62 protein-coding genes and 2 tRNA genes (1 of these 64 running past the window's edge) are annotated in these 53,354 nt (G+C 62.6%); 37 read left to right on the forward strand and 27 right to left on the reverse strand.

All coding sequences use genetic code 11. The annotated features are described in order from the left end of the window. Positions 1-384 (forward strand): phosphotransferase (locus NKJ32_RS24615; RefSeq protein WP_352829116.1); only part of this gene is annotated, 384 nt, incomplete at its 5' end. Between the two features lie 27 nt (positions 385-411). Here NKJ32_RS24615 and NKJ32_RS24620 read toward each other — a convergent pair. After that, positions 412-879, reverse strand: coding sequence for a carboxymuconolactone decarboxylase family protein (locus NKJ32_RS24620; protein WP_352454415.1), 468 nt, complete (start codon positions 877-879; stop codon positions 412-414). 85 nt (positions 880-964) lie between these two features. Here NKJ32_RS24620 and NKJ32_RS24625 point away from each other — a divergent pair, with 85 nt between their 5' ends. The 5 genes from NKJ32_RS24625 to NKJ32_RS24645 all read left to right on the forward strand — a co-directional run bounded on the left by NKJ32_RS24625 (position 965) and on the right by NKJ32_RS24645 (position 4,552). Beyond that, positions 965-1,636: a TetR/AcrR family transcriptional regulator gene (locus tag NKJ32_RS24625; protein ID WP_352829118.1), complete on the forward strand. Its 672-nt coding sequence runs from the start codon at positions 965-967 to the stop codon at positions 1,634-1,636. 4 nt (positions 1,637-1,640) lie between these two features. Next, positions 1,641-2,252 carry a hypothetical protein gene (locus NKJ32_RS24630; RefSeq protein WP_352829120.1) on the forward strand — a complete coding sequence of 204 codons (612 nt, stop codon included), beginning with the start codon at positions 1,641-1,643 and terminating at the stop codon, positions 2,250-2,252. Further along, the gene (locus NKJ32_RS24635) at positions 2,249-3,097 is read left to right on the forward strand and encodes a 23S rRNA (adenine(2030)-N(6))-methyltransferase RlmJ (protein ID WP_352829122.1); all 849 of its coding nucleotides are present in this window, start codon (positions 2,249-2,251) and stop codon (positions 3,095-3,097) included. Before NKJ32_RS24630 ends, NKJ32_RS24635 begins: the two co-directional genes overlap by 4 nt. 124 nt (positions 3,098-3,221) lie before the next feature. Continuing rightward, entirely contained in the window at positions 3,222-3,674 is a 453-nt protein-coding gene (locus NKJ32_RS24640; RefSeq protein WP_023677684.1) for a hypothetical protein, read from the forward strand. Positions 3,675-3,799: 125 nt separating this feature from the next. Continuing rightward, positions 3,800-4,552 carry a sulfite exporter TauE/SafE family protein gene (locus NKJ32_RS24645; protein WP_352594391.1) on the forward strand — a complete coding sequence of 251 codons (753 nt, stop codon included), beginning with the start codon at positions 3,800-3,802 and terminating at the stop codon, positions 4,550-4,552. A gap of 38 nt (positions 4,553-4,590) precedes the next feature. Here the strand turns inward: NKJ32_RS24645 and NKJ32_RS24650 are convergent, their stop codons facing one another. Continuing rightward, the gene (locus tag NKJ32_RS24650; RefSeq protein WP_502896680.1) at positions 4,591-5,226 is read right to left on the reverse strand and encodes a TetR/AcrR family transcriptional regulator; all 636 of its coding nucleotides are present in this window, start codon (positions 5,224-5,226) and stop codon (positions 4,591-4,593) included. Between the two features lie 62 nt (positions 5,227-5,288). On the opposite strand from NKJ32_RS24650, the gene NKJ32_RS24655 reads away from it, so the two are divergent. Then, on the forward strand, positions 5,289-5,819 hold the full coding sequence (locus NKJ32_RS24655; protein WP_352594392.1) for a DinB family protein: 531 nt from the start codon (positions 5,289-5,291) through the stop codon (positions 5,817-5,819). A gap of 455 nt (positions 5,820-6,274) precedes the next feature. Here the strand turns inward: NKJ32_RS24655 and NKJ32_RS24660 are convergent, their stop codons facing one another. Beyond that, entirely contained in the window at positions 6,275-7,156 is an 882-nt protein-coding gene (locus NKJ32_RS24660) for a hypothetical protein (RefSeq protein WP_352755916.1), read from the reverse strand. Between the two features lie 81 nt (positions 7,157-7,237). Here NKJ32_RS24660 and NKJ32_RS24665 point away from each other — a divergent pair, with 81 nt between their 5' ends. Then, positions 7,238-7,834: a glutathione S-transferase family protein gene (locus NKJ32_RS24665; protein WP_352569696.1), complete on the forward strand. Its 597-nt coding sequence runs from the start codon at positions 7,238-7,240 to the stop codon at positions 7,832-7,834. A gap of 78 nt (positions 7,835-7,912) precedes the next feature. Here the strand turns inward: NKJ32_RS24665 and NKJ32_RS24670 are convergent, their stop codons facing one another. Further along, on the reverse strand, positions 7,913-8,563 hold the full coding sequence (locus NKJ32_RS24670; protein WP_292662341.1) for an outer membrane protein: 651 nt from the start codon (positions 8,561-8,563) through the stop codon (positions 7,913-7,915). Between the two features lie 420 nt (positions 8,564-8,983). Between NKJ32_RS24670 and NKJ32_RS24675 the strand changes: the two genes are divergently transcribed. The 7 genes from NKJ32_RS24675 (at position 8,984) to NKJ32_RS24705 (ending at position 14,570) form a co-directional block, all read left to right on the forward strand. Next, entirely contained in the window at positions 8,984-9,760 is a 777-nt protein-coding gene (locus NKJ32_RS24675; RefSeq protein WP_352594394.1) for an SDR family oxidoreductase, read from the forward strand. Further along, positions 9,757-11,835, forward strand: coding sequence for an excinuclease ABC subunit UvrC (gene uvrC / locus NKJ32_RS24680; RefSeq protein ID WP_352829124.1), 2,079 nt, complete (start codon positions 9,757-9,759; stop codon positions 11,833-11,835). The genes NKJ32_RS24675 and uvrC overlap by 4 nt, the downstream gene beginning before the upstream one ends. 100 nt (positions 11,836-11,935) lie before the next feature. Continuing rightward, positions 11,936-12,532, forward strand: coding sequence for a CDP-diacylglycerol--glycerol-3-phosphate 3-phosphatidyltransferase (pgsA, locus tag NKJ32_RS24685; RefSeq protein WP_023677675.1), 597 nt, complete (start codon positions 11,936-11,938; stop codon positions 12,530-12,532). A 1-nt stretch (position 12,533) separates the two neighbouring features. After that, a complete protein-coding gene (gene moaD, locus NKJ32_RS24690; RefSeq protein ID WP_023677674.1) occupies positions 12,534-12,791 on the forward strand; it encodes a molybdopterin converting factor subunit 1 in 258 nt (85 codons plus the stop codon). 3 nt (positions 12,792-12,794) lie between these two features. Continuing rightward, positions 12,795-13,274 (forward strand): molybdenum cofactor biosynthesis protein MoaE, encoded by a 480-nt coding sequence (locus NKJ32_RS24695; protein WP_352817565.1) that lies wholly within the window; start codon positions 12,795-12,797, stop codon positions 13,272-13,274. Between the two features lie 65 nt (positions 13,275-13,339). Then, positions 13,340-14,107, forward strand: coding sequence for a YbaY family lipoprotein (locus NKJ32_RS24700; protein WP_352829126.1), 768 nt, complete (start codon positions 13,340-13,342; stop codon positions 14,105-14,107). A gap of 193 nt (positions 14,108-14,300) precedes the next feature. Beyond that, the gene (locus NKJ32_RS24705) at positions 14,301-14,570 is read left to right on the forward strand and encodes a hypothetical protein (protein ID WP_254820285.1); all 270 of its coding nucleotides are present in this window, start codon (positions 14,301-14,303) and stop codon (positions 14,568-14,570) included. A gap of 75 nt (positions 14,571-14,645) precedes the next feature. Here NKJ32_RS24705 and NKJ32_RS24710 read toward each other — a convergent pair whose 3' ends face one another. The 5 genes from NKJ32_RS24710 to NKJ32_RS24730 all read right to left on the reverse strand — a co-directional run bounded on the left by NKJ32_RS24710 (position 14,646) and on the right by NKJ32_RS24730 (position 18,286). Continuing rightward, complete coding sequence (locus NKJ32_RS24710) at positions 14,646-15,254, reverse strand: class I SAM-dependent methyltransferase (RefSeq protein WP_352829128.1); 609 nt, start codon at positions 15,252-15,254, stop codon at positions 14,646-14,648. A gap of 258 nt (positions 15,255-15,512) precedes the next feature. Continuing rightward, positions 15,513-15,935 carry a nucleoside-diphosphate kinase gene (ndk, locus tag NKJ32_RS24715; RefSeq protein ID WP_023677669.1) on the reverse strand — a complete coding sequence of 141 codons (423 nt, stop codon included), beginning with the start codon at positions 15,933-15,935 and terminating at the stop codon, positions 15,513-15,515. A 245-nt stretch (positions 15,936-16,180) separates the two neighbouring features. Further along, the gene (locus tag NKJ32_RS24720; protein WP_352680750.1) at positions 16,181-16,477 is read right to left on the reverse strand and encodes a DUF1905 domain-containing protein; all 297 of its coding nucleotides are present in this window, start codon (positions 16,475-16,477) and stop codon (positions 16,181-16,183) included. A gap of 148 nt (positions 16,478-16,625) precedes the next feature. Next, positions 16,626-17,261, reverse strand: a complete 636-nt coding sequence (gene bluB / locus NKJ32_RS24725) for a 5,6-dimethylbenzimidazole synthase (RefSeq protein WP_352829129.1) — start codon at positions 17,259-17,261, stop codon at positions 16,626-16,628. Positions 17,262-17,575: 314 nt separating this feature from the next. Next, complete coding sequence (locus NKJ32_RS24730; protein ID WP_352829131.1) at positions 17,576-18,286, reverse strand: glutathione S-transferase family protein; 711 nt, start codon at positions 18,284-18,286, stop codon at positions 17,576-17,578. Between the two features lie 73 nt (positions 18,287-18,359). Between NKJ32_RS24730 and NKJ32_RS24735 the strand changes: the two genes are divergently transcribed. Next, complete coding sequence (locus NKJ32_RS24735) at positions 18,360-18,872, forward strand: DinB family protein (protein WP_254820279.1); 513 nt, start codon at positions 18,360-18,362, stop codon at positions 18,870-18,872. Between the two features lie 14 nt (positions 18,873-18,886). Further along, positions 18,887-19,186: a hypothetical protein gene (locus NKJ32_RS24740; RefSeq protein WP_352594406.1), complete on the forward strand. Its 300-nt coding sequence runs from the start codon at positions 18,887-18,889 to the stop codon at positions 19,184-19,186. A gap of 57 nt (positions 19,187-19,243) precedes the next feature. On the opposite strand, the gene NKJ32_RS24745 is transcribed toward NKJ32_RS24740, so the two are convergent. The 3 genes from NKJ32_RS24745 to NKJ32_RS24755 form a co-directional block, all read right to left on the reverse strand. After that, the gene (locus NKJ32_RS24745) at positions 19,244-19,546 is read right to left on the reverse strand and encodes a DUF982 domain-containing protein (RefSeq protein WP_023677662.1); all 303 of its coding nucleotides are present in this window, start codon (positions 19,544-19,546) and stop codon (positions 19,244-19,246) included. Between the two features lie 164 nt (positions 19,547-19,710). Then, on the reverse strand, positions 19,711-21,792 hold the full coding sequence (locus NKJ32_RS24750; protein WP_352829133.1) for an ATP-dependent helicase: 2,082 nt from the start codon (positions 21,790-21,792) through the stop codon (positions 19,711-19,713). Positions 21,793-21,885: 93 nt separating this feature from the next. Next, a complete protein-coding gene (locus NKJ32_RS24755; protein ID WP_023677660.1) occupies positions 21,886-22,059 on the reverse strand; it encodes a hypothetical protein in 174 nt (57 codons plus the stop codon). 132 nt (positions 22,060-22,191) lie between these two features. Between NKJ32_RS24755 and NKJ32_RS24760 the strand changes: the two genes are divergently transcribed. The 8 genes from NKJ32_RS24760 (at position 22,192) to NKJ32_RS24795 (ending at position 31,703) form a co-directional block, all read left to right on the forward strand. Beyond that, complete coding sequence (locus tag NKJ32_RS24760; RefSeq protein ID WP_023677659.1) at positions 22,192-22,371, forward strand: hypothetical protein; 180 nt, start codon at positions 22,192-22,194, stop codon at positions 22,369-22,371. Between the two features lie 448 nt (positions 22,372-22,819). After that, positions 22,820-24,697, forward strand: a complete 1,878-nt coding sequence (locus NKJ32_RS24765) for an ABC-F family ATP-binding cassette domain-containing protein (RefSeq protein WP_352594408.1) — start codon at positions 22,820-22,822, stop codon at positions 24,695-24,697. Between the two features lie 127 nt (positions 24,698-24,824). Continuing rightward, on the forward strand, positions 24,825-25,232 hold the full coding sequence (locus tag NKJ32_RS24770) for an SMI1/KNR4 family protein (RefSeq protein WP_352594409.1): 408 nt from the start codon (positions 24,825-24,827) through the stop codon (positions 25,230-25,232). A 69-nt stretch (positions 25,233-25,301) separates the two neighbouring features. Further along, positions 25,302-27,410 (forward strand): molybdopterin-containing oxidoreductase family protein, encoded by a 2,109-nt coding sequence (locus NKJ32_RS24775; protein WP_352594410.1) that lies wholly within the window; start codon positions 25,302-25,304, stop codon positions 27,408-27,410. A 56-nt stretch (positions 27,411-27,466) separates the two neighbouring features. Continuing rightward, positions 27,467-28,165, forward strand: a complete 699-nt coding sequence (locus tag NKJ32_RS24780; RefSeq protein WP_352594411.1) for a DUF2270 domain-containing protein — start codon at positions 27,467-27,469, stop codon at positions 28,163-28,165. A gap of 170 nt (positions 28,166-28,335) precedes the next feature. Beyond that, positions 28,336-30,537: a cation:proton antiporter domain-containing protein gene (locus NKJ32_RS24785; RefSeq protein ID WP_502898091.1), complete on the forward strand. Its 2,202-nt coding sequence runs from the start codon at positions 28,336-28,338 to the stop codon at positions 30,535-30,537. Between the two features lie 378 nt (positions 30,538-30,915). Next, positions 30,916-31,155: a DUF680 domain-containing protein gene (locus NKJ32_RS24790; RefSeq protein WP_352829136.1), complete on the forward strand. Its 240-nt coding sequence runs from the start codon at positions 30,916-30,918 to the stop codon at positions 31,153-31,155. Positions 31,156-31,430: 275 nt separating this feature from the next. Next, a complete protein-coding gene (locus NKJ32_RS24795) occupies positions 31,431-31,703 on the forward strand; it encodes a DUF680 domain-containing protein (RefSeq protein ID WP_023677653.1) in 273 nt (90 codons plus the stop codon). Positions 31,704-31,813: 110 nt separating this feature from the next. On the opposite strand, the gene NKJ32_RS24800 is transcribed toward NKJ32_RS24795, so the two are convergent. From NKJ32_RS24800 to NKJ32_RS24830, 7 genes are all read right to left on the reverse strand, one after another. Beyond that, complete coding sequence (locus NKJ32_RS24800; RefSeq protein WP_023677652.1) at positions 31,814-32,329, reverse strand: SixA phosphatase family protein; 516 nt, start codon at positions 32,327-32,329, stop codon at positions 31,814-31,816. Positions 32,330-32,338: 9 nt separating this feature from the next. Next, on the reverse strand, positions 32,339-32,671 hold the full coding sequence (locus NKJ32_RS24805; RefSeq protein ID WP_023677651.1) for a hypothetical protein: 333 nt from the start codon (positions 32,669-32,671) through the stop codon (positions 32,339-32,341). Positions 32,672-32,721: 50 nt separating this feature from the next. Then, entirely contained in the window at positions 32,722-33,429 is a 708-nt protein-coding gene (gene purN / locus NKJ32_RS24810) for a phosphoribosylglycinamide formyltransferase (protein ID WP_023677650.1), read from the reverse strand. Continuing rightward, positions 33,426-34,490 (reverse strand): phosphoribosylformylglycinamidine cyclo-ligase, encoded by a 1,065-nt coding sequence (gene purM, locus NKJ32_RS24815; protein WP_023677649.1) that lies wholly within the window; start codon positions 34,488-34,490, stop codon positions 33,426-33,428. The genes purN and purM overlap by 4 nt, the downstream gene beginning before the upstream one ends. Before the next feature lie 110 nt (positions 34,491-34,600). After that, complete coding sequence (locus NKJ32_RS24820; RefSeq protein WP_352594416.1) at positions 34,601-35,008, reverse strand: hypothetical protein; 408 nt, start codon at positions 35,006-35,008, stop codon at positions 34,601-34,603. A gap of 134 nt (positions 35,009-35,142) precedes the next feature. After that, positions 35,143-35,775 carry a hypothetical protein gene (locus NKJ32_RS24825; RefSeq protein ID WP_352594417.1) on the reverse strand — a complete coding sequence of 211 codons (633 nt, stop codon included), beginning with the start codon at positions 35,773-35,775 and terminating at the stop codon, positions 35,143-35,145. Positions 35,776-35,908: 133 nt separating this feature from the next. Beyond that, a complete protein-coding gene (locus NKJ32_RS24830) occupies positions 35,909-36,559 on the reverse strand; it encodes a glutathione S-transferase family protein (protein WP_352699167.1) in 651 nt (216 codons plus the stop codon). 200 nt (positions 36,560-36,759) lie between these two features. On the opposite strand from NKJ32_RS24830, the gene NKJ32_RS24835 reads away from it, so the two are divergent. From NKJ32_RS24835 to NKJ32_RS24850, 4 genes are read left to right on the forward strand one after another with little or no spacing between them, the layout of a single operon-like run. Then, positions 36,760-37,317 carry a CDP-alcohol phosphatidyltransferase family protein gene (locus NKJ32_RS24835; protein WP_023677645.1) on the forward strand — a complete coding sequence of 186 codons (558 nt, stop codon included), beginning with the start codon at positions 36,760-36,762 and terminating at the stop codon, positions 37,315-37,317. Then, positions 37,289-38,515, forward strand: a complete 1,227-nt coding sequence (locus NKJ32_RS24840) for an AI-2E family transporter (RefSeq protein WP_031212006.1) — start codon at positions 37,289-37,291, stop codon at positions 38,513-38,515. Before NKJ32_RS24835 ends, NKJ32_RS24840 begins: the two co-directional genes overlap by 29 nt. Positions 38,516-38,520: 5 nt before the next feature. After that, the gene (hdaA, locus tag NKJ32_RS24845; RefSeq protein ID WP_023677644.1) at positions 38,521-39,222 is read left to right on the forward strand and encodes a DnaA regulatory inactivator HdaA; all 702 of its coding nucleotides are present in this window, start codon (positions 38,521-38,523) and stop codon (positions 39,220-39,222) included. 10 nt (positions 39,223-39,232) lie between these two features. Continuing rightward, positions 39,233-39,568 carry a hypothetical protein gene (locus tag NKJ32_RS24850; RefSeq protein ID WP_352829139.1) on the forward strand — a complete coding sequence of 112 codons (336 nt, stop codon included), beginning with the start codon at positions 39,233-39,235 and terminating at the stop codon, positions 39,566-39,568. A gap of 440 nt (positions 39,569-40,008) precedes the next feature. Here the strand turns inward: NKJ32_RS24850 and NKJ32_RS24855 are convergent, their stop codons facing one another. Next, positions 40,009-41,037 carry a GlxA family transcriptional regulator gene (locus NKJ32_RS24855; protein WP_352594420.1) on the reverse strand — a complete coding sequence of 343 codons (1,029 nt, stop codon included), beginning with the start codon at positions 41,035-41,037 and terminating at the stop codon, positions 40,009-40,011. 130 nt (positions 41,038-41,167) lie between these two features. Here NKJ32_RS24855 and NKJ32_RS24860 point away from each other — a divergent pair, with 130 nt between their 5' ends. Next, on the forward strand, positions 41,168-41,995 hold the full coding sequence (locus tag NKJ32_RS24860) for an alpha/beta fold hydrolase (protein ID WP_352594421.1): 828 nt from the start codon (positions 41,168-41,170) through the stop codon (positions 41,993-41,995). Between the two features lie 124 nt (positions 41,996-42,119). Here NKJ32_RS24860 and NKJ32_RS24865 read toward each other — a convergent pair. Then, positions 42,120-42,196, reverse strand: a tRNA-Pro gene (locus tag NKJ32_RS24865). Positions 42,197-42,356: 160 nt separating this feature from the next. On the opposite strand from NKJ32_RS24865, the gene NKJ32_RS24870 reads away from it, so the two are divergent. From NKJ32_RS24870 to NKJ32_RS24880, 3 genes are all read left to right on the forward strand, one after another. Further along, a complete protein-coding gene (locus NKJ32_RS24870) occupies positions 42,357-42,662 on the forward strand; it encodes an ETC complex I subunit (RefSeq protein WP_023677641.1) in 306 nt (101 codons plus the stop codon). A 60-nt stretch (positions 42,663-42,722) separates the two neighbouring features. Continuing rightward, a tRNA-Arg gene (locus tag NKJ32_RS24875) sits at positions 42,723-42,799 on the forward strand. A 60-nt stretch (positions 42,800-42,859) separates the two neighbouring features. Further along, complete coding sequence (locus NKJ32_RS24880) at positions 42,860-44,080, forward strand: anion transporter (protein ID WP_352829141.1); 1,221 nt, start codon at positions 42,860-42,862, stop codon at positions 44,078-44,080. Between the two features lie 106 nt (positions 44,081-44,186). On the opposite strand, the gene NKJ32_RS24885 is transcribed toward NKJ32_RS24880, so the two are convergent. The 4 genes from NKJ32_RS24885 to NKJ32_RS24900 form a co-directional block, all read right to left on the reverse strand. Beyond that, the gene (locus NKJ32_RS24885; protein WP_352829176.1) at positions 44,187-44,498 is read right to left on the reverse strand and encodes a cupredoxin domain-containing protein; all 312 of its coding nucleotides are present in this window, start codon (positions 44,496-44,498) and stop codon (positions 44,187-44,189) included. Between the two features lie 14 nt (positions 44,499-44,512). Continuing rightward, a complete protein-coding gene (locus NKJ32_RS24890; RefSeq protein ID WP_023677638.1) occupies positions 44,513-45,037 on the reverse strand; it encodes a DUF4142 domain-containing protein in 525 nt (174 codons plus the stop codon). Between the two features lie 104 nt (positions 45,038-45,141). Further along, the gene (locus NKJ32_RS24895; protein ID WP_352829143.1) at positions 45,142-45,813 is read right to left on the reverse strand and encodes an RNA polymerase sigma factor; all 672 of its coding nucleotides are present in this window, start codon (positions 45,811-45,813) and stop codon (positions 45,142-45,144) included. A 253-nt stretch (positions 45,814-46,066) separates the two neighbouring features. Then, entirely contained in the window at positions 46,067-47,236 is a 1,170-nt protein-coding gene (locus NKJ32_RS24900) for a cystathionine beta-lyase (protein ID WP_352829144.1), read from the reverse strand. A gap of 427 nt (positions 47,237-47,663) precedes the next feature. Here NKJ32_RS24900 and NKJ32_RS24905 point away from each other — a divergent pair, with 427 nt between their 5' ends. From NKJ32_RS24905 to NKJ32_RS24920, 4 genes are all read left to right on the forward strand, one after another. Then, positions 47,664-48,692, forward strand: a complete 1,029-nt coding sequence (locus NKJ32_RS24905) for an amino acid ABC transporter substrate-binding protein (RefSeq protein ID WP_023677635.1) — start codon at positions 47,664-47,666, stop codon at positions 48,690-48,692. Positions 48,693-48,755: 63 nt separating this feature from the next. Next, positions 48,756-49,943, forward strand: coding sequence for an amino acid ABC transporter permease (locus NKJ32_RS24910; protein ID WP_023677634.1), 1,188 nt, complete (start codon positions 48,756-48,758; stop codon positions 49,941-49,943). A gap of 4 nt (positions 49,944-49,947) precedes the next feature. Continuing rightward, positions 49,948-51,105 carry an amino acid ABC transporter permease gene (locus NKJ32_RS24915; RefSeq protein ID WP_023677633.1) on the forward strand — a complete coding sequence of 386 codons (1,158 nt, stop codon included), beginning with the start codon at positions 49,948-49,950 and terminating at the stop codon, positions 51,103-51,105. A 70-nt stretch (positions 51,106-51,175) separates the two neighbouring features. Further along, positions 51,176-51,925 (forward strand): amino acid ABC transporter ATP-binding protein, encoded by a 750-nt coding sequence (locus NKJ32_RS24920; RefSeq protein ID WP_031212005.1) that lies wholly within the window; start codon positions 51,176-51,178, stop codon positions 51,923-51,925. 161 nt (positions 51,926-52,086) lie between these two features. On the opposite strand, the gene NKJ32_RS24925 is transcribed toward NKJ32_RS24920, so the two are convergent. After that, entirely contained in the window at positions 52,087-52,800 is a 714-nt protein-coding gene (locus NKJ32_RS24925) for a HoxN/HupN/NixA family nickel/cobalt transporter (protein ID WP_352829145.1), read from the reverse strand. Between the two features lie 30 nt (positions 52,801-52,830). Beyond that, positions 52,831-53,354, reverse strand: partial view of a cation diffusion facilitator family transporter gene (locus tag NKJ32_RS24930; protein WP_502901168.1) — the 3' portion only. 499 nt of this gene lie beyond the right edge of the window; 524 of the gene's 1,023 nt are visible here — the last part of the coding sequence; its start codon lies off the right edge, out of view; it ends in the stop codon at positions 52,831-52,833.

Raw genomic sequence — 53,354 nt, forward strand, 5'->3', positions numbered from 1 at the left:
GGGGGGGGGTCGCCTCGGGCCCGGGTGGGCTCCGCGCCGCCGGTCTGGGTCCATGGCGACGTTGCCTCGGGCAATCTGCTCGTCGAAGATGGCAAACTGTGCGCGGTCGTCGATTTCGGCAGCTCGGCTATCGGCGATCCTGCCTGTGACCTGGTGATCGCGTGGACGGAATTTTACGGCGAGAGCCGCCAGGCGTTCCGCGCCGCCATTGCCCTTGACGAGCACAGCTGGGCGCGCGCACGGGGCTGGGCGTTGTGGAAGGCGCTGATCGTCGCCTCGGGACATGACGGCAACCAGCGCGAGGCGGAAAAATCGTGGCGGGTCATCGATGAGGTGCTGGCGGATCACACAAACAGTCGAAGCGGGAAGGCTAATTCAGTCTGAACGCGTCCCGCTCTAGTAACGAAAGCATTACTGCCCGCCCATCTCCTTCCTGAACGTATCGAAATCGACCTGCATGCCGTTGAAGATGGTGCTCCAATGGCGGGTCAGCGCTGAAACGGCGACCGCCTCCTGGATCTCCTCGTCGGTGGCGCCGGCGCGCTTGGCGTCCTGCGTGTCCGACCAGATACAGTAGTTGCACGGGATTTGCGCCGCCACCGCCAGCGAGATCAGCGACTTGACCTTCGGCGGCAGCGCCGTCTTGTCGCTGAGCTGGATGGCCTTGACCTCGGCCCATGCACCGGGCAGACCGGCTTTCGGGAACTGCTTTACGAAACCGGGCACCCCGCCCATGGTCGACTGGATGTCCTTGACGGTCGCGTCATACTCATCGGCATAAGAAGGAGCTGCAGCCAGGGTCAGCACACAGGTGGCGGCGAGCAGGCAGGCGCGGCGGATGGAAGAATGCGTTGATGAAAGAGTACGATAGGCAGACATGACATTCTCCTCTGGCATTTGTTGGCCTTACGGTGTAAGGTAACGTCGAAAATGAACCTTACAGCGTAAGTTGTCAAGCGGCACCATGGACACATCGATCAAAAAAAAGCGACTGCGCGGCCGGCTGTCTCGCGAGATGATCGAGGATGCGGCTTTGAAGGTTATCGAGAGCGAGGGCCTCGCCGGGTTTTCGATGCGCAAGCTGGCGGCAGAACTCGGCTGCGAAGCCATGAGCATCTATCACCACTTTCCTTCGGTGGCGCATCTCTTCGAAGCCTTGGTGGATCGGCTGATCGGCTCCCTCGAAATGCCCGACGCGGACCTCCCTTGGCGACAAAGGTTACGCATTGCCGTGCAGGATTTCCGCCGCGTCGCGCGTGAGCACCCGGCCTTTGCCACGTTCCTTGTAACCTACCGGATGAATTCGCCGACGTGTCTCACTTGGCTGAACGGCATCCTTGGCCTGTTCGAGGCCGGCGGCTTCCGACCGGAACTGGGTGCGCGGCTGTTCCGCACCACCGGCTATTATCTGATGGGTGCCATCCTCGACGAGACTGCCGGCTATGCAAAGGGGCCTTCGGCCGTGAGCACCGTCAGCGATGAGCAACTGGCGCAGGATTTTCCAAAAGTAGCTGCGGCGGGGCGTTATTTCGGCACCGCCGAATTCGACCGGACGTTTGATCTCGGCCTTGACATGCTCCTGGACGAAATGGAGCGCGCCCGCGACGGCGCCAACGCGCCGAATACCGGGTCTTGACCTCATGCGCTCTCTGTTCGCCCTGATCCTGCTCATCGGTACCGGCATCGGCGTCGTCTACCCCTGGGCGATGACCAACTTCTCCGGCCGTGAGATCGGCACCTGGCGGGTGTATGACCAGGGCCGGTTCAAGCCGGTGACGGTACCCCTGAGCGCACGCGACGGGCCGCTACGCGTGCTGGTCGATCTTACGGCAAGAGCCGAGCGCATCGTCTCGCAGCAGCGCACTGTGTTGACCCTCACTGCCGCCGCCGGCGGCAGGACGGTGCTCGCCTCGACGCTGCAGTTCAATCACTCCGACAATCCGCGCCAGGTCAGCCCGCAACTGCCGGACAGGATCTTTCGCGACGAGGCCGGCCTGATCCCGACCGTTACCCCTGGTTCCTACATCTTCACCGTCGGTCCGGGCGACGCCGAAGGCATTCCGATGCGGGCCGTCGATCTCGTCCTGCGCTCGGGTGCCGGCGAGGTCGACCGCCGGGCGCGCCCGGTCGGTTTTTCCCTGATGGCGGCCGGCCTGGTCGGGCTGGTGCTGGCATTCCGTTTCGGCGGCCGCCGGCCGGAAAATCCAAACTCGCAGCCGCCACCGCCGCGCTGGGGCAGGGGCTCCAATTGAACTATCGCCACGCCTACCATGCCGGGAACTTCGCCGATGTCGTCAAGCATGTCGTGCTCAGTCGGCTGATCGAATATCTGAAGCAGAAGGACAAGGCGTTTCGGGTCATCGACACCCATGCCGGGATCGGCCGCTACGATCTGTCCTCGACCGAAGCGCAAAAGACCGGCGAATGGCAAGGCGGCATCGGCCGGCTCGTCGATGCGGCCCTCGATGCTCCGGCGGCGGCACTGCTGTCACCGTATCTTGAAGCCGTAAATTCGCTCAATCCGGACGGCGGCGTGAAAAAATACCCGGGTTCGCCGCTGATCGCCCGGCACCTGATGCGCAAGCAGGACCGGCTGTCGGCAGTCGAACTGCACCCTAAGGATGTCGTCAGGCTGAAGGCGCTGTTCGACGGTGACTTCCAGACCCGGGTGATCGAGCTCGACGGCTGGCTGGCGCTCGGCGCGCATCTGCCGCCAAAGGAAAAGCGCGGCCTCGTGCTCATCGATCCGCCTTTCGAGGAAGGGGGCGAGTTCGGTAGCTTGGTCGACGGGCTGCAAAGAGCCCATCGGCGCTGGCCAGGAGGGATTTACGCGCTGTGGTATCCGCTCAAGGACCGCAGGGCGGTCGCCGCCTTCCGCAAGGCGCTGAAGCAGACGGGCATTTCGAAGCTGCTCGACATCGGTTTTGAGATCAGGCCGGACGCCGTCGAGCCGAGCCTCGACGGCTGCGGCATGGTGGTGGTCAATCCGCCCTTCACGCTGGAAGGCGAGTTACGGACGCTGCTGCCGGCGCTGCACCGGCTGCTTGCACTTGAGCAGCCGTCGCATTGGACGCTGGACTGGCTGGCGGGAGAGTAGTTTGAGGCGCGGCCCTGCCGTTCCGTCAGCGCAACCATCGTCACCACAACCACGGTCGCTACAACCGCTTGACCGCGCGTCAGCGAATCCGCACAGTGCGCGCAGTCGACCTTGAGAGGCTGCCATGACTCGCTTCGCCCAATCCGCCCTTGCCGCACTGCTCGCCTTTTGCACGCCGCTGGCCGCACCTCTTGGCGTCACCCAGGCAGTCCAGGCGGCCGACCTTGCAATCTATACCGACGAGGATAGCGGCGTCTGCGGCGAGGCCTGGGTGCTGAACAAGATCACCGACCGCTTCTCCTATCAGGTGCATCACGTGCCGCATCTGCCGGATGTGCAGATCGTCGACTTCCAGCGCATCCACCAGCATCGCTATCTGCCGGCCGACGACACCTGGCCGATCGGCCGCCGTTATTGCGGCGCCACCGTCAGCCTCTCCGACGGCGGCGCCCGCACCATCTGGTACCTGATCGAGGAAGGCCAGGGTTTTGCCTCGATCGGCGACAATGTCGAATTCTGCGTCTCGGGCTTCGACCGCTGGATGGTCTACAACGGCCGCTGCCGCGTCCTGCGCTGATCGCGCACTCGCTGATTCCGACTTTTTAGCACCGGCCACCTGATCGACCGTCACCGTTTCCATGCGGCGCAGCATTCGCGGGAAGCGCGATCTGCTGTCACGAGTTTGCGGGGAAACAGCACCACATGGATTCGCTTGTTTATACTGTTGCTCTCGGCGCGGTCTTTGCAGGCTTCGTCCAGGGGCTGTCCGGGTTCGCTTTCAGTCTGGTTGCCATGTCGTTTTGGGTTTGGACCGTGGAGCCCCAGCTTGCTGCCGCCATGGCGGTCTTTGGGGCGCTCACCGGCCAGATCATCGCCGCCGTCACCGTCCGCCGGGGCTTCGACCTCAAGCTTCTGCTGCCATTCCTGATCGGGGGGATCATCGGGATTCCGGTCGGTGTCGCCATCCTGCCCTTGCTGGATGTGCAGTTGTTCAAGTTGGTCTTCGGAGCGCTGCTGGTCGTTTGGTGTCCCTTGATGCTCTTTGCGCGTCGCCTCCCTCCCATCACGGTCGGGGGTCCTGTTGCAGACGGTGCAATAGGTCTGGTCGGCGGCGTCATGGGTGGACTTGGCGGCTTCACCGGCCCGGTTCCAACGCTGTGGTGCGTGCTGCGCCAATGGGAAAAGGACAGGCAGCGTATTGTCATCCAGAATTTCAACCTTGTGACCCTCTCCATGACGATGGCTGCCTATCTTGCGGCCGGAAAGATCAAGCTCGAAATGCTGCCGATGTTTGCCGTCGTCGCGCCGGCGATGTTGATACCAACACTCCTTGGCGCGAGACTCTACATCGGCGTTAGCGAGGCGACTTTTCGAAAGATCGTCCTCGCACTCTTGGCCGCATCAGGTGCGGCATTGTTGGCATCGTCCTTGCCGCACCTCATAAGCCGGGTTTGAACGACACACAGAAATCCCGACTTCCGCCGTGCCATGCGCTATCGACCGATGCGGCCTGCTCCCGATAGGTAGGCGCAGACCAGTTCGACGAGTTGCTTTTGCAGCTCCGGCGCGGCGAGCATGTTCCGGCGTGCCGCGTTGTGGATCACACCTTCGATCGCTGACGACAGCACGCGCGCCACGGTCTGCATGTCGGCGCCTTTCCTTGGCTTGCGATAAGTGGCGACAGCAGTCGCATAGTGGTTGAGGTATTGTGCCTGGAACGAAGCATGGGCGGCCCTGGAGCCGCGATCGCCCGGCGCCTCGTCGAGCAGCACCTGATGTAGTGTCGGGTGAATGCTGTGCGCGGCGATCATGCCGCGCACCAGCTCCTGCGCGAATTTCCTGAGCGGCTTTTGGTCTTCCGCCGAATCGCGAATGACCGACAGCACATGATCGAAGTGACGGCGCCGGACGGCAGCGAGCAGGGAAAGCTTGTCGGGAAAATACTGGTAGAGCGTGCCGATGCTTACACCTGTTGTCTCGGCAACCTTGTTGGTGGTGAAGCCGGCCCAGCCCAGCCCGCTCAGAACATGAGCCGCCGCCTCGATGATCGCCTCGACGGTTGCCCTGGAACGCGCCTGGCGCGGCTGTTTGCGCATGCGCGGATGCGGTTTTGCAATGCGAGTAGACACGTTCGCCCATTCTCCTGAAAATATAAACAACATACTCGCATTTCCGGAAAAGGACACCGACCATGAATGCGCTCGCTCTGCTTCGCAGCCTGTTTGCCTATCAGGCCTGGGCCAATGACGAACTGCTGGAAAAGCTCGCGAGTCTCGACCCGCATGTTCACGGCAAGGAACGGCAGGCCGTGATACGGCTCGTCGATCACAGCCATGTGGTGTCGCGGATATTCTCGGCGCACCTGGTTGACGCAAGCCATGGCTACTCCGCCGACACCACCGAGGACACGCCGGCGTTCGACGAACTTCGCGCCGCGGTCGCAGCGACCGATCGCTGGTATCTCGATTATCTCGAAACCGTTTCGTCGCGGCAGCTGTCCGAGCCCGTCGCATTCGTGTTCACCGACGGGGATAAGGCATTGATGTCGCGACAGGAAATGCTGACCCACGTCGTACTGCACGGCGGCTATCATCGCGGTGAAGCGGGGCGCATCCTGGCGCAGATTTCGGTCATGCCGCCATGGGATACCTTCGCCGTCCATCTCCACAGGGCCGAGCCTTCGCGCCGGCTGCAGATAAGCCGTGAACCGCTCGGCGCCTGAACGGCCGAGCGCTTTCGATCACGGTCGGCTCGACCGGATCTATCGAACGATATCCTGTCCTTTAGAAATGCGAGCTATCTGCTTACTTTCATCGCGTCGTGCAAGATAGTGCAGCGGCGTGCTCGTCGCGTTGCTTCCTACTTACCTGTAGTTTATCGTTTCGGACAAGACGAGGCGGGCGACCGCCTTCGCTCTTGACAATGTTCGCGCCGAGCGTCGGACGTTGAAGCGCAAAGCAGGTCGAAAAGGTCCTGAGCTTGACGAGAAGACCGGTCGAGATAGAGCGACCAGAATTTCTGTCGCAGAACTTCGCTGCGGGACACAAAGATTCGCAGCCGATTTTTGCGCGGGTAAAATGGTCGCGCGCTCGCCGTAACCAAAACTTAAGCTGCAAAAATCATTCTAATGCTTCGCTGGCTAGCAAGCCGCGAGTCAGATATGCAATGCGCGCCGGGTCAATAACGGCCGTCGGCACAACGGAAGGGGCATGATATGGCTAAGCAGTCATCCAAAGCGCCGGCATCCAAGGCACCGGCAAAGTCACCGGCAAAGAAAGCACCAGCAAAAGCAGCCGCGGCAAAGGCCGCAACTGCTGTGAAGAAAGCAGCACCCGCTGCCAAAGCGAAAGCCGCCGCGCCTAAGGCAAAAGCAGCGCCGGCCAAAAAGCCAGCCGCCAAGGCCGCGGCAAAACCGGCCGTGAAGAAAGCAGCACCTGCCAAGGCAAAAGCAGCACCGGCCAAGGCCAAGGCTGCACCGGCCAAGAAGGCGGCACCGGCCAAGAAGCCGGCTGCAAAGGCCGTGGCGAAGCCCGCTGCGAAGAAGGCAGCACCGGCAAAGGCCGCCGCTGCGAAATCTTCTGCAGCAGTGAAGAAAGCAGCGCCCGCGGCCAAGCCGAAGGCAGCGCCCGCAAAGGCGAAGGCCAAGAAGTAGTCGCGGTCCTGCTGTCGCAGGGGACAGTACTCAAGACAGCCAGGGCGGGATGCCGGACAGGCGCCTCGCTTCTTGGTTGACAGTCGGGCAGGACCAGAAAGAGGCGGGAGGAAGACGTCTTTTCGCAGCTCCCAGGACTTCGCCATGCGGCGAAGTCCGGTGGGATTTTCGTGGCTGCCAAAACCAACCTTCGGTGCAAGGCCGAGTTGGTAGCTAATCGGATTTGGATTGTCCGACCCGCTCGCGTCTGCCGCACTGCGGCTTATCACATCGCGATTGACGTCGAGACAATGGTTATACGCTGGCGGCGCGGTTTTCCGCCTCTGGCCGTTGATGAACCCTGCATGATCGGTCAACAGTGCCCACGCACGAGCTCCCTGTCGGAATCGATTTTCGGTGAGGGTCATACGCGAAGTCACAATGCTACAGCGTCCTTTTGCGCGTCCAACGGGGCATATGGAGCTGTAGCCGGCAAACAGGAATCGACAATGCCCAGACTGCTCTACGCGTCTACTTCCCCCTACAGTTCCAAGGTGCGCATGGCAGCACTTCATGCCCGCATTGCGGTCGATCTCGTGCCGATAAAGACCGAGGAAAGGCCGGCCGAACTGATCGGCGCCAATCCGCTCGGCAAGATCCCGGTGCTGGTGCTCGATGACGGCCGCTCGGTCCACGACAGCCGCGCCATCACCCAGCATCTCAACCGGATGTCGAAGAACGCATTGTTTCCGCGCAATCCCGACAAGCGCCTTGAGGCGGAGGTGCTGGAGGCATTGGCCGACGGCATCTGCGACTGCGCGCTGTCGATGGTCTATGAGCGGCGCACACGGCCGGAAGAGATGGTCTACCAGCCTTGGCTCGAGCGCCAGTGGACGAAGATTTCGGCCGCGCTCGATCTGCTCAACGCGAACCCGCCGAAGCTGCCGAAGAAAATCACCCTCGGCCAGATCGCACTGCGCGCCTGCCTCGGCTATCTCTCGCTGCGCTTCGCTGGAAAATGGGAAAAGGGCCGCGGCCGGCTGACGCGCTGGGCGGCACGCTTCGACGAGAAATTCCCGGAGCTGAAGCCCGCTATCCCGGCTTGAGGACAAGCGGTCTCAACCGATGCCAACAAAAAAAGCCGGGCGCGAGGCCCGGCTTTTTCGTGTCGTGGCTTGGACGACTTAGAACTTCATACCGACGCCGAAGGTGACGCGATTGTCGGTCGACTTGACCTTGCCGATACCGTCGAAGTCCTTCCTGCCGAAGTCCGTGTAACGATACTCGACACGGCCGAACACATTGTCGGTGATCTTGATGTCGGTACCCACGCCGGCTGTCCAGCCAAACTGCGTGTTGGTGTCGCTTACGCCGGCAGCTTCAATCTTCTGGTTCTTCAGCGCGCCACCGGCGGTGCCGTAGAGCAGGATGTCCGGGGTGACAGCGTAGCCGAGACGGGCACGCAGCGAGCCCTCGAAGCCACCCTTGGCCTCGATGCCGGCATCGTCGCCCTTGACGCCGTTGTAGCCGATATCGGCTTCGGCACCGTAGACGAAGTTCTCCTGCTGCCAGTTATAGCCGCCGAAGACACCGCCGACAAAACCCTTGGTGTCGACGTCGACGCCAATGTCTTTGGCTTTGGCGTGGCCAGCGAAGCCGTAGCCGACGCTCACACCGGCATAGGGACCAGCCCAGGATGCGACCGGAAGTTCTGCGATCGGGGCAGGTGCCGGCGGCTCTTCCTGAACCACGTCCGCGGCATAGGCGGTTCCGCCGAGGGCGAACAGCCCAAACGCCACCGCGAGCGGTCGCGCAAATTTAAGATTGGCTTGCATTGTTCTTTACTCCTTAAGCCACAGGACACAGGCTTGTTTTTTCATGAGCGCCCTCAACCCGTCCGGGGGGTGAAACGGATCCGGCGTTCAACGGTTCCAAATGTCGTGTCGAAATGCGGCTGAAGCGAACCTGAACTTGGGTCATTACCTGGCACGAATGAGGCAGAACCTTGACGTTGCATCTTCGCAACAGCGAATGTCAGCAGGTTCGCCGTGCTGCACTGCACACGGCTTGGTGTAAGGGCTCCAGCGCCCTATATTGCGGGCGGGCTGGCCCGAATTCCGGTCGAGCCAAAACGCCCACCGGCCACTTTGCCACAATCCTGCCCCAGGTGGAAATGGGATTTAACGCTTGGCGGGCCATAATTTGCCGGCGCGATCCCGGCAGGTCGGAATCGGCATCGGATTAAGGATTGACAGATGAGCAAGGTCGCCGCGACGGCACTGGTGACGGGCGGGGCGAAGCGGATCGGCAGGGCGATCGTCGAAGATCTTGCCGCGCATGGTTTTGCCGTCGCCATTCATTGCAATCGCTCGCTGGCCGAGGCGGAGGAACTGGCGGCCCAGATCACCAGTGGTCATTTTGGTCGACATGGCCGGGCCGCAGTGATTGCTGCCGACCTGACCGAGATGGACGCCGTCGGCGACCTGGTCGGTCGCGCGGCGGCGGCGCTCGGGCCGGTGTCGCTGCTGGTCAACAACGCCTCGCTGTTCGAGCACGACAGCGTTGAGGATTTCGACTGGCCGGCCTGGGATCGCCATTTCGCCATGCATGTCAAGGCGCCGGCGCTGTTGGCGCAGACTTTCGCCCGGGCCTTGCCGCAGAACAGTGAGGGGCTGATCGTCAACATGATCGATCAGCGCGTCTGGCGACCGACGCCGCGTTATTTTTCCTATGCGCTGTCGAAGTCGACCTTGTGGGCGGCGACCGAGATGATGGCGCAGGCGCTGGGTCCCCGCATCCGTGTCAACGCCATTGGTCCTGGCCCGACCTTGAAGAACACGCGCCAGCACGACAGCGATTTCGATGCCCAGATTGCCGGGCTGATCCTGAAACGCGGCCCGGAATTGCCGGAATTCGGTGCCACTATCCGTTATCTCTGGGCGGCACGCTCGGTCACCGGCCAGATGATCGCGCTTGACGGCGGCCAGCATCTTGCATGGCAGACGCCCGATGTGACAGGCATGACGGAATGAGCCCCATGGACCAGAAACAAAAAACGCGCGGTGGCGCCGACGACCTGCCGCCCGAAATCGACCTCGAGGACGAGGCGGCCGAGGAAGTCGTCGAGCCTGCAGCCAGCGGTCCGGACGTTACCTTCACCGCCATCGACTGGACCCCGCATGCCGGCGACGCCGACGGCATGGTCGGCGCCGAGGTGATCCAGACGCTGGTAAAGCGGCTGCCCAATGCGCCCGGCGTCTACCGCATGATGAATGCCGCCGGCGACGTGCTCTATGTCGGCAAGGCACGCAGCCTGAAGAAGCGGGTCACCAGCTACGCGCAAGGCCGGTTCCACACCAGCCGCATCGGCCGCATGGTGCGCGAGACGTCGACCATGGAGTTCGTCGTCACCCGTACCGAGATCGAAGCGCTGCTGCTTGAAGCCAACCTCATCAAGCGCTTGCGGCCACGCTTCAACGTGCTGATGCGCGACGACAAGTCGTTCCCCTATATCCTGTTGACCGGCGATCATGTCTCGCCCGGTATTTACAAGCACCGCGGCGCGCGCTCGCGCAAGGGCGATTATTTCGGCCCCTTCGCCTCGGCCGGCGCAGTTGGCCGTACCATCAACTCGCTGCAGCGCGCCTTCCTGCTCAGGAGCTGCACCGACTCCTTCTACGAGAACCGCACCCGGCCTTGCCTTTTGTTCCAGATCAAGCGCTGCGCCGGCCCGTGCACCGGCGAAATCTCGCACGGCGACTATGCAAGGCTTGTCGCCGAGGCGAAGGATTTTCTCTCCGGCCGCAGCCAGAAGGTGAAGACGGAGATCTCCGCCGCCATGCAGCAGGCTTCGGAGAACCTCGATTTCGAACGCGCCGCCATCTATCGCGATCGGCTGGCGGCGCTGTCGCATGTGCAGAGCCATCAAGGCATCAATCCGCAGACCGTCGACGAGGCCGATGTCTTCGCCATCCATCAGGAGGGCGGCCAGGTCTGCATCCAGGTGTTCTTCTTCCGCACCGGCCAGAACTGGGGCAACCGCGCCTATTTTCCCAAGGCCGATCCGGCGCTCGAAGCCGGCGAGGTGCTGGGATCGTTCCTGGCGCAGTTCTACGACGACAAGCCGACGCCGCGCACCATCCTGTTGTCGCATGGCGTCGAGGACCAGGACTTGCTGGCGGAGGCCCTCTCCACCCGCGCCGGCCGCAAGGTGTCGATCTCCGTGCCGCAGCGCGGCGAGAAGAAGGACCTGACCGACAACGCGCTGCAGAACGCGCGCGAGGCGCTCGGCCGGCGGCTCGCCGAAACCTCGACCCAGGCGCGGCTGCTCACTGGCTTTGCCGAGACCTTCGGCGTGGAAAAACCGCCGGTGCGCATCGAGGTCTATGACAACTCGCACATCATGGGCACCAACGCCGTCGGCGCCATGGTCGTCGCCGGGCCGGAAGGTTTTGTGAAGAACCAGTATCGAAAGTTCAACATCCGCTCGACCGAGATCACGCCGGGCGACGATTTCGGCATGATGCGCGAGGTGATGCAGCGGCGCTTTTCGCGGCTGTTGAAGGAACATGGCGACGCCCCGCAAACCGAGGACGCGGGCGAGGCGAGCCCTACCGAACCGGGCGACGATATCGAGGACGCGGGCGGCTTCCCCGCCTGGCCCGACGTCATCCTCATCGACGGCGGCCAGGGCCAGATGACGGCGGTGCGCAAGATCCTGGCCGATCTCGGCATCGAGGACCGGGTGGTGGCCATCGGCATCGCCAAGGGTCAGGACCGCGATGCCGGCCGCGAACGCTTCTTCGTCAAGGGCAAGGCCCCATTCTCGCTGCCCGTTCGCGATCCGGTGCTCTATTTCGTCCAGCGGCTGCGTGACGAGGTCCATCGCTTCGCCATCGGTTCGCACCGCGCCCGCCGCAAGAAGGAGATGGTCAAGAGCCCGCTCGACGAGATCAGCGGCATCGGACCCGGCCGCAAGCGCGCGCTGCTGATGCATTTCGGCACGGCCAAGGCCGTCAGCCGCGCCGCCGTCGAGGACCTGGTCAAGGTCGACGGCATTTCCGAGCAGGTGGCGAAATTGGTCTACAATCATTTTCACGAGAGCTAAGACGTATTGCCGACATTTCGGCTGGCTAATCGATTCTGGCCTGTTGACCCCCCACATTCGCTTCTGATTTGACTAAGCAGGCAGAAAGAGTTCCCAAAACATGGCTCAGCGCGCGTTCAACTTGCCCAACATGCTCACTTACGCCCGCATCCTGGCGGTGCCGCTGGTGGTGCTGTGTTTCTTCCTGGAAGGGCATCTGAAATCGAGCGACTTCGCGCGCTGGTCGGCGCTCGTCATTTTCCTGCTCGCCTCGATCACCGATTACTTCGACGGCTATCTGGCGCGCGCCTGGCAGCAGACCTCCAACATCGGCAAGATGCTCGACCCGATCGCCGACAAGCTGCTGGTCGCCACTTGCCTGCTGCTGCTTGCCGCCGACACCGACCGCCATGCCGGCATCGCCGGCTGGTCGCTATGGGCGGCGATCATCATCCTGTGCCGCGAGATCCTGGTCTCGGGCCTGCGCGAATATCTGGCGGCCTTGAAGGTCTCGGTGCCGGTGACGCAGCTCGCCAAATGGAAGACCACCATCCAGATGATCGCCATCGCCTTCCTGCTTGCAGGTCCCGCCGGCGACAAGATCTTCCCGCTGACCACCCAGACCGGGCTGGTGCTGCTGTGGATCGCAGCCCTGGTGACGCTCTACACCGGCTACGACTATTTCCGCGCCGGCCTCAAGCACATCATGGATGAATAAAATGTCGACGAAGCTCATCTATTTCGCCTGGGTGCGCGAGCGGATCGGCAGACCGGAGGAAGAGGTCGAACTGCCGGCCGGCATCGAAACGGTCGCCGACCTGTTGCGCTGGCTGAAATCGCGCGGCGAGGAGTACGAGAACGCGCTGCAATATCCTGACGTGATCCGCGTCGCCATCAACCAGGAACATGTCGAGCACCGCGAGAAGATTGCCGGCGCGCGCGAGATCGCGCTGTTCCCGCCGATGACCGGTGGCTGAACCATGTCCGCGGTGGTGCCGGTCGTGCGCATCCAGGCGGAGGATTTCGACGTCGCCGCCGAGATCGCCAGGCTGACCAGGGGTCGCAACGATATCGGCGCTGTGGTGACCTTCTCCGGCCTTTGCCGCGACGAGCAAGGCAGGCTCTCGGCGCTCGAGCTCGAACATTATCCCGGCATGGCGGAAGCCGAGATATCCCGCATCGCCGGCGAGGCAATCGAGCGCTGGCCGCTGCAGGGGCTCACCGTCATCCATCGCCACGGCAAGATCGCGCCCGGCGAAAACATCGTGCTGGTGGTGGCCGCTTCCGCCCACCGGCAGGCGGCGTTCGAGGCCGCGAATTTCCTGATGGACTATTTGAAATCACGCGCGCCGTTCTGGAAAAAGGAACACCATAGCGACGGTTCCGAGGGCGGCTGGGTCGACGCCAAGGATGCCGACGACAAGGCGGCGAGCCGCTGGAAGCAGCCGCCGTCCGAATAAATCCCGCGACAGCCATTCATTGACCGCAATCCTGCGAGACCCTTGGCCGGAAGGGGAGCAGGATCATGCTGGACAGGATCGCCGAGTTCTTCATCTTCGGACTGGTGCCGCTGGCCGTCGGCATCCTGGCCGTTCCGGATCATTCCGCGGCTGCCGAAAAGACCCTCAAGGGCGAGGTGATGTATCGCGAGCGCATCGCGCTGCCGCCCAATGCCGTGCTTTCCGTGCAGCTTGCCGACGTGTCGCTGGCCGACGCCCCGGCCGCAATCATCGGTGAGCGCAAGGTGGTGCCGGCCGGCCAGGTGCCGATCAAGTTCGAGATCAGCTTCGACCCGCGGGTGATCCGGCCTGATCTGACCTACGCGCTGCAGGCGCGCATCACTGTCGATGACCGGCTGCTATTCGTCACCGATACGCGCCATCAGGTCGACCCGCTCAGCGACGCGCCACAGACCATCATGCTGAAAATGGCGGTGCCGGGCGACGAGCCGGCGGCAGCCTCCGTGTTCGGCCAAAGTTGGCTGGTCGAATATATCGACGGCATCGGCGTGATTGCCGAGCCGCGGGCGACATTCCGCATCAGCGAAGCCGGCAAGGCCGGCGGCAGCGGCCCTTGCAACGTCTATTTCGCCACCGCCAGGATAAACGGCTCGACGATCGCTATCAGCGACATCGGCTCGACCTTCAAGGCCTGCGCGCCTCAGGTCATGGCCGAGGAAAAGGCGCTGTTCGAGGCGCTGGCCAAAGCAGCATCCTACCACGTCGACGCCGGCAAGCTTGTCATCATTGACAGCGGCGGCCGCGCCATTCTGCGCTTCAACGCCGCGAGCTAGCGCATCACCCAAGCCGATTACTCTCTGCGGCAGCTGCATGCCGATCACGTTGTGTTTCAGCGGGAATAGGCCGGGCAGGGGGCGCGTTAGTTCTTCATAAATGGCGGGTAAGGCAAAAGGGACGTTTGTCCCTTCGTTGAAGCCGCCAGAATGGCTGCGGCTCGTTCTGGCCTTAACTCAAAGGAGTCCAGACATGAAAACGCACACGCTTATCCTTGCCGCCACCGGTGCATCGCTCCTTGCCTTTACCGGCCTTGCCAAGGCGGACGACCATCTCGTCAATGCTCTTGACCACGGTCTCAAAGCGGACAGCCAACCGTTCCAGACCAACAAGGCCGGCCATAGCGGCGATCTCGCACCGGGGCAGGGCAGCCCGTTTTCAGGTGAAGAGACCAAGACCCCGTCCACCGACACGGAAGCGGCGAACGAACATGCGAACGTGAAGGAACGCCAGGCGAAATAGACTGACAGAACCCGCCGCTAGGGGGCGGCGGGCGACATGTATCGGGCGACGATGCCGCATCTCATGCGATATTTCTCAATTCGTCGCGAGTTTGAATACCGCGCCATAGTGATAGGGCGGCACATCAACCAGCTCGGCGAGCTTGAACCCGCTCGCTTCCACCGACGCGGTGGTCTGTTCGGGTGACAGCCTCAGCTCGGTCTTTGGCCCGCGCGGCTCGCTCAGGACCGTGGTCTGCTCGCGCGGATACTGGTGCCAGTTGACGATGGCAAAACGACCGGCAGGGCCAAGCGTCGCGCGCACGGCGCGGGCAAGCCGCGGCCGATCCGGAACGCCGTGGAAAGCGTTGGCGATAAAGACGAAGTCGACGGTTTGAGGCACCAGCCTGGCGAGTTCATAGGCGTCGCCCGCCAAAAACTCGCAATTGCTCGCGCCTCCTTCGGCCAGCCGGCGCCGGGCGACTTCGAGCAGATCGGCATCGATGTCGATCGCAATGACCTGACGGGCGACCCTGGCGATTGGCAGCGTGAACCAGCCGTCGCCGCAGCAGAGATCGACCACGTCCGTGCCGGGCTTCATGCCGACTGCCGCCAGGACACTGGCAGGCTCGGGCCACAGCGCTTCCCACCAGCCGCTGGTTGGCATTTCGGTGCCTTGGAAGAAACCGGGAATGGTGCTGGTCATGGCCTGGTCGGCTCCATTGTCGGGACCGCGTTTGATCCGCCCCTCCGAGCTTAACGCACCCGTGACCCGTCGAGGAGCCTGAAGCTGAAAATGTCCGCTACTGCATGTCGCGCAAAAGTGTGCAGCGGTTTTGCGATAACGACACGCATCAAGACAAGAAACCTAAAGCGCGTCGCATGAGGCCGGTCGAACGCGACGCGCTTCAGCAAAAAAGGCCGGCGTTGCGCCGGCCTCTTTGATGGAGTTCGGGATGCCGGCTCAGCCGACGATCTCGGTGTCCGAGAACCAGTATTTGATCTCCTGCGCGGCGGTTTCCGGCGCATCGGAACCATGCACGGAATTCTCGCCGATCGACAGCGCGTGCAGCTTGCGGATGGTGCCTTCGGCGGCGCTTGCCGGATTGGTGGCGCCCATCACTTCGCGGTTCTTGGCAATGGCGTTCTCGCCTTCCAGTACCTGCACGACTGTCGGGCCCGACGACATGGATTCGACCAGCTCGCCGAAGAACGGACGCTCCTTGTGGACGGCATAGAAACCTTCCGCCTCGCGGCGGCTCATCCACACCCGGCGCGAAGCGACGACGCGCAGGCCGGCATCTTCCAGTATCTTGGTGATAGCGCCGGTGAGATTGCGACGGGTCGCGTCCGGCTTGATCATGGAAAAGGTGCGTTCGAGCGCCATGGGATCGTCCTTGTGATGGAGAGTGGAATTGAGGGTGGCGGGCTCTATACAAGCCGCCCGCCGCCTTGCCAAGGGGAGGCCGGCGCGGCGCGCATTTCTGCGCTGGGGCGGCGGACTTTCAAGTCGAACCATGCCGCCGCTCCATCTTTTTGCTGAGCATCGGATTTTCCAGAAACCGGTACTCACTTTGGGTCCGATCGACTGGCCGCCCTATAGCGCGTCGTCGTCAGCCTGACCCAACGTCGTCATAACTGCATCTCGATCGTCAGGTTTGCCGTGTCGCCAGCTCCGAGGCCTTCGCGGACCCGCACCGCGGTCTTGATCGGCAAGAGCAGGCTGCCGGATTTCTTGTCGGGAAACAGCGATGTCCGCCATCTGGTCTGGCCGACGACGGCTTCCACGCCAAGCGAGCCCCAGGGCCTTGCCATCCCCACCATCGCCGTCTTGATCCGGGCTCCAAGCTCCGGCGGCAGCGTCACGAAATGCCAGCCGCCCTTGCCCGGATAGACCCAGATCTCGGCCTGCATGTCGTAGCGAAACATTCTATGCCCTTCCTCAGGTTAAGGCCGTCACGACTGGCTTTGCCATGGTGTCTTGTTGGCGATGCTGACGATCGGCGAAAATCATCCAGAATATCCATTCTGCCCTGCAAGGGAGGAGCGCAAAGAGGATGGTAGCGCCGCGGTTGCACTACCGCCTTATCACGATCGAAGCGCGCCGGACCTCCCAGCCTTCCCGTTCCAGTTCCGGCACACTGTGTTCCTCCGAGGGATAGCCGACGCAGAAATAGCCGATCAGCGTCCACTCCGCCGGCACGTCCATGATCGTCGCCATCTCGGCCGGATCGAGGATCGAGACCCAGCCCATGCCTAGTCCTTCGGCTCGCGCCGCCAGCCACATCGTGTGGACCGCCATGACAGCGGAATAGTCTATGGTGGCTGGCATGGTCAGGCGGCCAAGCCCATGCCCTTGCTCGGTTGCGCGGTCGGCGAAAACCGCAAGCTGGCAGGGCGCCTCATTCAGGCCGGCAAGCTTCAGGCGCGAATACAGGGCGGCGCGTTCACCGCAAAAGCTTTGGAGTGCCTCCGCGTTGCAGCGCTCGAAGCAGGCCCTGACGGCGGCGCGGCATGCTTCGCTCTCGGCGACGACGAAGCGCCAGGGCTGGCTCAGCCCGACGGACGGTGCGGCGCTGGCAAGCTCGAGCAGCCGCTCTAGCGCTCCATCGGGGAGCGGCGTCGGCTTGAATCGCCTGACGTCGCGCCGCCACAGGAAGAGGTTGGCGAGCGCAGCGCGAAAATCGGCCGGGAAATCTGGGTTTGCGATCATGGCGCGCTGCCTTTGTTGTGATTGCCCGGTTCGCCGGATGTTCGTCTTGTTTGCTTCGATCCAGGCGCTGATGAGGCGCTTCGAGCGACACTTCGTCTACCCGCATTGTCGCATTTCGCCGGCTGGCAACTTTCAGCTAAAGCCGGACGACGTCCCTGCCGGCAACGCCGTTGGACCTCGATCGGCAAAACAAAACCCGCCTCGGCAAGCCGGGCGGGGCGTCGGTGCGAATCATCACCATATCGAGATTAGTAGCATAGCTGCCGGCACAAAGCAAGAACAAAATGTGGCGCCTCCGATGAAAACTGCCGATTTCAACTCTCGAGCGGGGCGATCGCTGCCGGCGCGACCGTGCGGCCGAGGCCGCCATGCAGATCGAGGCATCGTTCGAACCATTGCGCCACGACATCGCTGTCGTCGAGCAGCCGGTAGGGCGTGGCGATGCGCGCCCATTGCAGCGCGCCGAAAACGATGTAGTCGGCAAATAGCGGCGACCGGCCGCCGATGAAGGGCTGATAGCCAAGCATCGAGCGCAGCGGCTCCAGCGAGGCGCGGAAGCCGGCGAGCCCGCCGTCGCGGGTGGCGTAAACCGCCTCCAGGCGCTTGCCGAAGCGCTGCTCGCGGTTCTGCCGGAAATAGGCGGCGTTCGCCTCGTCCTGCATGGCGTGCAGGTCCAGTATCGCAGCGGTGGTGACGTAGGGATGGATGGTCAGCTGCGACCAGCGTTCGATGAAGCGCGCCGTCGCCTTACCGCCGTCGCCGGAAAACAATGTCGGGCGCTCAGGATAGGCCTCCTCGAGATAGAGCGCGATAGCGAAGGAATCGGCGACCACCGTCTCGCCGTCGCGGATCACCGGAACGAGCTTCGAGACGCCGCCTTCCACCTTCGGCACTTCAAGAAAACGGGTCGGCACGCTGGTGATGTCCAGCCCTTTGTGAGCCAGCGCCATCGCCGCCTTCCAGCAATGTGGGCTGAACGGGCGGGCGGCGTCGCGTCCGACAAGGTCGTAGAGCAGAATGGTCATTGGCGGCAGCGTCCTTGCAGTCTAACTATGGCCGAAACAGACCCGCGCAGGGGGTCTCGCAGGTCGAGAGAAAATGAAACAGCATTTCAGGATGTTTGCGGCCTACAATCAATGGGCCAACGGCCGCATCTACGATGCCGCCGCCGATCTCGACGAGGAAGAGTTCGACCGCAATGTCGGCGTCTTCTTCGGTTCGATGATGGGAACGCTCAACCACCTCCTGGCAGCCGACCGTATCTGGATGAAACGCTTCACCGGCGAGGGCGACGCGCCGGCAAGGCTCGACACGATCCTGCACCGCGCCTTGCCAGGCTTGCGGCTGGCGCGCGAGGCCGAGGACAAACGGATCATCGACTGGGTCGACGGCCTGAGCGACAAGGCGCTGTCGGGCCGCTTCTCCTACATGACCGTCTCGGATATGCGCACCGTCTCGCAGCGGCTGGCGCCGGCGCTCGACCACTTCTTCAACCACCAGACCCACCACCGCGGCCAGGCGCATGCGATCCTGACCATCCTGGGCAAGCCAAGCCTCGGACTGGACCTGACGATGTTCCAGCGCAGCGAGGAGGGCAGGGCTTTCGCCTGAACCTGGGGCGGCTGGTGACGCGGACGGTGGATAGAGGACGATCTGCCGAGATTGCAAAACGCGCCAAAACATTTTATGGAGCGGACGGTCGTGAGGGCGGCCGCTTCAGCAGCATTCAGCAGCAACAGCGAGAATTGGCACGCATGCCCAATGAACCCTTGCGCCTCGTGGCGTTCTTCGCCGTGGTCCTGGCGCTTCTCAACTCCGGTTATTATTTCCACCAGGGCGACATCGTCGCGACCATCTATTTCATGATCGGCGCCATTCTTGTGACCGCGGTCACCCGGATGAGCATCAGAAGGCAGCTGATTTAGGATCCGCCGGGCCAGCACTGGTGACCGGAATCCGGCCGGCCATGACGAAGAGTCTTGTCAGGCGGCGTAGCCGCCGAGGCCCCGGGCGACCGGCTTGACCGAGACTGCCGGCTGGGCGGCCGGCCAGAGGATGCCTGCCGTCACGGCGAAGGTGATCAGGGCGTCGCGTGCCGCTTCGGCCGAGATATCGCCGGCACGTGCCGCCTCGCAGGCCTTCACCGCGGCGCCATAGCTCAGCCGGCGGCGCGAAGGCGGGAACTCGGTCAGGAATTCGTGCATCTCGGAGAACGAAGCGATCGTACGCTTGTAGCCGGCGCCAACGGTTAGGGCGACCGGGGTGGAAAACGTCCTGTCGTGCATTCTGGCCTCTCGAATGGGCGGAGGTCACGGCGGACGCCGTTCTCCGGTCTGGGGGTCGGGCAGAAACGCGGATCACGGCGCGAGGTTCCATGTTGCCGGGATTGTTTTTTCGCCGGCTCTGGGAGCGGTCGCCGGGCGAGCAGCGCCGACGTCGAGGCGGGTGCCTATTTCCACATGCCGCGCATGCGGGCGCCGAGGTCGACACGCACCTGCGGCTGGCGGCGCGGATCGTCCGGGGCCTGGACGCTGGCCCAAGCCACCTGCTCGAAGGCGCCGAGGATCGAGCGCGGGATGAAGCGCGTGCGCGAGGCATAGACATGGCGGTCGCCGCGCGCCGCCTGCCCGTGGACGAAAAAGCGATGCGGCATGACCAGGTGCAGGCTGTCCTTGGCCCGCGTCATCGCCACGTAGAGCAGCCGCCGCTCCTCGTCGACGTCCTCCTTGCTGCCGACGCCGAGATCGATCGGGATGCAGCCGTCGACGGTGTTGAGCACGAAGACGTTCTTCCACTCCTGGCCCTTGGCCGAATGGATCGTCGACAGGATCAGATAATCCTCGTCGCGGTGCGGCGGGCCGGCCTCGTCGCTGGTCGCGTCCGGCGGATCGAGTGTCAGCTCGGTGAGGAAGCGCTCGCGCGACGCATAGCCGGAAGCGATCTGCTCGAGCTGCAGGAGATCGGCCCGGCGCGTCGTTGCATCCTCGTGGATACGTTCCAGATGCGGCTCGTACCAGAGCCTGACCTGTTCGATGTCGGCCGGCCATTTTTGTGCGCCGGCGCGCAGGCCGCTATAGAGCGCGACAAAGCCCGGCCAGTCGTCGGCGGCACGCTGCGGCGGCCGATAGCGGGCAAGCCCCATCGTCTCGTCAAGCGAATTTGCCATGGTCTCGACGATCGCATTGGCGGCCGAAGGGCCGATGCCCGGCAGAAGTTGCAGCACGCGAAAGCCGGCGACGCGGTCGCGCGGGTTTTCGGCAAAGCGCAGCACGGCCAGCATATCCTTGACGTGGGCGGCATCGAGGAATTTCAGCCCGCCGAACTTGACGAAGGGGATGTTGCGGCGCGTCAGCTCGATCTCCAGCGGGCCGCTATGGTGCGAGGCGCGAAACAGCACCGCCTGTGCTTTGAGAACGGTGCCGGCCTCGCGTTCGGTGAGTATCGCCTGGCAGACATAGCTCGCCTGCTCGGTCTCGTCGCGCACACTCACCAGCTTCGGCTTTTCCGCAGATTTGCGCTCGGTCCAGAGATTTTTGGTGAAACGCTCCGAAGCTTCGCCGATCACCGCATTGGCGGCCGCCAGGATGGTCTCGGTCGAGCGGTAGTTGCGCTCCAGCATGACGACCTCCGCCGGCTGCGCGAACTGCTTGGGAAAATCCAGGATATTGCGCACTTCCGCGGCGCGGAACGAATAGATCGACTGCGCGTCGTCGCCGACCACCGTCAGCCCCGATCCGTCGGGCTTGAGGGCCGTCAGGATCGAGGCCTGCAGCCGGTTGGTGTCCTGGTATTCATCGACCAGCACCTGGTCGAAACGTGCACCCAGATGCGCGGCGATTTCCGGCTCGCCGGCCATCTGCGCCCAGTAGAGCAGCAGGTCGTCGTAATCGAGCACGTTCTGCGCCTGCTTGGCCTCGACATATCGGGCGAACAATTGCTTCAGCTGTTCGGCCCAGCCGGCGCACCACGGGAACACCGAACCCAGCACCTCGCCGAGCGGCGCCTGTGCGTTGACGGCGCGCGAATAGATCGCAAGGCAGGTGCCCTTGGTCGGGAAGCGGGCTTCGGTCTTCGAAAACCCAAGCTCGTGGCGGGCGAGGTTCATCAGGTCGGCGGAATCCTCGCGATCGTGGATGGTGAAGGCCGGATCGAGACCGATCTCCAGCGCATAATCGCGCAGCAGCCTGGCGCCGATGCCGTGGAACGTGCCGGCCCAGCTCAGCGCATCGGTAATCACCGAGGCATCGCGCCCCAGCACCTCGCCGGCGATGCGCTCGACCCGCTTGGCCATTTCCGCTGCGGCACGGCGCGAAAATGTCATCAAAAGGATGCGGCGCGGGTCGGCACCCCTGACGATCAGATGCGCGACCCGGTGCGCCAGCGTGTTGGTCTTGCCGGAGCCGGCGCCGGCAATCACCAGCAACGGCCCGGCGATCTTGCCGTCGCCATGTTCGACGGCAAGCCTCTGCTCGGCGTTGAGCTTCGCCAGATAGGCCGGCTGGAAGGACGAATCACGGGCGGCGAGGTTCATCGCCCATCAAGCATCGTTTCTGCTTTGTTCGCAACGGTTTGCGGAGCCGGAATAGGGCCCGTGAGCGAGAAGCCTTGCGGGCAGGCCTGTCGACTAACGCTCGGGCTCGACGCCCATCCTTGCCGATTGCCGCCGCAGCGCCTCGCGATCGTCCTGTGGCGGTGGCAACAGCAGCGGATCAAAATCGTCGGGCACCTCGTCGATCACTTTCTTGGCGACGCGATAGGCAACATAGACGATTGCCCCGGCGATGAGCAGACGGATCATGCCTTCCTCCATTGATTGTGCAGCAACCGGAGACGCGGCATTTTGTTCCCAGGCCCCTTGGCGAATGCGGGAACGACACCGGCCGCGCAACCAAATCGCCGACGCCTCGTTGTCGGGCGAGAGGAGACTGCGATGAAAAAGCGCTCAATCCTGCTGCTTATGGCAGCTCTGACTGTTGCGGGTTGCGACAACAATATCCAGCCGACCAAGGCCCCTGGCGACACGGTCGATCAGAACCCGCAGGTCGACAAGAATCCGGTGCCGAAGTCGACGACCGGCGGCGATCAGCCCGGCACGCCGCCGAAACAATGACCGCCTCAAATGGCGTCGGCGCCGGTCAAGGAAGGTGGCCGGCGCCGCTTGGGAGGAAGCTGATGGCGCCGGCCAGGCGGAGATCAGGCCCGCCGCACATCCAAGGATAGCCGAGTCTTTCCGCAGCGTCATGGTCGATAGCGTACAGACGGCACGCCCCTGTGGACAAACCTGCCGGCCACAGCAGCATTTGTTCATCACATAGTTCGTTCTTCCCAAGGAACAAACCGGGCTCCTGCGTGTTTGGATGTCGATCGGACGCTCCCAAGGCCGCCGTTCACGAAAGAGCCCGCTCTCCTTGTCCCCCCTCAGGATAGCGGGTTCTTTTTGCGTTTTGCGGGAAGTCGCGGCGCGGCGGGCTGACTTGCTTGCCGGTTTTCGCGCCTTATGCGGCGAACCGGGGCTCAAGCCCTTGCGAAGCATGGTTGTCCCGTGCAAAAGCCCGGCCATGCTGATCATCAACGACCTTTCGCTCCGCATGGCCGGACGCCTGCTTCTCGACCATGCCTCACTGACCTTGCCGGCCGGCAGCAAGGCTGGCCTTGTCGGCCGCAACGGCACCGGCAAGACGACCTTGTTCAAGGCGATCACCGGCGATCTCGCCTCCGAAACCGGCTCGATCAGCCTGCCCAAGAACACGCGCATCGGTCAGGTGGCGCAGGAAGCGCCGGGCACCGAGGAGCCGCTGATCGAGATCGTGCTCAAGGCCGATCTTGAACGGAGTGCGCTGCTCGAAGAGGAAAAGACGGCGACCGATCCGCACCGCATCGCCGACATCCACATGCGGCTGGCCGATATCGATGCGCACTCGGCCGAGTCACGCGCGGCCACCATTCTCGCCGGCCTCGGCTTCGACGACGCCGCACAACGGCGCCCGGCCTCGTCCTTCTCCGGCGGCTGGCGCATGCGCGTCGCGCTGGCCGCCGTGTTGTTTGCCGAGCCCGATCTGCTGCTGCTCGACGAGCCGACCAATTATCTCGATCTCGAAGGCACGCTGTGGCTGGAAAACTACGTATCGAAATACCCGCACACCGTGCTGCTGATTTCGCACGATCGCGACCTGCTCAACCGCGCCGTCAACTCGATCGTCCATCTCGACCAGAAGAAGCTGACCTTCTGGCGCGGCGGCTACGACCAGTTCGAGCGTCAATACACCGAGCAGCGCGAATTGCAGGAGAAGGGCCGCGTCAAGCAGGAAGCCGCGCGCAAGCACATGGAATCCTTCGTCGAGCGCTTCCGCGCCAAGGCGTCGAAGGCGAGGCAGGCGCAGTCGCGCATCAAGGCATTGGAGAAGATGAAGCCGATCGCCGCGATCGTGAACGACGCGGTGCGGCCGTTCTCCTTTCCGGAGCCGGTGAAGTCGGTGGCCTCGCCGATCATTGCGCTGAACAACGTCAACGTCGGCTACATCGAGGGCGAGCCGATCCTGAAGAAGATGACGCTGCGCATCGATGCCGACGACCGCATCGCGCTGCTCGGCGCCAACGGCAACGGCAAGTCGACTTTCGCCAAGCTTTTGGCCAGCCGGCTGAAGCCGGAGACCGGCAGCATGACGGTGGCGCCCGGGCTGAAGGTAGCAATCTTCGCCCAGCACCAGCTCGACGACCTCAGGCCCGACGAAAACGCCTATGAGCATGTCCGCCGGCTGATGCCGGAGGCGCCGGAATCCAAGGTGCGCGGCCGCGTCGCCCAGTTCGGCCTGACCACCGAAAAGATGAATACCGCCGCCAAGGATCTGTCTGGCGGCGAAAAGGCGCGGCTGCTGATGGGCCTGTCGGCCTTCGAGGGGCCGAACCTGTTCATCCTCGACGAGCCGACCAACCATCTTGATATCGACAGCCGTGAATCGCTGATCCATGCGCTGAACGATTTTCCCGGCGCGGTCATCCTGATCTCGCACGACCGCCATCTGCTCGAAGCGACCGCCGACCGGCTGTGGCTGGTCAAGGACGGCGCGGTTAATCCGTATGACGGCGATCTCGAGGATTACAAGACGCTGGTCACCGGCGTCTCCGGCGACCGCCGCGGCAAGCGCGAGGCGGACAAAGCCTCGAAGGCCGACCGCCGCCGCGATGCGGCCGCGCGCCGCGCCGCCTTCGAGCCGCTGGCCAAGGAAATCCGCGCCACCGAAGCGCTGATGGACCGCCTCCGCAAGCGCATCGACCTGATCGAGGACGAACTCGCCAACCCGGCCGTCTACGAAAAGGACCCCTCGACCGCGACAAGGCTGGCCAAGGAGCGCTCACAACTTGCGCAACAGCTGGCCGGCCATGAGGAAAAATGGCTGTCGATGTCGGCGGAGTACGAGGAAGGCACGGCGGAGTAGGAAGAGCGCAATCTCCCCCCTCGCGGGGGAGATGCCGCGCCTACGACGCGTTGCTCAAGCCTGTCGCGGTCATGTGGCCGGGTACGTTCCCGGATACCCAAATGGTTCGCGGTAGGAGGTGAATGAGATGCTTGAAGGTCGGGAGTGGCGCAAAAAAGATGGAGCGTCAGACGAAGCGATCGAGAAACTCAGGGACGTGGGGCCTTTGGTCCTGCCTGAAAGCTATGTTGCCCTTCTCTCTTTCAGCAACGGTGGTGAGGGCCCCCTGCCAGTCCAGCCGCTATGGCTTGCCTTGCACGCTGCGGAAGAGGTGATCGAAATAGAGCAACAGGGGACATTCAAGGAGTTCTTTCCGGGTTTTTTCGTTATCGGCAGCAACGGGGGCGGCGAGGCGATTGCGTTCGATCTACGCACAGTGGGGCTTTATCCGCTCGTTGCGTTTGACATGACAAATATCGATCTTGTCGAAAGCGTTTGGCCCATTGCGCCGGACTTTGATGCATTCTTGGACTTGATCGGCCTTTCCGACGAATAGCCCAGAGGGGGATGTAGGCCCGCCCATCTGGCCCTACACGCCGCTATCACAACCGGCTAGTTTGCTCCCATGAATCAGCACGCCAAGCTCAAAATCGGCCATTCGGCCTGTCCGCATGATTGCCCTTCGACCTGCGCGCTCGAGGTCGAACTGCTCGACGAAAAGCGCATCGGCCGTGTCCATGGCGCCAAATCCAACAGCTACACGGCCGGCGTCATCTGCGCCAAGGTCGCCCGCTATGCCGACCGCGTCCATCATCCCGACCGCCTGCTGAAGCCGCGGGTCCGTGCCGGCGCCAAGGGCGACGGCGCCTGGAAGGAATCCAGCTGGGAGGCGGCGCTCGATCTGGTCGCTGAAAAATTCATCGCGGCGGAGGCAAAATACGGCTCGGAGACGGTCTGGCCCTATTACTATGCCGGCACGATGGGGCTGGTGCAGCGCGACGGCATCGAGCGGCTCAGGCACGCCAAAAAATACTCCGGCTTCTTCGGTTCGATCTGCACCAATCTGGCCTGGACCGGCTGGATGATGGGCGCCGGCGCGCTGCGCGGCCCCGACCCGCGCGAAATGGCAAAGTCCGACTGCGTGGTGATCTGGGGCACCAACGCCGTGGTCACGCAGGTCAACGTCATGACTCACGCCATCAAGGCGCGCAAGGAACGCGGCGCCAAGATCGTCGTCATCGACGTCTACGAAAATGCAACGATGAAGCAGGCCGATCTCGGCCTGGTGCTGAAGCCCGGCACCGACGGCGCGCTGGCCTGCGCGGTCATGCATGTGCTGTTCCGTGACGGCATGGCCGACCGCGCCTATCTGGAAAAATACACCGACGATCCGCACGGCCTGGAAGCGCATCTTAAGACGCGGACGCCGCAATGGGCCGCTGACATCACCGGGCTTTCCGTCGACGAAATCGAGGCCTTCGCCCGTCTCGTCGGCACGACGAAGAAGACCTATTTCCGCCTCGGCTACGGTTTTTCGCGGCAGCGCAACGGTTCGGTCAACATGCATGCCGCAGCCTCGATCGCGGCGGTCACCGGCTGCTGGCAGTATGAGGGCGGCGGCGCCTTCCATACCAATTCGGGCATCTTCAAGCTCAACCAGGAACTGCTCGAAGGCACACGGATGCGCGACCCCGCGATCCGTCATCTCGATCATTCGCGCATCGGCCCGGTGCTGACCGGGGCTGAGGATGCGCTCTATGGCGGCCCACCGGTGACGGCGCTACTGATCCAGAACACCAATCCGGTCAATGTCGCGCCGGAGCAGCGGCTGGTGAAGCAAGGTTTTCTGCGCGACGATCTGTTTTCCTGCGTGCATGAGCAGTTCATGACCGACACCGCCAAGCTCGCCGATGTGGTGCTGCCGGCGACGATGTTTCTCGAGCATGACGACGTCTACAAGGGCGGCGGCAACCAGCACATCACACTCGGGCCGAAGCTGATCGACCCGCCGGAAGGCCCGCGCACCAACCATTTCGTCATCGAGGAGCTCGGCAAGAGGCTCGGTGTCGCCGACCGTCCGGGCTTCGGCATGACCGAGCAGCAGCATATCGATATCATCCTGGGCAAGCGCGGGCTGGGCAGCTTTTCGAGCCTGAAAGAGCAGAAATGGGTCGATTTGCAGCCGGATTTCGAGGCGGCGCATTTCCTCGACGGCTTCGGCCATGCCGACAAGAAGTTCCATTTTCGCGCCGACTGGACGGGCCAGGCGTCGCCCAACCGGCCACCGAAAAGCATGGGCCTCTTCGGGCCTGTGCAGCGGCTGCCGGAATTCCCCGACCATGTCGACCTGATCGAGGTGGCGGACGCGGCGCACCCGTTCCGGCTGACCACCTCGCCGGCGCGCAATTTCCTCAATTCGACCTTTGCCGAAACGCCGGTATCGCAGGCAAAAGAGCGCCGGCCGGAGCTGCTCGTGCATCCCGATGATGCGGCGGCACTCGGCGTCGCCGACGGTGGCCGCATCGAGGTCGGCAACCAGCGTGGCGAAGTGGTGCTGCACGCAAAACTGTTCGACGGCATCAAGCGCGGCGTGGTAGTCGCCGAAGGCATCTGGCCCAACAGCGCCCATGAGCGCGGCGAGGGCATCAACGTGCTGACCGGCGCCGATGCGCCGGCGCCCTATGGCGGCGCCGCCTTCCACGACAACAAGGTCTGGCTGCGCCCGGCGGATTGAGCGTCGGAACGATATCTCCATCCGGCCGTTTTCGCGTGGCGGGTGGAGGCATTGTCATGGCAGAAGTGTTGCCGGCGCCGGATCCCATCGGAAGGACACTGTCGTCCGGCGAACTCGTAACCACGATGTCCCACTTTCATCGCGCCGAGATTGCGCGCATGGCTGGGTGGCGTGACCGCCTGGACCGGACGAGCAACTGGGCGATAACCGTTGTCGCAGCCATGCTGTCCGTTTCGCTTTCGACAGCCAGCGCTCACCATGGCGTGCTGCTGTTTGCCATGCTGCTTGTTCTGCTGCTGCTGTGGATAGAGGCCCGCCGATATCGCTTCTTCGACTTCTATCGGGCTCGCGTGCGCCAGTTCGAACGGCACTATTTCGCGCAGATATTCTCGCCGCAGCCGGACTTCGCGTCCGATTGGCTGTTGATCGTCGGCGAGAGCCTGCGCGCGCCGAAATTCCTGATTTCGCAACGCGTGGCTTTGGCGCGCCGCCTGCGTCGCAATTACATCCACATGCTGCTGATTCTGCTGCTGGCCTGGATCCTCAAACTGTCGACCCCCAGTCTTCTGGCCGAAGGCGTCCGCATCGGCTTCGTCGGGTCGATGCGTGAGGCCGTCACCAGTGCTGCCCTGGGTCCCGTTCCTGGTGGCGCCATCGTCGTGCTGGTCGCCGTCCTCTATGCAGGCCTGCTGGTGACAGCCTTTCTGACAGAGAGCGACGACGGCGAACTCTCCTTCGGTGACGTCCACGTCTAGCAACGCAACGCCCTGTCGCGCGTTGTTGGACACGTGCATTGGGCGATGGGGGTTTCATGGCTTGGCAGGCTCCGACACGTTCCAGCCTGACACTGCTGGTTTGCGCTTTCGTCCCCGCGGGCGCGGCCTGGGCAGCGGAGACGCTCGTTGCCGGTACCCGGGCCTCCGGCATGGGTGGTTCGGGCGAAGGCGCTTTCGTCGCCGAGATCGTGCTTCTGCTGCTTGTTGGGCGCGGCCTGGGCGAAGTGCTGCAGCGTTATGGCCAGCCGGCAATCATGGGCCAACTGATCGGCGGCATCCTGCTCGGTCCTTCGCTGTTCGGCTGGCTGTGGCCGTCGGCCCAGCACCTGATCTTTCCCAGCGATCCTGCGCAAAAGGGCATGATCGACGCCGTCTCGCAGCTCGGCATCCTGATGCTGCTTTTGCTGACCGGCATGGAGACGGACCTGCGGCTGGTGCGCCGGGTTGGCGCGGCATGTTTTTCCATTTCGGCAACCGGCATTGTGGTGCCCTTCATCTGCGGTTTCGCGCTTGCGCAATTCCTGCCGGACGCACTGCTGGCCGACGCGACGCAACGCACCGTCGCCGGGCTGTTCCTGGGCACCGCGCTGTCGATCTCGTCGGTCAAGATCGTCGCCATGGTGGTGCGCGAGATGAACTTCATGCGCCGCAACCTCGGACAGGTGATTATTTCCTCGGCGATTATCGAGGACACGATCGGCTGGCTTATCATCGCCGTAACCTTCGGCATCGCCACCAATGGCAGGCTGCAGTTCGCGCCGCTGGTGACCACCATCGCCGCAGTGGCACTGTTCATGGTGTTCTCCTTCACCATCGGCCGCCGTCTTGTCTTCACCTTGATCCGCTGGACCAACGATCAATTCCGCAGCGAGTTTGCGGTGATCACCATGATCCTCATCATTATGGGCGTGATGGCGCTGATCACCAACATGATAGGCGTCCATACCGTGCTGGGGGCGTTCGTCGCCGGTATCCTTGTCGGGGAATCGCCCATCCTCTCCAGCCATATCGAAGGCCAACTTCGCGGCGTCATCACCGCGCTGTTCATGCCGATCTTCTTCGGCATGGCGGGGCTTTCCGCCGATCTCACCGTGCTTGCCGATCCGACGCTTGCCATGCTGACGGGCGCTCTCGTGGTCATCGCCAGCATCGGCAAGTTTGGCGGCGCCTTCATCGGCGCCAAGCTCGCCGGCATGTCGTTCAAGGAAGCAATCGCCGTCGGCAGTGCCATGAACGCGCGCGGCTCGACCGAGGTGATCGTCGCCAGCATCGGCCTGTCGATGAACATCCTGTCGCACAATCTCTTCACCATGATCGTCACCATGGCCGTGATCACCACCTTGGCCATGCCGCCGATGCTGCGCTGGGCGCTCGGCCGGCTGCCGGTTGGGCACGACGAGCAACAGCGTGTCGAGCGCGAGGCGTTGGACGAATACGGCTTCATTTCCAGGCTGGAGCGGCTGCTGGTGCTGGTCGACGACAGCAGGATCGGCAAGTTCACTGCATATCTCGCCGGACTGGTCGGCGGAGGCAGCGGCATGCCCACCACCTTGCTTCAGCCGAAGGACGGCCGAATTGACAGGCCAACCGACAGCAAAGGACAGGAGCGCACCCTGAAGGAAATCAAGAAGGGTGCAAAAAAAAGCGCCCGGGCGGTGAAACGGATTGAAGATACGCTTGTCGGCAAAGTCCACCTGACGGCCCGCACCGAATTGGAAGCCACCGGTGAGACGATCGCCGAAGAGGCCCGCAAGGGATACGGCCTGCTGCTGGTCGGGCTTGACAATGTGCTGACCGCCGATGGCGCCTTCGCGCCGGCCCTCAACGACATTGCCGGAGGATTTGACGGCCCGCTTTGCCTGGTCCTGAACGGCGGCAATGCTGCCGAAAAGATGCCGACGCTGAAGGCCGGCACCAGCATTCTCGTCCCCGTCAACGGTACTCAAGTGGCGCGTCGCGCCGCCGACTTGGCGCTGGCGCTGGCCCGTCCAAACCGGGCGCGGGTCAAGATACTTTACGTCTCGCAAACGGCAGCCAAGGGCCGAAGATTGACATCCGTGTCGCATAGCCGCGAAGAGGCCGTCCTGAAAGACATCGCTGATCTGGCGGGCCGCTACGGCCTGCATATCGACACAGCGTTCCATACCCGCGTCACACCCGACAAGGCGATCACCCGGGAGGCGGCCAAAGGCGCGGCGATCGTCGTGATGGGCGTCACCCAACGTCCGGGTGAGGACCTGTTCTTCGGTGAAACCGCCGGCGCTGTTTTAGCCGCCTGCAACTGCCCCGTCGTGCTTCTGGCCAGCGCGCGGCCCAAGCACGACGCCGCTGGCGCTGAGCTGGCAGCGTGAATTTCACGGCGCATTGATCCGTCGGCAGGAATGTCGATCGAGCTTCTGAAAGCGCTTATCAGCCAAACGTAAAAGAACTCGAACCGAACGGTTCGGTTCTGTTGACAGAGAGTGCAGGAAAGGGTGAACGCCGGCTCAAAGAATGTTCGCGCGGCAAATCACCACTGACCGCATAACTAGTTGAAAAGAAATAAGAACATTGTGGCGCCAGGAGCTGCATGTCGAATTTCAAGCGGCCAATTTGGCGCACCCGTACAAAATTTTCGTGATTGGAAACGACAGACTTGCCGACCCATCTCGGGGTGGTCCGAGCGACGCGAATTCCTCCCGAGGCACGCCACTTGACGGACAGACCAAAGAACTACCGGAGTACCCGAAATGACCAAGCTCGCTCTTACCGCCGCCGCCGCCATCCTCGTTGCCACCGGCACTGCTTTTGCCGGCAGCGACCATTATGGCTCGGACAACGTCAACCAGCCGACCGCTGCTGCTGCTGCCAACGTCGACAACACCTTCACCGGTTCGATCCACAAGCCAGTTACTTCCGAGCATACCGGTGCCAAGATAACCTCCGAGTCGGTGGCGCCTGAATCCGGCCAAGGCATCTGGGGCCGCTGATTATCACGGCCCGCACCACAAAGAGCGGCGGGCTTGGCCCGCTACTCTTGCTTTCGCGTATCAACGGGCGTGTGCGCCGAATAGCATCCTGCGCCAATCGAATACTTTGATTTGCAGGTTTCATCTGTAGCCACAATCTCGGTTGCTGAAATCGTCCAGCAACGTGCACATCGGAAAAGCCGGGTGCGTATTCGTCGGCGCGGACAGCGCTCTCATCTCGAATGCGTCGAAAGCAACGACAACTCACGAATGACCAGTACACTGGAGTACCTGAAATGACCAAGATTGCTCTTACCGTCGCCACCATCGTCCTCGTCGCCACGGGCAGCGCCTTTGCAGGCAGTGATCACTATGGTTCGGACGGCGTCAACCAGCCGGCCGCGGCTGTTGGCAACGCGCCTGTCGGCACCATCGACAGCGGGTTTACCGGTTCCATCCGCAAGCCGCTGACGACCGAGCACAACGCCGTCGACACCGAGGCGACGACCCGGTTCGGCACGGATCAACCCGTAGTGCCCCAATCTGGCCGGGGCAACTGGGGCCGATAGTTCCTCAAACCCCGGAGCACGAAGAGCGGCGGGCTTGGCCCGCCGTTTTTGTTTGGGCAAAGCCCGGTCGGTCGAAAGGATCGGCGATCCCCGGGCCTGTTGGTAAATCCCTAACGCAGATCCTTCGGCCAAATGCAGTGCGTCAGCCGGGCGCTGCCGAAGGTGAGACCGGCCCAATCGCCATCGACGTCGAACCGAGCCAGGGCCGCGGTGGGGTATTTTTCCGCCAGTTTTTTCAGCGCCGCTTCATCAGATCCAGCCCCGGCAAGACCGCGCGCGAACTCCTCCAACCCGGGATTGTGGCCAAGCACCAGCAGCGTTCCGGTCCCCGCCTTCACTTGCCGCACCTTGGCGAGGATGTCCGCCGCCGCTGCCTCGTAAAGCGCCTGGGCAGATTTGGCCTGCACCTTCGCCGGCAATTCCGCCGAGACCAGCCGCCACGTGTCGCGGGTGCGCAGCGCCGGCGACACCAGCGCCAGCTCCGGCAGCCAGCCGCGCCGGGCCAGTTCGCGCCCGACCAGTGGTGCTGCCTTCAGCCCGCGCGCGGACAGCGGCCGGTCGAAGTCGATGAGGTCGGGATCGTCCCAACTCGACTTGGCGTGACGCAGGAGCAGCAGTTGCTTCATGGATTCAACTCAAGTCCAAGGGATGTCGGGCTGAAAGTCTTTCCCATATCCGCCGCCATGTCTTGCACCTGTGACGGTATCAAAACTCGCCCAAAGTGCACCAAAGATGAACAGGCCTACACGCCGTTCATCTTTATCCCATCTGACCAAAATGTCTGCTTCAGTGATGGCCCAATCGCCCGATCGAACGTGAATTGCACCGACGACGGGACCTACTCGTCCGTCCTCGATCCGACAGAGATAAAAATATGCCGTGGCACTTTTCGGATCGCCCGCCTCGTCGTACTCGAAGACGCCGGCGAGATCACGCTTTGTCCGGATCGCGCTGTCGAAAACGTCCATTGATCTATTCTGTCATTCCCCGGCGATTAATTGGCCGTTTCCGCGGACCCTTACGGCGTGATCCGTGCCAGATGCTCGAGATCGGTCTCTTCGCGCAGCGGGTCGGGCGCGATCACCACTGACGTGGCGTTGTCGGCATCGTCGGCGAAGCGCGAAAACACCGTGCGGCCGCCTTCCATTCGCGCCTTGCCTTCGGCGACAAGGCCCAACGCCAGCGGATAAAGTTGGTGCTCGGCCTTGAGCACGCGCGCGGCCAGCGTATCCTCATTGTCGCCAACCATCACCGGCACGGCGGCCTGGGCGATGATCGGCCCGTCATCCATGTCGAGCGTGACGAAATGCACCGTGCAGCCATGGATGCGCATGCCTGCGCGGAGGGCCCGCGCATGCGTATCCAGCCCCTTGAAGGCAGGCAGCAGGGCAGGGTGGATATTGATCATGCGGCCCTGCCACTTCTCGACGAAGCGCGCGCCGAGGATGCGCATATAGCCGGCCAGCGCGACGATCTGGGCGCCGAACGACAAGAGGGCCGCATCGATCGCCTCGTCATGCGCTTGCTTGCTGGCATAGTCGGAGCGCGAAATCACTCTGGTGGCGATGCCGCGCGCCGCGGCGATGCCAAGGCCGGCGGCATTGGCGCGGTCGGAGATGACGCCGACGATCTCGGCCGGATAGGCCGGGTTGCTCGCCGCCGCAACCAGCGCCGTCATGTTGGAGCCGCGCCCCGAGATCAGTACGACCGTCCGTTTCCTGGTCATAGGCCAATCGAGCCCCGATAGATGACGCCGGCATCGCGGCGCGGCACGATCTGGCCGATCGGCGTCACCGTCTCGCCGGCCTCCTGCAGAACGGCAGCGACCTGCGCCGCCTGGCCGGAGGCGACGACCAGGATCATGCCGATGCCGCAATTGAAGGTGCGCATCATCTCTTCCGGCGCGACGCCGCCGGTCTTGGCCAGCCACGAGAACACCGGCGGCACCTCGATGGCGCCGAGATCGAGCTCGGCCGAAAAATCCTTGGGCAGAACGCGCGGGATATTTTCGGGAAAGCCGCCGCCAGTGATATGGGCCAGCGCCTTGATGCCATGTGTGTTGCGGATCGCCTTGAGGATCGACTTGACGTAGATGCGCGTCGGCTCGAGCAGCGCCTCCGCCAGCGTCGCCTCGTCATTGAACGGCGCCGGATCGCCCCAGCCAAGGCCGCTTACGGCGACGATGCGGCGGACCAGCGAAAAGCCGTTCGAATGCAGGCCCGACGAGGCGAGGCCGAGCAGCACGTCGCCTTCGACGATGTCGTCGGTCGGCAGCAGCTGGCCGCGTTCGGCGGCACCGACGGCAAAGCCGGCAAGGTCATAATCCTTGTCGTGATACATGCCGGGCATTTCCGCCGTCTCGCCGCCGATCAGCGCGCAACCGGCCTGCCGGCAGCCCTCGGCGATGCCGCCGACGATCGAAGCACCCTGGTCGGGATCGAGCTTGCCGGTGGCGAAATAGTCGAGGAAGAACAGCGGCTCGGCGCCCTGCACGACGATGTCGTTGACGCACATGGCGACCAGGTCGATGCCAATCGTGTCATGCTTGCCGGCGTCGATGGCGATCTTCAGCTTGGTGCCGACGCCGTCATTGGCGGCGACCAGCACCGGATCGGTGAAGCCGGCTGCCTTGAGGTCGAACAGGCCGCCGAAGCCGCCGATCTCGCCATCGGCGCCCGGCCGGCGGGTGGCGCGCACCAGCGGCTTGATCTTCTCGACCATGAGGTTGCCGGCATCGATGTCGACGCCCGCTTCGGCATAGGTGAGCCCGTTCTTGCGCTTGCTCATTTCCGGCGCCTGCTCATCTGTTGCGCTTGCCTGTCGCTGTTTTCACTCGCGTGCGGGCTCTTCGCATGAACGGTTTTGCCCCGCAAGGCAAGCGCGCGATTAATGGTGTTTCAGTTGGATGCCGCGGGAACCGGGCGTGATACACTCCAACAGTAAAAAGAAATCCCTGCCAGAATTGCGGCGAGGCCTCCGACGGTGGCAAGAGACCTGATCTCACCGTCGAAGGGCAGGGTCCCATACGAGAAGCCGGCGGCGATCAAAGCCGCCGCGGCAGTCCACAGACCTGGATTTGCAGCGACTGACCTTGAGAAAACGAACGCGACGACAGCGGCGGTCAGCCAGAGGGGCCAAGAGACGACCACGCCTACGGCCAGATAAAGAGCGAAGGTCGAAAGAAGATCCTGCGCTGCCACGTTGCGGTGCGAGGCTCCGAAAAATGCGAAGACCAAAAGACTTTCCGTCAGTCCGGCCAGATAACAAAGCGTTACTCGCCAAGCGATTGTGATTCTCTGCGCCATCGTCATTCAGCAGTGGGGAAATAGGCTGTCGCTTCACGGGCTCTTCGCATGAACGGCCGCACCTCGCAAGGATGACGGCGGGATCAGACGGTCTTGGCTCGACAAAGGAGTGGACAGTCGCCCAAGCTGCCCCCTTATGGACGCCCCTCTCGTTCCGCCAGAACCATGTCGACGCGGTCGAGTTGTGCCTTGGCGTAGCCGCTCAGCGCTATTCCGCCATTGTTCGTTCGAATCCAGTGCACAGCCTGCTTAACCCGCTCGTAGTGCCCAAGTTCGATTTCGCAGGCAATCAGCGCGAGGATTCGAACTGCGAAGGGCTGTGTGAATTCGTAAGGTTTGTCGAGCAACTCGCTATGTCCGGCGACGTAACTGGCGAGGTCCGGGTTCTGAGCCCTGATCCTTCGCGCCAGCTCGACATATTTCCCCAGCAACCTATCTATGCTCGTCTGGTCAAGGTGCTCGAAGTAACGAGCATAAGCTTTCAGCTCATTGTTAAATATCGTTTCAGGATGAAACTGCGACAGTCCGGGCCAGATCCATTTTTTGCCGTACAGCCTTTCAAGCAACGGCCTGACGGTAAGAAAGTCCAGGTAAACGAGCATGTTCAAATGAACATCGCCATGGCTTGCAGTAAAGGCCTCTTCGAGAATCAGGCTGATATCGTCGCTCCGGTCGACTTCGAAGACGCCTTTCCGGATGCGGCGAAAGCCATGTCCCGTCATGAACGTATCGAGATACTTACGCGCTTCGCCAACGGCCAAAGACAAGGTTCCACTCCCTCTCTGTTGCGCATCGTGCCTTGCTAGCGGCCTATTAGTCCATCCACAGCGCGCCTTGTTTCCTAACGGCCAAAGGAAAGCGCGCTTCGGGCTCGCTTCCATTTGGTTAGTTCAACGCTGGCTATTCTTCACGCCCCTCTGCGTTGATTGCAAATTGCGCGGCGAAAGCCCGGATATAAGCCGGCCGAGCTTCCCCGCGCGCTACATAGGCAGCCAAGTTTTGATATTCGTCCAAAATGCCTGACATTCTTAGTCGCAGCAGCACCGATACCATCAATAAATCGCCTGCGCTGAACGTATCATCGAGCCAGTCGGCGACGCCCAAGTGGGCCGAGAGTTTGTCCAGCCGAGCGCGAACACGGTCCTTTACCAACGGCAAGCGCTCCTCGCTCCAAGGCTTGTCACGTTCGAATATTCTTGCCGTCGTTAATTCGAGGATCGGCGGCTCGACGGTGTTAAGTGCGGCAAACATCCACGTGATCGCACGCGCGCGGGCATTGCGATCCTTCGGCAGCAATCCCGCATGCTGCTCAGCAAGATGAAAGACGATCGAGCCGGTCTCGAACAGCGAGAGAGAACCTTCCTCATAGGTGGGGATCTGGCCGAAGGGATGGATGGCCAGATGTTCAGGCGCCTTCATCTCTGCGAAGGAAACAAGACGAACCTCATACGGCTGCCCCACTTCTTCGAGCGCCCAGCGAACGCGCGTATCACGCGCCAGTCCCTTGCCGCCATCGGGCGATCGTTCAAATGCTGTGATAGTGATTGTCATCGCGTCCGTTTCCTTGCTGGGCAAATTTCCTCGGCTTCCTATCGTGAGACGAATGAGCCTCCCCGAAATCGACATCGGTCTTGACCTATTTCATTGCTGGCGCCCTCGTGGGGAGATTGGCGGCTTCTGTGTCGCTTCTCACTTGCCGTAACCCTCCATCTCCATCATGTATCGACAAACAAGAGCGACGGGATATGCGTTTGACCATCCCCAACATGATCACGATCATGCGCTTCGTGCTGGTGCCGGCCGTGGTGCTGGCCATGCTGCAGGAACGCTGGGACTGGGCGTTTGCCGGCTTCCTCATTGCCGGCATTTCCGACGGGGTCGACGGCTTCATCGCCCGCCATTTCAACCAGTTTTCCAGGCTCGGCGCCTATCTTGATCCGATGGCCGACAAGCTGCTGCTGGTCTCGGTTTTCGTGGTCCTGGGCTTCAGCGGCGAACTGCCGCTGTGGCTGGTCGTTACCATGGTGTCGCGCGACGCACTGATCGTCTGCGCCGTGCTTTTATCCACCGTCATGGCACATCCGGTCGAGATGAAGCCGCTTCTGGTGTCGAAGGCCAACACCGCGATCCAGATCGTGCTGGCGGCAGTGGTGTTGGGCGAACTCGCCTTCGACATCCGTCTCGATCCGCTGAGACCGGCCCTCATATTGCTGTCCGGGGTCTTGACCGTGGCTTCGGCCGCGGCCTATCTCGTGGCTTGGCTGAGGCATATGAGCGGCTATGGCGAAGGCTCCACACCCGGCACCTGAACGCGGGGCACCTGACCACCGGGCACCTGACGAACGGTCCATCGACGCCGAGGCCGAAGCCGCGGCAGCGGAGGCTGCGGCATCGGCGTCGTTTCGCCGGCAGATCCGCTTCTGGCTGGTCAGCGCCATCATCCTCGCCGTCTTCCTCTATGTCTTCAGCGGCATCCTTCTGCCGTTCGTCGCCGGCATGGTGCTCGCCTATTTCCTCGATCCTGTGGCCGACCGGCTGGAGCGGCTCGGCCTGTCCAGGCTGATGGCAACGGTGGTCATCCTCATCGCCTTCATCGTCGTCCTGGTGCTGGCCGTCGTCATCCTGGTTCCGGTGCTCGCCTCGCAGATGGCTGATTTCGCCAGCAAGCTGCCGGACTATCTGACCCGGCTGCAGGGCCTGATCACCAGCTTCGACCCGAAATGGCTGGAAGAGAAATTCGGCGTCGACGCCAACGGCCTGCGCGAAGGCCTGAACTCGCTGCTGACCTCCGGCTTCGGCCTCCTGACCACCGTCTTCACCTCGATCTGGAGCTCCGGCGTGGCGCTGGTCTCGGTGGTCAGCCTGTTCGTGGTAACGCCGGTCGTCGCCTTCTACATGCTGCTCGACTGGGACCGCATGGTGGCAATCGTCGACAGCTGGGTGCCGCGCGATTACGTCAAGACCGTCAGGACGATCGCCAGGGACATCAACACGGCGACCGCCGGCTTCGTGCGCGGCCAGGGCACGCTGTGCCTGGTGCTCGGCGCCATGTATGCCACCGGCCTGACACTGACGGGCCTGAATTTCGGCATCCTCATCGGTCTGTTCGCCGGGCTGATCTCCTTCATCCCCTATGTCGGCTCGCTGACCGGCCTGGTGCTGGCCGTCGGCGTCGCCTTCGTCCAGTTCTGGCCAGACTGGACCATGATCGCGGCGGTGGCCGGTGTGTTCTTCGTCGGCCAGTTCATCGAGGGCAACATCCTGCAGCCCAGGCTGGTCGGCAAAAGCGTTGGCCTGCATCCGGTATGGCTGATGTTTGCGCTGTTTGCCTTCGGCGCGCTGTTCGGCTTCGTCGGCCTGCTGATTGCCGTGCCGGCTTCCGCCGCCGTTGCCGTTCTGGTGCGTTTCGCCATCGCCCGCTATCTGGAATCGCCGCTCTACAAGGGCCATGCCGACGAGCCGGTGCCGCCGCTGCAGGTGCGGCGCCGCGGGGGCGCGCGCGGTTGAGCCAGATGCCGGACAAGATCGATCCGCCGCGTCAATTGCCGCTCGATCTAGGCCACGGCACCGGCTATTCGCGCGACGAGCTCGTCGTCTCCAGCACCAACAGCCAGGCTGCGGCGCTTGTCGACCGCTGGCCGGACTGGCCGTCGCCGGTCGTTGTGCTGGCCGGGCCGGCCGGCTCGGGGAAAACCCATCTGGCCTCGATTTGGCGGACCCGCGCCGACGCCGTGAAAGTGGAGGCCGGCCGCATCGGCGACTGCATCGAAAACCTCGGCCCGCATCCGGCCCTGATCGACGATATCGATGCCGAACCGATCGATGAGCACGGCCTCTTCCACCTGATCAACGCGGTGCGCGGCGCCGGCTCGAGCTTGCTGTTGACGGCGCGGCGCTTCCCGTCCGCCTGGGGCGTCAGGCTGCCCGACCTGGCGTCGCGGCTGAAGGCGGCGGCGACCGTCGAGATCCACGAACCCGACGATCTTCTGCTGGCCGGCGTCATCACAAAGCTGTTCGCCGACCGCCAGGTCGAGGTCGAGCCGCATGTCGTGCAATATCTGGTGCGCCGCATCGAGCGCTCGCTGGCCACTGCCATGCGCGTGGTCGAACGGCTCGACCGCACCGCGCTCGAGCGCAAGACGCCGATCACCCGCGCGCTCGCCGCCGAGACCGTCAGCGCCATGGACGAAGGGCAGGGCGAGTTCGAGATTTAGAGGATACAAAATGACGTCTGAATTCAGTGCATACGACATCATTGATCCGTTTCTGATGTCGTGGGCAAATCGGCACGGAATGCGGGTCGCCACTAAATATCGCGACGACGATGTCCGTTCTATCTGGGTTTACGACAAGAATGGCAATCGTCGTGCTCAGTTGTGGCTCAATTTGCCTGACGTCAACGGCAACGTAACCATTGTGGCGTCGGTGCTGGATCCTAAAAGCGCTACACAATGGGGTGCCAGAGAGGAACGCCACGCGTCTCCCGAAATGCTGCAAGCCGCCCTTGAAGAACTACGGCCAATGGTTTTTGGCTGGGCCGGGGAAGGTGCATATACCTAGTTCTTACCTCGGCCGGTGTCTCATTTCGGGAAACAAACCTGGCATCTGTCTTGCACCTGACAGCTTGCCGGCTAATCCCGGTCCTGATTGCGTATCAAATCAGGTAGTAGGCTCGCCGGGAGATGGGGCGGTTGGGGTTCTCTTCCCGGCGAGCTTGCCATATGCGGCGATCCGACCAGTCGCCTTGAAGTGTGATTTTCTCGCCAGCTGATAGCGATATTCTCAACGCTGTCGGTCTTGCCTGGAAATAATATCGGCGACGTATTTTGATCGAGAGCCGTCCCACCCGCAGGCCGTGCATCGGTCGCTTTCGAAATTATGTTCGCAGTTTGGATATCCATAGAGCAGAGATGCGCATTCGGCACATAGACTGGCCATTGCGCTGCTGTCGGAAAAATATGTGCTGCCGCACTCATCGCAGGTCGCGATTGGTCGGTCCGTCATTGCTCTAGCCTCGCTACCGTTTCAGACCGATCGTCTCCCCCAAGCGCCGCTTGTTCCACGCCAAAGCGCCGGCGGTAATCGCCAGGCACGAGGCCGGTTATCCTGGCGAATACCTTGCGGAAGGAGCCGGGATCGTCATAGCCGACCTCCCAGGCGATCTGGTCGATCGATCGCATCGTGGTTTCCAGCATCTCGCGCGCCTTGCCGACGCGCAGGTGCTGACAATATTCGGTCGGCTTGAGGCCGGTGGCGCTGCGGAAGCGCCGCAGAAAAGTCCGCTCCTCCAGCCCGGCATGCTCTGCCATGGCGCCGAGCGTCACGTCGCGCGCGCCGTTCGCCTGCAGCCAATGCTGCACCTTGAGGATCGCTTCGTCGTCATGGGTCAATCGCGGCGCAAACGGGCTGTAAAAACGTTGCTCGCGGCCCGGCGGATCGATCAGCATGAAACGGGCTGTGTCCATCATGACGGTTGACCCGAGCACCCGGTCCACCAGCTTCAGGCCGAGATCGGTCCAGGCCATGTAGCCGCCGGCGGTGATGATATCGCCATCATCGATAACCAGCCTGTCGGCGTCGAGCAGGATGTCTGGAAAGCGTAGCGCCAGCGCGTCGCGATAGGCCCAGTGCGTCGTGGCCGCGCGACCGGACAACAGGCCGGTCTCGGCAAGCACGAAGGCGCCGGCACAGACCGAACCGAGCGTCGCGCCTGCCGTGTGGCGATCCCTGAGCCAGCCGGCATAGGGCGCGGCTGCTCCCCGAGCGATCGGATCTCCCAAGGTCGGCGGGAGGATAACCATGGCTGGTTCATTGTCGGCGCCGGGGTCGCTGTCGAAGGTGCGGACTACGGTGTGGCCCGCGTCCTCCAATTGCCAATGACTGACGCGAAGCCTCGCCGCCTCGGGCGACCGCTCGACAGCCAGCCGGTTTGCCAGCATGAAAAGATCGGTCAGGCCGAGCACGGCTGCTTCCTGCACGCCGGGATACAAGACAAGGCCGATTTCGATCAGATCACGCGCAGCCGTCATTTGTCAGTTTTGCCACGTTGAATGTCCGTTTTGCCAATGCTCACCCTGGCCGCACTGTTATAATTTGTCCAGCTGAAGCGGGCTAAAAGCTTCCCTGTTACCCCCAACTTTTCCATCAAGGAGTAGGACGATGAGCACATTCACCACCCATGACGGCACCGAGATTTTCTACAAGGATTGGGGCAAGGGCCAGCCGATCGTGTTCCATCACGGCTGGCCGCTGAGCTCAGACGACTGGGACAACCAGATGCTGTTCTTCCTCGAAAAGGGCTACCGCGTCATCGCACATGACCGCCGCGGCCACGGCCGCTCGTCGCAGACCGCGACCGGCAATGAGATGGACACCTACGCCGCCGACGTTGCGGCGCTGGCGGCGCATCTCGATCTCAGGGATGCGATCCACATCGGCCATTCGACCGGTGGCGGCGAGGTGGCCCGTTACGTCGCGCTTTATGGCGGTGGCGGCCGCGTTGCCAAGGCGGTACTGATCGGCGCCGTGCCGCCGATCATGGTCAAGACCGACAGCAATCCGGGTGGCCTGCCGATCGAGGTCTTCGACGGCTTTCGCGCCGCTTTGGTCGCCAACCGCGCCCAGTTCTACAGGGATGTGCCGGCCGGCCCGTTTTACGGTTTCAATCGCGAGGGCGCCAAGGTCTCGCCAGGGGCTATCGACAATTGGTGGCGCCAGGGCATGATGGGCGGCGCCAAGGCCCATTACGACTGCATCGAGGCCTTTTCCGAGACCGACTTCACCGACGATCTCAAGAAGATTGACGTGCCCGTCCTGATCATGCATGGCGACGACGACCAGATCGTGCCGATCGCCGATTCTGCGCTGCTTGCGGCCAAGCTGGTGAAGCACGGCACGCTCAAGGTCTACAAGGGCCTGCCGCACGGCATGTGCACCACGCATCCGGAGATCATTAATCCGGATCTGCTGGCCTTCATCCAGGGCTGACGGCTTGCATATCGGACGGGCAGCGCGGGCTCGTGCTGTCCGTCCGTCGCTTAAACATGACCGGCGACGGGAGACACACTCGAGCGTGATCCGCTTGCCCTGCCGACGAGATTTGCTTGATGAATGGTCGGAGTGGAGAGATTCGAACTCCCGACCCTCTGGTCCCAAACCAGATGCGCTACCAGGCTGCGCTACACTCCGAACGGTCTGTTGCCTAGTGATTTCGGCCCGCCAAAGCAAGCGTAAAAAGCCATCGGCCTTGCTGCCGGCGGCATTGCGCAGTAATGACGGGCTAGTGCATGGCCAGAGAACAGTAATGTGGTCTCGGGGTCGTGTGCTTGCAACCAGCAATGAGGTGGTCATGTCAGCCCGCATTTTCAGCCCAGCCAAAACCGCGATGCAGTCCGGCAAGGCCAAGACCGGCTATTGGGTGCTGGAATTCGATCCGGAGCAGCGCAAGAAGATCGATCCGCTTATGGGCTACACCACGTCCGGCGACATGCGAAGCCAGATCAGGTTGACCTTCGACACCAGGGAAGAGGCGGTCGCCTATGCCGAGAAGGAAGGGCTGGCTTTTCGCGTCGAGGAGCCGAAGGAAATCAAGCGCCGCCAGATTTCCTATGCGGAGAATTTCCGCTATGACCGCAGGACGCCCTGGACGCATTGACGGCCATGCCGGCCCGTGCCGGCGCCAAGAACAAATCAGCCGGTCGTGCGGCCGGCCAGCGGTCCCGTAGCTCAGCTGGATAGAGCACCGGCCTTCTAAGCCGATGGTCACAGGTTCGAATCCTGTCGGGATCGCCAATATTTTCAGGGTCCATTCCGGACAGGTTCACTCGCCAGTCGCACAGGATTTTCCAACACATGACAGCGATGGGCGCGGCGGCACTGCTGATCCTTGTCCTGACCTATGCCGGCGTTGCAATCGGCAGGATACCCGGGCTGCGCCTCGACCGGGCAGGGATCGCGCTGCTCGGCGGTGCGGCGATGATCGCCATCGGCGCGCTCGACATGGAGGACGCCTACCGCGCCATCAGCTTCGACACCATCACGCTTCTGCTCGGCATGATGATCGTCGTGGCGCATCTGAAAGTGTCGGGCGCCTTTCGCGCGCTCGGCGGGTTCGCCATCGAGCATGCGCATGCGCCGTTCATGCTGCTGGTGATGGTGACGCTGTTGACCGGCGTTCTGTCGGCGTTCCTGGTCAACGACGCCATCTGCCTGGTGATGGCGCCGATCGTCGTCCATGTCACCCGTGTCATCAACCGCAATCCGGTTCCCTATCTGATCGCCACCGCCACGGCGTCCAATTGCGGCAGCGTCGCCACCATCACCGGCAATCCGCAGAACATGGTCATCGGCGCGCTGTCGGGGATTTCCTATCCGGCCTTCTCGGCGGCGCTGGCGCCGGTCGCGGCGTTCGGCCTCGTCGCCGCCATCGTCATCATCCGCATCGTCTACCGCGCCGAATTTTCGCGCAAGGCCGAGCTCAGCCCCGAAGTCTATCGCGGCCGCATGCTGCCGGGGCAGGTGGTGAAGGCGGTGGTCGTCTGTGTCGGTTTGGCGATCGCCTTCTTCGCCGGCGTTCCAGTCGCCAAGGCAGCGCTGATCGGCGGCGCCATTCTTCTTTTGACCCGCGCCATCAAACCTGAGCGCATCTATCGCGAGATCGATGGGCCGCTGCTGTTCATGTTCGCCGGGCTGTTCATCGTCGTCGCCGGGGCGGAGAAGACGCTGCTGACGCCCGACATCGTCGCCTCGGCAAAGGACCTCGGGCTGAATGATGTCTGGCGGCTGTCCGGCTTCACCGCGGTGCTGTCCAACATCATGAGCAATGTCCCGGCCGTGCTGGCGCTGAAGCCGTTCGTGCCCGGACTGGAAAACCCCGAGCGGGCCTGGCTAGTTGTCGCCATGAGCTCGACGCTGGCCGGCAATTTCACGCTGCTCGGCTCGGTCGCCAATCTGATCGTTGCCGAGCACGCGCGGGTCTCCGGCAAACCGCTGGGCTTCATCGCCTTCTTCAAGGTCGGCCTGCCGTTGACGCTGGTCACGCTTCTTGTAGGGACGGCATGGCTGGCGGCCTAAAAGCGCGTCGCATTCGACCGGCCTCATGCGGCGCGCTTTAGGCTCTTTTTATGCATGTCGTTATCGCAAAACCGCTGCACACTTTTGCGCGGCATGCATCAGCCAGTCAGGGCGACGTCACCGTCAGATGGCCTTTCATGTTGGGATGGAAGCGGCAGAAATAATCGACCGATTCTGCCTTCTTCACCGTCAGACTCGCTGCCTTCTTCGGCGGGATCGTCACTTCCCAACCGCCGTTGACGGTTGCCGTGTGCGCGAACACGTCCTTGTTCACCCACTTGATCGTGTCGCCGACCTTCGCCTCGATCTTTGCCGGCGAAAACACAAGCTTCTCGATCGTCACCTCGATGGTGTCGGCCTTGGCCGGCGCGGCACCGATGGCCAGTGCCAGCGCAACCCACAGATGCCGCCTCGACATCATTGGCCCAATCCTCACTTCAGCATGCCGGCGACGTGTTCGGCGTGCTGTTCGTGACCCTGGAATATTTTCAGGCCGGTTTCCAGCAGGCTCTTCAACTCGGCATTGCTGGCCGACGGAATCAGCAGTGTTTCGAGCGCGCCATTGACCTGCTTGTGGTAGGCAACTTCGCTGGCGACATAGGCCTTGTCGAACGCCGCGCCCTTGAGCTTGGCAAGCTTGGCACGTTCCTCGGCCGCTGCCTTGGTCAGCGCTTTGCTGGTCGGATTATCCTCAGGCGTGACCTTGAGCTTCTTGACCAGGTCGAGAGCCTGTTTGTTGACCGCCTCGTGATCTCGCACCATGTCCTTGGCGAAATCCACGACCTCCTTGTTCTTCGATTTCTTCAGCGCCTGCTTGGCCGCTTCGACGTCAAGCACGCCCGCCGTGTAGGCGATATGTGCGATCTGCGGATCGGTCGGTTTGTCGGCAGCTTGCGACAAGGGCGCTGCGCTAAGCAGGAAAACTGCGGCCAGCGCCGTGGTCGATCGAATAAACATGATGCTCTCCTTCGCCCCGACGCGGAACTGCATCGGGCTTCGTTTTCAGTGATGCTCATTGGATGCAGGTCGCCGCCAAACGTTCCCGCGAAAATCGGCGCGGCCTATCCGGAAAGACCAAGCCGCTGCATCACGGCATTGGTCAGCCGTTCGCAGCGCCGGCCCGCGAAGGGAAAGGCGTCGAGCAGCACCGGGCCGATCTGGTCGTCCAGCGCCTTGCGCACCAGCGCGCGGGCGCGGTGCAGCCGGGTCTTGATGGTTTCTGGTCGCACGCCAAGCAGTTCGGCGGTTTCCTCGATGCTCAATCCCTCGATGACGCGCGCCACGAACACCATCCGGTAGACATCGGGAAGACTGTCGGTTGCCCGTTCGACAAGCTCAAGGATCTGCCGTTGCGCCATCGTCCGCTCCGGATCGTCGCTCGGGTTGAGGGGAAACCGGATGATTTCGGCTTGCGGGTTTTCAGGCATCGCTACCATTCGCCGCCTTTTGCGCAAGCGGCCGAGCGCTTCGTTGACGACGATACGCGATAGCCACGTGGCGAGCGAGGCATCGCCGCGAAAGGCCTCGAGATGGGCAAAGGCGCTGACATAGGCCTCCTGGACGATGTCCTCGGCCTCGCTGTCGTTACGCACGACGCCTCGGGCGATGCGGTAGAGCCTTTGGTTGTGCGTCTTGATGATGGTGCGGAATGCATCGCCATCACGTGCCAGCGCGCGGCCGACAAGCTGCATATCGCCGGAAGCGGCGGGCGTTGCCGTCAACGCAGCAGGCATGGCCGATCTCCTGATAGGCTTCTCATCGCGACATTGGATGCATCGGCCGACAAAAGGTTCCCGACCGATCCCGCCGGCCAGCCTCAATCCGTGTCAAGGACTGGCAGAGGCTATTCTACCGCCTTCACCACACCGCCGCCTCTATTTTGTAGAGCCGTATCATCGGCCGATCGGTCGCCATGATATCGCTCAGGATCGCAATTTTTCCAGGCTGTTACGCCGATTTTCTGACTCAGTGTGAAAAGGTGCTGGCTCAGGCCTCAGCGGCCGCCGCCAGCCCGCGCGCCAGGTCGGTCTTCAAATCCCCTACATCCTCGAGCCCGATCTGCAGGCGCACCAGCGGCCCGTCATACGGGCCCTTGGCGATGGTGCGGTCGCCAAGGAATACCGGCACGGCAAGGCTCTCATAGCCGCCCCAGGAATAGCCGAGGCCGAAAAACTTCAACGCGTCGAGGAAGGCGTGCTGCTGCTTCTGTCCGCCGCCCGCGAGAACGATCGAGAAGATGCCGCTCGATCCGCAAAAATCGCGCTTCCACATGGCGTGGTCGGGATGACTGGGCAGCCCCGGATGCAGCACCTGCGCTACGCCCGGCTGACCCTCCAGCCAGCCGGCGAGGGAAAGCGCGCTCTTTTGATGATGCTCCAGCCGCACGCCCATCGTGCGCAGGCCGCGCAGCACCTGGTAGACGTCGTCAGGCCCGGCGCAGCAGCCCATCGTGTTGAACGTCTCGAAAAGCTGCTTCCAGCAGTCCGCATTGGCCGACACCGTGCCGAGCAGCACGTCGGAATGGCCGGCCGGGTATTTCGTCGCCGCGTGGATCGAGATGTCGACGCCATGGTCGAGCGGACGGAAATAGAGCGGCGTCGCCCAGGTGTTGTCCATCATGACGATGGCGCCGGCGGCATGCGCTGCCTTGGCGATGGCCGGTATGTCCTGCACCTCGAAAGTGTTGGAGGCCGGCGATTCGGTGAACACCACCTTGGTGTTGGGCTTGATCAGCGCCGCGATGCCGGCGCCGATGCGCGGTTCGTAATACTCGACCTCGATGCCGAGCCGCTTCAGCATCGTGTCGGCGAAGTTGCGGGTCGGGTGATAGACGGAATCGACGATCAGCAGATGATCGCCGGCCGACAGGAAGGCGAGCAGCGGCAGCGTCACCGCCGCCAGGCCCGACGGCACCGCGACCGTGCCGGCGGAGCCTTCCAGCGCATCGATCGCGCCGTTCAGCGCATCGGTAGTCGGCGTGCCGCGCGTGCCGTAGGTGTATCTCTGGCTGCGTGAAGCCATCGCCGCAGCATTGGGATAAAGCACGGTCGAGGCATGCACCACCGGCGGATTGACGAAGCCGAAATAGTCATGCGGGTTGTTGCCGGAATGGGCGAGCCGCGTGTTGACGCCCATCTCGCTGTCGTCTTTTGCCATTGCTTTTCGTCCCATGGGTTGGTCGTTAGCCATAGTGCGGCGGCATTGGCCGCGCAACCGCACCGCACTCGCCAGGCCAAGGTCTTGAATATGCCAATTCAGCAACGAGCCGTGGATCCGCGGGAAGGCTGCCAAGTGCGCTTGGCAACTCACGGTCGGACTTTGCCGGCTTTATTGGCGCGCTGACCAATTTGCGAGCGCGTTTGTCTGCAATTTCAGGCATTTCAGGCGGTTGGTTTTCAAAGTCTTTCGGATTTGGTCATTTCCCTTGACCTCACAGGAATAATCGCCTTCGATGTTGTTCGTGAATGGGAGGCAGCGCGTCGGTGACGATGCGGGATTCCGGTAACGGGCCGGGATACTTAGCTGCGTTCACACGGGAAAAAGTCAGGTTCGCCTGGAAAAAACAGAAAAGGGTCTGTGGGTCATGAAACACATTGCAATCGGCCTTTTGGGCGCCGCCGCGTTTGGATTCGCGGCTTCGGCCGCATCGGCGAGCACGCTCGACGATGTCAAGGCGAAAGGCTTCATCCAGTGCGGCACCAATACAGGTCTTGCTGGCTTCGCGGCGCCTGACGACAAGGGTGAATGGAAAGGCATCGATGTGGATTTCTGCCGCGCCGTGGCGGCGGCCGTCTTCGGCGATGGCACCAAAGTCAAGTTCACGCCGCTCAGCGCCAAGGAGCGGTTCACCGCGCTGCAGTCGGGCGAGGTCGACATCCTGTCGCGCAACACCACCTGGACCATCAACCGCGATACGGCGCTTGGCCTGAACTTCGTCGGCGTCACCTATTATGACGGTCAGGGCTTCATGATCAACGCCAAGAAGCTTCCGGGCGTGAATTCGGCACTGCAGCTTTCGGGCGCGGCGGTGTGTGTGCAGAGCGGCACCACGACCGAGCTCAACCTTGCCGACTATTTCAAGTCGAACAAGATGGAGTACAACCCCGTCGTTTTCGAAAAGCTGGATGAGGTCAACGCCGCATATGACGCCGGCCGCTGCGACGTCTACACCACCGACCAGTCGGGTCTCTACGGCATTCGCCTGACGCTCAGCTCGCCGGCCGACCACGTCGTGTTGCCCGAGATCATCTCCAAGGAGCCGCTTGGGCCGGCCGTGCGCCAGGGTGACGACCAGTGGTACCACATCGTCAAGTGGACCTATTTCGCGCTGCTCAACGCCGAGGAACTGGGCATCACCCAGGCCAATGTCGACGAGATGAAGAACTCGGACAATCCCGAGATCAAGCGCGTGCTCGGCCAGGAAGCCGACACCAAGATCGGCACCGATCTAGGTGTCTCCAACGACTGGGTCGTCAACATCGTCAAGGCCGTCGGCAATTACGGCGAGATGTTCGAACGCAATGTCGGCTCCGGCAGCCCGCTGAAGATCGCCCGCGGCATCAACGCGCTGTGGACCAAGGGTGGCCTGCAGTACGCTCCGCCGATCCGCTGATCGAAAATGGATCCGGAAGGCAGATCGTCTGCCTTCCGGTCTCTCTTTCCAGGGGACTGTCGAATGGCATCGCAGGAAGTTCTTCGCGAGGAGCCAAGCCGCGGTTCCTTCATCAATGATCCGCGCGTCCGCGGCATATTCTTTCAAGCACTGGTCCTCGTCCTGCTGGTAGCGGGTGTCTGGTGGGTTACCCACAACGTCATCGCCAATTTGACGCGGCTGCACATCGCTTCCGGCTTCGGCTTTCTTAAGGGCCGCGCCGGCTTCGACATCAGCGAAAGCGCCATCGCTTATTCATCGGATTCGACCTATTTCCGTGCCATCCTGGTTGGCTTTATCAACACCGTGATCGTTGCTGTCGTCGGCATCATCACCGCCACCATCATCGGTTTCATCGTCGGCATCGGCCGGCTGTCGCATAACTGGCTGATCAGGAAGATCTGCACCGTTTATGTCGAGGTGTTCCGCAACATCCCACCGCTGCTGGTCATCTTCTTCTGGTATTCCGGCGTGCTCGCCGTGCTGCCGCCGCCGCGCGAGAGCATCAATCTGCCGTTCGGCTCCTTTCTCAACCAGCGCGGCTTCTATTTTCCCCGCGCTATATGGGGCGAGGGCTCCTGGCTGATCCTGGTCGCACTGCTCCTCGGCATCGCCATGGCCTGGTTCGTCGCCCGCAAGGCGCGGCAGCGGCAGATGGCGACGGGACAGCCATTCCCGGTGTTCTGGACATCCATGGCGTTGATCGTCGGCCTGCCGCTGCTGGCCTACGCGCTGAGCGGCTTTCCGCTGAGCTTTGAATTTCCAAAGCAGTCGACCTTCAATCTCGTCGGTGGCTTTCAGGTCAGGCCCGAGTTCCTGTCACTCTATCTGGCGTTGTCCTGCTATACGGCCGCCTTTATCGCCGAGATCGTGCGCGCCGGCATCAGGGGCGTCAGCGCAGGCCAGACCGAGGCGGCCGCGGCACTCGGGCTGCGCTCGGGATCGATCCTCAGGCTTGTCGTCGTGCCGCAGGCGATGCGCATCGTTATTCCGCCGCTGACCAGCCAGTATCTCAATCTGACCAAGAATTCCTCGCTCGCCATCGCCATCGGCTATCCGGACCTGACGGCGACGGCCGGCACGGTCTTGAACCAGACCGGGCAGGCAGTCGAAGGCGTGGTGATCATGATGGCGGTGTACCTGGCGCTGAGCCTGATCACGTCGGCGATCATGAACGTCGTCAATGCCAGGATGGCGCTGGTGGAGAGGTAGGGCCATGCAAGAGCACGATATGTCCTGGGTGCGGACGGAGATGGCGCTGGCGCAGCCGGCGCCGTCGAGCGAGCGCGGCCTCACCGCCTGGGTCCGCAAGAATCTGATCGCATCGACCGGCGACGCCATCCTGACCATCATCGGCATCGTGCTGGTTGCCATGATCCTGCCGCAGATCGTCAATTGGGCTTTCATCAACGCCCAGTGGACGGGACCGGACCGCACGGTCTGCGCCACCGTGGCGCAGGGCGGCATCCAGTCGGACGGCTGGACCGGCGCCTGCTGGGCTTTCGTCAACGCCAAGTTCGGCCAGTTCATGTTCGGCCGCTATCCCCTGGAAGAGCGTTGGCGCCCGATCCTGGTGGCCATCCTGTTCGTGGCGCTGCTGGTGCCGCTGCTCATTCCGCGCGTACCGCGCAAGGGGCTGAATGCCATTCTTCTCTTTTTTGCACTGCCGGTCGTCGCCTTCGTTCTGCTGATCGGCGGCATGTTCGGCCTGCCCTATGTCGAAACCCCGCTCTGGGGTGGACTGCTGGTGACACTCAGCCTGTCCTTCGTCGGCATAGCTGTGTCGCTGCCGGTCGGCATCGTGCTGGCGCTCGGCCGGCGCTCGAACATGCCGATCGTCAAGCTGCTGTGCGTGATCTTCATCGAGACGGTACGCGGCATCCCGCTGATTACGGTGCTGTTCTTTGCCAGCGTGATGCTGCCGCTGTTCCTGCCGGCCGGCGTCAGCTTCGACAAGTTCCTGCGCGCGCTGATCGGCGTGTCGCTGTTTGCCGCCGCCTACATGGCCGAAGTGGTGCGCGGCGGCCTGCAGGCGATCCCCAAAGGCCAGTATGAGGGCGCCGATTCGCTCGGCCTCAGCTACTGGCAGAAGATGGGTCTGGTCGTCATGCCGCAGGCGCTGAAGCTGGTCATTCCCGGCATCGTCAACACCTTCATCGGCATGTTCAAGGACACCAGCCTGGTCATCGTCATCTCGATGTTCGACCTCCTCGGCATCGTCAAGCAGAACTTCTCCGACGCCAATTGGGCGACGCCGCAGACGGCCAGATCCGGCCTGGTCTTCGCGGCCTTCATCTTCTGGCTGTTCTGCTTCGGCATGTCGCGCTATTCAATGTACACGGAACGCCGTCTCGACACCGGCCACAAACGCTAAAAAAGGGGACCTTGTCATGGCCATAGAAAACGCCGTCAGCGCGGAAGAGATCAAGGTCAATGCCGCCAAGATGCATATTTCCACCACCGATGTCGCCATCGACATCATCGCCATGCACAAATGGTACGGCGAATTCCATGTGCTGAAGGACATCAATCTAAAGGTGATGCGCGGCGAGCGCATCGTCATCTGCGGCCCGTCGGGCTCCGGCAAATCGACGATGATCCGCTGCATCAACCGACTGGAGGAACACCAGAAGGGCAAGATCATAGTCGACGGCAAGGAACTGACCAACGATCTGAAGAAGATCGACGAGGTGCGCCGCGAGGTCGGCATGGTGTTCCAGCACTTCAACCTGTTCCCGCATCTGACCATTCTGGAAAATTGCACGCTGGCGCCGATCTGGGTGCGCAAGATGCCGCGGAAACAGGCCGAGGAAATCGCCATGCATTTCCTCAAGCGCGTCAAGATCCCGGAACAGGCCAACAAATATCCCGGCCAGCTTTCCGGCGGCCAACAACAGCGCGTGGCGATCGCCCGCTCGCTGTGCATGAACCCGCGCATCATGCTGTTCGACGAGCCGACCTCGGCTCTCGATCCGGAAATGATCAAGGAAGTGCTGGAGACGATGGTCGGGCTGGCCGAGGAAGGCATGACCATGCTCTGCGTCACCCACGAAATGGGCTTTGCGCGCAAAGTCGCCAACCGGGTGATCTTTATGGATCAGGGTCAGATCGTCGAGCAGAACACGCCGGCCGAGTTCTTCGACCACCCGCGCCATGAGCGCACGAAGCTGTTCCTGTCGCAGATCCTGCACTGATCCTGTACGCCGGTTCGGGACAAGACCGGCGGACCGGGCTCTCTGTCTTGCTGGCTTCGCGCGTATTCGACGAGCGCTGACCGTGCGCCCGGCGTCGCCTAGGCTCGTTCCAGCCGGTGCACCGGCCCGGCGCCATGCAGTGGCTGGGGCCAAATTTTCTCTCAAGCTGAGGTGATCTGCCAGACAGCGACGCCGGCAAGGGCGAGACCGGCGGCGCCCTCGATGGCCCGGGAGATGGTTTCGAACAGCCGTGGCTGGCGCGCGAAAAACTGTACAAGCCGTTCCCGAAACACGATCGACAACACGGCGACGCAGGACAGCGTCAGCGCCACGCCGACCATCATGGTGATGGCAAACAGGACGCCCGCTGCCGGAACACCCCTGGACATCGCGAAAGTCATCGCGAAAAGCGTAAGCGGACATGGGATCAGGCCTGCCATGACGCCGACAGCCTCGCCCTCGTGCCTGTGGTGATGGCTGTGGCTCAAAGCGCGCCAGAGCATCCAGACGCCAATGAGGCCGAGCAGCCCGCGACTGATGTGCTCCAGAAGCGGAGCGCGGCCGACGCTGCCCAATGCTATTGAGACCAGTGGCAGCGAGAGAGCCGCAATCAGAACGGCAATCGTCACATGCGTGAACGATAGCGTGATAGATACGGGCAGACCACGCGAGACCTTCGCATCCGAACCGGCAAGATACGTCGCCAGGACGGCCTTGCTGTGCCCCGGCGTCAGCGCATGGGCAGCCCCGAACACGACGCCCATCGGCAGGAAGGCCATGAACGCCAGCCAATTGCCTCCGGCCGCAAGCAGCTTGATCTGTTCGCCGAGCGTCAGATAGATCGTGCGCTGAAATTCGACGAGCGTCTGGAACATCGGACGAGACTAGCAGAAAATCGGCGAGCGTCAGTGCATGTGGCCGTGGTCATGCGTGTGCTCGTGAGGATGGTCGTTCTCTCCACGTTCCGTTGAAAACCGCACATTCGCCTCAGCCAGGGCCGGCATATGCTGGGATAGTTCGTCCTTCAGCGCTGCGGCGATCTTGTTCGCCGCCGACAGCGGCAGGGTTTCGTCTGCGGCAATTGCGATGTCGGCGTGCAATCTATGACCGATCCAGCGCGCCTTGGCATCGATAATGCGCGCGCCCGGAACATGCTCGGCGGCATGTCGGATTTCGTCCATCACACCGGGTTCGATTCCATCCAGCATGCGGGTCAGTACCGAGCGGGCCGATTGCCAGACGATACCGAAGATCGCAATCGTGATCAGCAGACCGACGATCGGATCGGCCAAGGAAAAGCCGAACCAAACGCCGATGGCTCCGATGACCACGGCAAGGCTGGTAAGTCCATCTGTGCGGGCGTGGTAGCCGTCGGCAATCAGTGCCGCGCTGTTGATTTCGCGACCGACGCGGATACGGAACACGGCAA

Source organism: Mesorhizobium sp. M0159 (genome assembly GCF_040322295.1).
In the GTDB taxonomy this organism is placed as follows: Bacteria; Pseudomonadota; Alphaproteobacteria; order Rhizobiales; family Rhizobiaceae; genus Mesorhizobium.

Coding starts and splice junctions, on each gene's coding strand:
- NKJ32_RS24620 (WP_352454415.1), bottom strand. CDS start 879: ATGTCTGCCTATCGTACTCTTTCATCAACGCATTCTTCCATCCGCCGC.
- NKJ32_RS24625 (WP_352829118.1), top strand. CDS start 965: ATGGACACATCGATCAAAAAAAAGCGACTGCGCGGCCGGCTGTCTCGC.
- NKJ32_RS24630 (WP_352829120.1), top strand. CDS start 1,641: ATGCGCTCTCTGTTCGCCCTGATCCTGCTCATCGGTACCGGCATCGGC.
- NKJ32_RS24640 (WP_023677684.1), top strand. CDS start 3,222: ATGACTCGCTTCGCCCAATCCGCCCTTGCCGCACTGCTCGCCTTTTGC.
- NKJ32_RS24645 (WP_352594391.1), top strand. CDS start 3,800: ATGGATTCGCTTGTTTATACTGTTGCTCTCGGCGCGGTCTTTGCAGGC.
- NKJ32_RS24655 (WP_352594392.1), top strand. CDS start 5,289: ATGAATGCGCTCGCTCTGCTTCGCAGCCTGTTTGCCTATCAGGCCTGG.
- NKJ32_RS24660 (WP_352755916.1), bottom strand. CDS start 7,156: ATGACCCTCACCGAAAATCGATTCCGACAGGGAGCTCGTGCGTGGGCA.
- NKJ32_RS24665 (WP_352569696.1), top strand. CDS start 7,238: ATGCCCAGACTGCTCTACGCGTCTACTTCCCCCTACAGTTCCAAGGTG.
- NKJ32_RS24670 (WP_292662341.1), bottom strand. CDS start 8,563: ATGCAAGCCAATCTTAAATTTGCGCGACCGCTCGCGGTGGCGTTTGGG.
- NKJ32_RS24675 (WP_352594394.1), top strand. CDS start 8,984: ATGAGCAAGGTCGCCGCGACGGCACTGGTGACGGGCGGGGCGAAGCGG.
- uvrC (WP_352829124.1), top strand. CDS start 9,757: ATGAGCCCCATGGACCAGAAACAAAAAACGCGCGGTGGCGCCGACGAC.
- pgsA (WP_023677675.1), top strand. CDS start 11,936: ATGGCTCAGCGCGCGTTCAACTTGCCCAACATGCTCACTTACGCCCGC.
- moaD (WP_023677674.1), top strand. CDS start 12,534: ATGTCGACGAAGCTCATCTATTTCGCCTGGGTGCGCGAGCGGATCGGC.
- NKJ32_RS24695 (WP_352817565.1), top strand. CDS start 12,795: ATGTCCGCGGTGGTGCCGGTCGTGCGCATCCAGGCGGAGGATTTCGAC.
- NKJ32_RS24700 (WP_352829126.1), top strand. CDS start 13,340: ATGCTGGACAGGATCGCCGAGTTCTTCATCTTCGGACTGGTGCCGCTG.
- NKJ32_RS24705 (WP_254820285.1), top strand. CDS start 14,301: ATGAAAACGCACACGCTTATCCTTGCCGCCACCGGTGCATCGCTCCTT.
- NKJ32_RS24710 (WP_352829128.1), bottom strand. CDS start 15,254: ATGACCAGCACCATTCCCGGTTTCTTCCAAGGCACCGAAATGCCAACC.
- ndk (WP_023677669.1), bottom strand. CDS start 15,935: ATGGCGCTCGAACGCACCTTTTCCATGATCAAGCCGGACGCGACCCGT.
- NKJ32_RS24720 (WP_352680750.1), bottom strand. CDS start 16,477: ATGTTTCGCTACGACATGCAGGCCGAGATCTGGGTCTATCCGGGCAAG.
- bluB (WP_352829129.1), bottom strand. CDS start 17,261: ATGATCGCAAACCCAGATTTCCCGGCCGATTTTCGCGCTGCGCTCGCC.
- NKJ32_RS24730 (WP_352829131.1), bottom strand. CDS start 18,286: ATGACCATTCTGCTCTACGACCTTGTCGGACGCGACGCCGCCCGCCCG.
- NKJ32_RS24735 (WP_254820279.1), top strand. CDS start 18,360: ATGAAACAGCATTTCAGGATGTTTGCGGCCTACAATCAATGGGCCAAC.
- NKJ32_RS24745 (WP_023677662.1), bottom strand. CDS start 19,546: ATGCACGACAGGACGTTTTCCACCCCGGTCGCCCTAACCGTTGGCGCC.
- NKJ32_RS24750 (WP_352829133.1), bottom strand. CDS start 21,792: ATGAACCTCGCCGCCCGTGATTCGTCCTTCCAGCCGGCCTATCTGGCG.
- NKJ32_RS24755 (WP_023677660.1), bottom strand. CDS start 22,059: ATGATCCGTCTGCTCATCGCCGGGGCAATCGTCTATGTTGCCTATCGC.
- NKJ32_RS24760 (WP_023677659.1), top strand. CDS start 22,192: ATGAAAAAGCGCTCAATCCTGCTGCTTATGGCAGCTCTGACTGTTGCG.
- NKJ32_RS24765 (WP_352594408.1), top strand. CDS start 22,820: ATGCTGATCATCAACGACCTTTCGCTCCGCATGGCCGGACGCCTGCTT.
- NKJ32_RS24770 (WP_352594409.1), top strand. CDS start 24,825: ATGCTTGAAGGTCGGGAGTGGCGCAAAAAAGATGGAGCGTCAGACGAA.
- NKJ32_RS24775 (WP_352594410.1), top strand. CDS start 25,302: ATGAATCAGCACGCCAAGCTCAAAATCGGCCATTCGGCCTGTCCGCAT.
- NKJ32_RS24780 (WP_352594411.1), top strand. CDS start 27,467: ATGGCAGAAGTGTTGCCGGCGCCGGATCCCATCGGAAGGACACTGTCG.
- NKJ32_RS24785 (WP_502898091.1), top strand. CDS start 28,336: ATGGGTGGTTCGGGCGAAGGCGCTTTCGTCGCCGAGATCGTGCTTCTG.
- NKJ32_RS24790 (WP_352829136.1), top strand. CDS start 30,916: ATGACCAAGCTCGCTCTTACCGCCGCCGCCGCCATCCTCGTTGCCACC.
- NKJ32_RS24795 (WP_023677653.1), top strand. CDS start 31,431: ATGACCAAGATTGCTCTTACCGTCGCCACCATCGTCCTCGTCGCCACG.
- NKJ32_RS24800 (WP_023677652.1), bottom strand. CDS start 32,329: ATGAAGCAACTGCTGCTCCTGCGTCACGCCAAGTCGAGTTGGGACGAT.
- NKJ32_RS24805 (WP_023677651.1), bottom strand. CDS start 32,671: ATGGACGTTTTCGACAGCGCGATCCGGACAAAGCGTGATCTCGCCGGC.
- purN (WP_023677650.1), bottom strand. CDS start 33,429: ATGACCAGGAAACGGACGGTCGTACTGATCTCGGGGCGCGGCTCCAAC.
- purM (WP_023677649.1), bottom strand. CDS start 34,490: ATGAGCAAGCGCAAGAACGGGCTCACCTATGCCGAAGCGGGCGTCGAC.
- NKJ32_RS24820 (WP_352594416.1), bottom strand. CDS start 35,008: ATGGCGCAGAGAATCACAATCGCTTGGCGAGTAACGCTTTGTTATCTG.
- NKJ32_RS24830 (WP_352699167.1), bottom strand. CDS start 36,559: ATGACAATCACTATCACAGCATTTGAACGATCGCCCGATGGCGGCAAG.
- NKJ32_RS24840 (WP_031212006.1), top strand. CDS start 37,289: ATGGCGAAGGCTCCACACCCGGCACCTGAACGCGGGGCACCTGACCAC.
- hdaA (WP_023677644.1), top strand. CDS start 38,521: ATGCCGGACAAGATCGATCCGCCGCGTCAATTGCCGCTCGATCTAGGC.
- NKJ32_RS24850 (WP_352829139.1), top strand. CDS start 39,233: ATGACGTCTGAATTCAGTGCATACGACATCATTGATCCGTTTCTGATG.
- NKJ32_RS24855 (WP_352594420.1), bottom strand. CDS start 41,037: ATGACGGCTGCGCGTGATCTGATCGAAATCGGCCTTGTCTTGTATCCC.
- NKJ32_RS24860 (WP_352594421.1), top strand. CDS start 41,168: ATGAGCACATTCACCACCCATGACGGCACCGAGATTTTCTACAAGGAT.
- NKJ32_RS24870 (WP_023677641.1), top strand. CDS start 42,357: ATGTCAGCCCGCATTTTCAGCCCAGCCAAAACCGCGATGCAGTCCGGC.
- NKJ32_RS24880 (WP_352829141.1), top strand. CDS start 42,860: ATGACAGCGATGGGCGCGGCGGCACTGCTGATCCTTGTCCTGACCTAT.
- NKJ32_RS24885 (WP_352829176.1), bottom strand. CDS start 44,498: ATGTCGAGGCGGCATCTGTGGGTTGCGCTGGCACTGGCCATCGGTGCC.
- NKJ32_RS24890 (WP_023677638.1), bottom strand. CDS start 45,037: ATGTTTATTCGATCGACCACGGCGCTGGCCGCAGTTTTCCTGCTTAGC.
- NKJ32_RS24895 (WP_352829143.1), bottom strand. CDS start 45,813: ATGCCTGCTGCGTTGACGGCAACGCCCGCCGCTTCCGGCGATATGCAG.
- NKJ32_RS24900 (WP_352829144.1), bottom strand. CDS start 47,236: ATGGCAAAAGACGACAGCGAGATGGGCGTCAACACGCGGCTCGCCCAT.
- NKJ32_RS24905 (WP_023677635.1), top strand. CDS start 47,664: ATGAAACACATTGCAATCGGCCTTTTGGGCGCCGCCGCGTTTGGATTC.
- NKJ32_RS24910 (WP_023677634.1), top strand. CDS start 48,756: ATGGCATCGCAGGAAGTTCTTCGCGAGGAGCCAAGCCGCGGTTCCTTC.
- NKJ32_RS24915 (WP_023677633.1), top strand. CDS start 49,948: ATGCAAGAGCACGATATGTCCTGGGTGCGGACGGAGATGGCGCTGGCG.
- NKJ32_RS24920 (WP_031212005.1), top strand. CDS start 51,176: ATGCATATTTCCACCACCGATGTCGCCATCGACATCATCGCCATGCAC.
- NKJ32_RS24925 (WP_352829145.1), bottom strand. CDS start 52,800: ATGTTCCAGACGCTCGTCGAATTTCAGCGCACGATCTATCTGACGCTC.